Origin of the sequence: Mycobacterium sp. Aquia_213 (assembly GCF_026625985.1) — a bacterium.
Classification (GTDB): Bacteria; Actinomycetota; Actinomycetes; order Mycobacteriales; family Mycobacteriaceae; genus Mycobacterium.
Genome location: NZ_CP113116.1, coordinates 5374540 through 5432210 on the forward strand (window position 1 = coordinate 5374540; position 57671 = coordinate 5432210).

The 57671-nt window shown below is 66.2% G+C and carries 48 protein-coding genes, 1 tRNA gene and 2 pseudogenes (2 of these 51 only partly in view); 22 read left to right on the plus strand and 29 right to left on the minus strand.

Annotated features, from left to right (window positions below):
- Positions 1 to 103: the start of a LysR family transcriptional regulator gene (locus LMQ14_RS25165; protein ID WP_267732322.1), read on the minus strand. Its footprint begins 791 nt before the window's first position; only the first 103 of its 894 coding nucleotides appear in the window; the start codon lies at positions 101 to 103; its stop codon lies beyond the left edge, outside the window.
- Positions 104 to 245: 142 nt separating this feature from the next.
- Between LMQ14_RS25165 and LMQ14_RS25170 the strand changes: the two genes are divergently transcribed.
- The gene (locus LMQ14_RS25170; RefSeq protein ID WP_267732323.1) at positions 246 to 1736 is read left to right on the plus strand and encodes an aldehyde dehydrogenase family protein; all 1491 of its coding nucleotides are present in this window, start codon (positions 246 to 248) and stop codon (positions 1734 to 1736) included.
- Positions 1737 to 1746: 10 nt separating this feature from the next.
- The gene (locus LMQ14_RS25175; protein WP_267732324.1) at positions 1747 to 2697 is read left to right on the plus strand and encodes an amidohydrolase family protein; all 951 of its coding nucleotides are present in this window, start codon (positions 1747 to 1749) and stop codon (positions 2695 to 2697) included.
- Between the two features lies 1 nt (position 2698).
- Here LMQ14_RS25175 and LMQ14_RS25180 read toward each other — a convergent pair whose 3' ends face one another.
- Positions 2699 to 3256, minus strand: coding sequence for a nucleotidyltransferase family protein (locus tag LMQ14_RS25180; RefSeq protein ID WP_267732325.1), 558 nt, complete (start codon positions 3254 to 3256; stop codon positions 2699 to 2701).
- A 242-nt stretch (positions 3257 to 3498) separates the two neighbouring features.
- Between LMQ14_RS25180 and LMQ14_RS25185 the strand changes: the two genes are divergently transcribed.
- The gene (locus tag LMQ14_RS25185) at positions 3499 to 4014 is read left to right on the plus strand and encodes a hypothetical protein (protein ID WP_267735673.1); all 516 of its coding nucleotides are present in this window, start codon (positions 3499 to 3501) and stop codon (positions 4012 to 4014) included.
- Positions 4015 to 4034: 20 nt separating this feature from the next.
- Here the strand turns inward: LMQ14_RS25185 and LMQ14_RS25190 are convergent, their stop codons facing one another.
- The gene (locus LMQ14_RS25190; protein WP_267732326.1) at positions 4035 to 4262 is read right to left on the minus strand and encodes a hypothetical protein; all 228 of its coding nucleotides are present in this window, start codon (positions 4260 to 4262) and stop codon (positions 4035 to 4037) included.
- Positions 4263 to 4337: 75 nt separating this feature from the next.
- Positions 4338 to 5339: an SDR family oxidoreductase gene (locus LMQ14_RS25195; RefSeq protein ID WP_267732327.1), complete on the minus strand. Its 1002-nt coding sequence runs from the start codon at positions 5337 to 5339 to the stop codon at positions 4338 to 4340.
- 87 nt (positions 5340 to 5426) lie between these two features.
- Here LMQ14_RS25195 and LMQ14_RS25200 point away from each other — a divergent pair, with 87 nt between their 5' ends.
- The 6 genes and pseudogenes from LMQ14_RS25200 to LMQ14_RS25225 all read left to right on the plus strand — a co-directional run bounded on the left by LMQ14_RS25200 (position 5427) and on the right by LMQ14_RS25225 (position 10150).
- Complete coding sequence (locus LMQ14_RS25200) at positions 5427 to 6071, plus strand: TetR/AcrR family transcriptional regulator (RefSeq protein ID WP_267732328.1); 645 nt, start codon at positions 5427 to 5429, stop codon at positions 6069 to 6071.
- A gap of 205 nt (positions 6072 to 6276) precedes the next feature.
- Positions 6277 to 6381 (plus strand): annotated as a pseudogene (locus LMQ14_RS28220) (transcriptional regulator); the annotation flags it as partial.
- Between the two features lie 19 nt (positions 6382 to 6400).
- On the plus strand, positions 6401 to 6913 hold the full coding sequence (locus LMQ14_RS25210; RefSeq protein ID WP_267732330.1) for a DinB family protein: 513 nt from the start codon (positions 6401 to 6403) through the stop codon (positions 6911 to 6913).
- A gap of 432 nt (positions 6914 to 7345) precedes the next feature.
- A complete protein-coding gene (locus tag LMQ14_RS25215) occupies positions 7346 to 7837 on the plus strand; it encodes a hypothetical protein (protein WP_420714719.1) in 492 nt (163 codons plus the stop codon).
- Positions 7838 to 7934: 97 nt separating this feature from the next.
- The gene (locus LMQ14_RS25220) at positions 7935 to 8429 is read left to right on the plus strand and encodes an oligopeptide transporter substrate-binding protein (RefSeq protein WP_267732332.1); all 495 of its coding nucleotides are present in this window, start codon (positions 7935 to 7937) and stop codon (positions 8427 to 8429) included.
- Positions 8430 to 8497: 68 nt separating this feature from the next.
- Complete coding sequence (locus LMQ14_RS25225; protein WP_267732333.1) at positions 8498 to 10150, plus strand: Hsp70 family protein; 1653 nt, start codon at positions 8498 to 8500, stop codon at positions 10148 to 10150.
- Here LMQ14_RS25225 and iniC read toward each other — a convergent pair.
- From iniC to LMQ14_RS25245, 4 genes are all read right to left on the minus strand, one after another.
- A complete protein-coding gene (gene iniC / locus LMQ14_RS25230) occupies positions 10147 to 11652 on the minus strand; it encodes an isoniazid-induced dynamin-like GTPase IniC (protein ID WP_267732334.1) in 1506 nt (501 codons plus the stop codon). The genes LMQ14_RS25225 and iniC overlap by 4 nt on opposite strands.
- The gene (locus LMQ14_RS25235; RefSeq protein WP_267732335.1) at positions 11649 to 13490 is read right to left on the minus strand and encodes a dynamin-like GTPase family protein; all 1842 of its coding nucleotides are present in this window, start codon (positions 13488 to 13490) and stop codon (positions 11649 to 11651) included. The genes iniC and LMQ14_RS25235 overlap by 4 nt, the downstream gene beginning before the upstream one ends.
- Positions 13491 to 13582: 92 nt before the next feature.
- Positions 13583 to 16573 (minus strand): IniB N-terminal domain-containing protein, encoded by a 2991-nt coding sequence (locus tag LMQ14_RS25240; protein ID WP_324291087.1) that lies wholly within the window; start codon positions 16571 to 16573, stop codon positions 13583 to 13585.
- Positions 16574 to 16819: 246 nt separating this feature from the next.
- Positions 16820 to 17359 (minus strand): Rv0340 family IniB-related protein, encoded by a 540-nt coding sequence (locus LMQ14_RS25245; protein WP_267735675.1) that lies wholly within the window; start codon positions 17357 to 17359, stop codon positions 16820 to 16822.
- Positions 17360 to 17619: 260 nt separating this feature from the next.
- Between LMQ14_RS25245 and iniR the strand changes: the two genes are divergently transcribed.
- The 4 genes from iniR to LMQ14_RS25265 all read left to right on the plus strand — a co-directional run bounded on the left by iniR (position 17620) and on the right by LMQ14_RS25265 (position 25886).
- Complete coding sequence (gene iniR, locus LMQ14_RS25250) at positions 17620 to 20022, plus strand: isoniazid response ATPase/transcriptional regulator IniR (protein ID WP_267732336.1); 2403 nt, start codon at positions 17620 to 17622, stop codon at positions 20020 to 20022.
- 136 nt (positions 20023 to 20158) lie between these two features.
- Positions 20159 to 23263 carry a heterodisulfide reductase-related iron-sulfur binding cluster gene (locus LMQ14_RS25255; protein WP_267732337.1) on the plus strand — a complete coding sequence of 1035 codons (3105 nt, stop codon included), beginning with the start codon at positions 20159 to 20161 and terminating at the stop codon, positions 23261 to 23263.
- A 30-nt stretch (positions 23264 to 23293) separates the two neighbouring features.
- Positions 23294 to 24583, plus strand: a complete 1290-nt coding sequence (locus tag LMQ14_RS25260; RefSeq protein WP_267732338.1) for a pyridoxal phosphate-dependent aminotransferase — start codon at positions 23294 to 23296, stop codon at positions 24581 to 24583.
- Positions 24584 to 24614: 31 nt separating this feature from the next.
- Positions 24615 to 25886, plus strand: a complete 1272-nt coding sequence (locus tag LMQ14_RS25265) for a YibE/F family protein (protein ID WP_267732339.1) — start codon at positions 24615 to 24617, stop codon at positions 25884 to 25886.
- Here LMQ14_RS25265 and rfbA read toward each other — a convergent pair.
- The 8 genes from rfbA to LMQ14_RS25305 all read right to left on the minus strand — a co-directional run bounded on the left by rfbA (position 25837) and on the right by LMQ14_RS25305 (position 34576).
- Positions 25837 to 26703: a glucose-1-phosphate thymidylyltransferase RfbA gene (rfbA, locus tag LMQ14_RS25270; protein ID WP_267732340.1), complete on the minus strand. Its 867-nt coding sequence runs from the start codon at positions 26701 to 26703 to the stop codon at positions 25837 to 25839. The two genes, LMQ14_RS25265 and rfbA, sit on opposite strands and share 50 nt — an antisense overlap.
- A gap of 17 nt (positions 26704 to 26720) precedes the next feature.
- Positions 26721 to 27065, minus strand: a complete 345-nt coding sequence (locus LMQ14_RS25275; protein WP_267732341.1) for a nuclear transport factor 2 family protein — start codon at positions 27063 to 27065, stop codon at positions 26721 to 26723.
- A 52-nt stretch (positions 27066 to 27117) separates the two neighbouring features.
- Positions 27118 to 27873, minus strand: coding sequence for a maleylpyruvate isomerase family mycothiol-dependent enzyme (locus LMQ14_RS25280; protein WP_267732342.1), 756 nt, complete (start codon positions 27871 to 27873; stop codon positions 27118 to 27120).
- A gap of 29 nt (positions 27874 to 27902) precedes the next feature.
- A complete protein-coding gene (locus LMQ14_RS25285) occupies positions 27903 to 29228 on the minus strand; it encodes a UDP-glucose dehydrogenase family protein (RefSeq protein ID WP_267732343.1) in 1326 nt (441 codons plus the stop codon).
- A gap of 89 nt (positions 29229 to 29317) precedes the next feature.
- Positions 29318 to 30874: a DUF7159 family protein gene (locus LMQ14_RS25290; RefSeq protein WP_420714574.1), complete on the minus strand. Its 1557-nt coding sequence runs from the start codon at positions 30872 to 30874 to the stop codon at positions 29318 to 29320.
- 151 nt (positions 30875 to 31025) lie between these two features.
- Entirely contained in the window at positions 31026 to 33215 is a 2190-nt protein-coding gene (locus tag LMQ14_RS25295) for a DUF7159 family protein (protein WP_267732344.1), read from the minus strand.
- 108 nt (positions 33216 to 33323) lie between these two features.
- On the minus strand, positions 33324 to 33896 hold the full coding sequence (gene dcd / locus LMQ14_RS25300) for a dCTP deaminase (RefSeq protein WP_267732345.1): 573 nt from the start codon (positions 33894 to 33896) through the stop codon (positions 33324 to 33326).
- Positions 33897 to 33928: 32 nt separating this feature from the next.
- Complete coding sequence (locus tag LMQ14_RS25305) at positions 33929 to 34576, minus strand: hypothetical protein (protein ID WP_267732346.1); 648 nt, start codon at positions 34574 to 34576, stop codon at positions 33929 to 33931.
- 137 nt (positions 34577 to 34713) lie between these two features.
- Between LMQ14_RS25305 and LMQ14_RS25310 the strand changes: the two genes are divergently transcribed.
- Positions 34714 to 34787: transfer RNA gene (locus LMQ14_RS25310), tRNA-Gly, on the plus strand.
- Positions 34788 to 34842: 55 nt separating this feature from the next.
- Here the strand turns inward: LMQ14_RS25310 and LMQ14_RS25315 are convergent.
- Both LMQ14_RS25315 and LMQ14_RS25320 read right to left on the minus strand, forming a co-directional pair.
- Positions 34843 to 35430 (minus strand): annotated as a pseudogene (locus tag LMQ14_RS25315) (site-specific integrase); the annotation flags it as partial.
- 328 nt (positions 35431 to 35758) lie between these two features.
- Positions 35759 to 36025, minus strand: a complete 267-nt coding sequence (locus LMQ14_RS25320; RefSeq protein WP_267732347.1) for a hypothetical protein — start codon at positions 36023 to 36025, stop codon at positions 35759 to 35761.
- 74 nt (positions 36026 to 36099) lie between these two features.
- Between LMQ14_RS25320 and LMQ14_RS25325 the strand changes: the two genes are divergently transcribed.
- On the plus strand, positions 36100 to 36987 hold the full coding sequence (locus LMQ14_RS25325; protein ID WP_267732348.1) for a hypothetical protein: 888 nt from the start codon (positions 36100 to 36102) through the stop codon (positions 36985 to 36987).
- A 307-nt stretch (positions 36988 to 37294) separates the two neighbouring features.
- Here the strand turns inward: LMQ14_RS25325 and LMQ14_RS25330 are convergent, their stop codons facing one another.
- Positions 37295 to 37519 (minus strand): hypothetical protein, encoded by a 225-nt coding sequence (locus LMQ14_RS25330; RefSeq protein ID WP_267732349.1) that lies wholly within the window; start codon positions 37517 to 37519, stop codon positions 37295 to 37297.
- A gap of 232 nt (positions 37520 to 37751) precedes the next feature.
- Here LMQ14_RS25330 and LMQ14_RS25335 point away from each other — a divergent pair, with 232 nt between their 5' ends.
- Entirely contained in the window at positions 37752 to 38012 is a 261-nt protein-coding gene (locus LMQ14_RS25335; protein ID WP_267732350.1) for a hypothetical protein, read from the plus strand.
- Positions 38013 to 38656: 644 nt separating this feature from the next.
- Here LMQ14_RS25335 and LMQ14_RS25340 read toward each other — a convergent pair.
- The 3 genes from LMQ14_RS25340 to LMQ14_RS25350 form a co-directional block, all read right to left on the minus strand.
- On the minus strand, positions 38657 to 39994 hold the full coding sequence (locus tag LMQ14_RS25340; protein WP_267732351.1) for a Fic family protein: 1338 nt from the start codon (positions 39992 to 39994) through the stop codon (positions 38657 to 38659).
- 461 nt (positions 39995 to 40455) lie between these two features.
- Entirely contained in the window at positions 40456 to 40830 is a 375-nt protein-coding gene (locus tag LMQ14_RS25345; RefSeq protein ID WP_267732352.1) for a hypothetical protein, read from the minus strand.
- 107 nt (positions 40831 to 40937) lie between these two features.
- Positions 40938 to 41729 carry a Stf0 family sulfotransferase gene (locus LMQ14_RS25350; RefSeq protein WP_267732353.1) on the minus strand — a complete coding sequence of 264 codons (792 nt, stop codon included), beginning with the start codon at positions 41727 to 41729 and terminating at the stop codon, positions 40938 to 40940.
- A gap of 160 nt (positions 41730 to 41889) precedes the next feature.
- On the opposite strand from LMQ14_RS25350, the gene LMQ14_RS25355 reads away from it, so the two are divergent.
- The 4 genes from LMQ14_RS25355 to LMQ14_RS25370 all read left to right on the plus strand — a co-directional run bounded on the left by LMQ14_RS25355 (position 41890) and on the right by LMQ14_RS25370 (position 47023).
- Positions 41890 to 42648: a methyltransferase domain-containing protein gene (locus LMQ14_RS25355; RefSeq protein ID WP_267732354.1), complete on the plus strand. Its 759-nt coding sequence runs from the start codon at positions 41890 to 41892 to the stop codon at positions 42646 to 42648.
- Positions 42649 to 42819: 171 nt separating this feature from the next.
- Positions 42820 to 44847, plus strand: a complete 2028-nt coding sequence (locus tag LMQ14_RS25360) for a DUF7159 family protein (protein ID WP_267732355.1) — start codon at positions 42820 to 42822, stop codon at positions 44845 to 44847.
- A 93-nt stretch (positions 44848 to 44940) separates the two neighbouring features.
- Positions 44941 to 45744: a mycofactocin-coupled SDR family oxidoreductase gene (locus tag LMQ14_RS25365; RefSeq protein WP_267732356.1), complete on the plus strand. Its 804-nt coding sequence runs from the start codon at positions 44941 to 44943 to the stop codon at positions 45742 to 45744.
- 178 nt (positions 45745 to 45922) lie between these two features.
- Positions 45923 to 47023, plus strand: coding sequence for a ferritin-like domain-containing protein (locus LMQ14_RS25370; protein WP_267732357.1), 1101 nt, complete (start codon positions 45923 to 45925; stop codon positions 47021 to 47023).
- A gap of 8 nt (positions 47024 to 47031) precedes the next feature.
- On the opposite strand, the gene LMQ14_RS25375 is transcribed toward LMQ14_RS25370, so the two are convergent.
- Entirely contained in the window at positions 47032 to 47673 is a 642-nt protein-coding gene (locus LMQ14_RS25375) for a S1 family peptidase (RefSeq protein WP_267732358.1), read from the minus strand.
- 170 nt (positions 47674 to 47843) lie between these two features.
- On the opposite strand from LMQ14_RS25375, the gene LMQ14_RS25380 reads away from it, so the two are divergent.
- Positions 47844 to 48701 (plus strand): L,D-transpeptidase, encoded by an 858-nt coding sequence (locus LMQ14_RS25380; RefSeq protein ID WP_267732359.1) that lies wholly within the window; start codon positions 47844 to 47846, stop codon positions 48699 to 48701.
- A gap of 185 nt (positions 48702 to 48886) precedes the next feature.
- Here LMQ14_RS25380 and LMQ14_RS25385 read toward each other — a convergent pair whose 3' ends face one another.
- The 4 genes from LMQ14_RS25385 to LMQ14_RS28335 all read right to left on the minus strand — a co-directional run bounded on the left by LMQ14_RS25385 (position 48887) and on the right by LMQ14_RS28335 (position 54429).
- Positions 48887 to 49417, minus strand: a complete 531-nt coding sequence (locus tag LMQ14_RS25385) for a hypothetical protein (RefSeq protein ID WP_267732360.1) — start codon at positions 49415 to 49417, stop codon at positions 48887 to 48889.
- Positions 49418 to 49615: 198 nt separating this feature from the next.
- Complete coding sequence (locus tag LMQ14_RS25390) at positions 49616 to 50455, minus strand: carotenoid biosynthesis protein (protein WP_267732361.1); 840 nt, start codon at positions 50453 to 50455, stop codon at positions 49616 to 49618.
- 48 nt (positions 50456 to 50503) lie between these two features.
- Positions 50504 to 52534 carry a cyclic nucleotide-binding domain-containing protein gene (locus LMQ14_RS25395; RefSeq protein ID WP_267732362.1) on the minus strand — a complete coding sequence of 677 codons (2031 nt, stop codon included), beginning with the start codon at positions 52532 to 52534 and terminating at the stop codon, positions 50504 to 50506.
- Between the two features lie 44 nt (positions 52535 to 52578).
- A complete protein-coding gene (locus LMQ14_RS28335; protein ID WP_420714575.1) occupies positions 52579 to 54429 on the minus strand; it encodes a serine/threonine-protein kinase in 1851 nt (616 codons plus the stop codon).
- Positions 54430 to 54523: 94 nt separating this feature from the next.
- On the opposite strand from LMQ14_RS28335, the gene LMQ14_RS25405 reads away from it, so the two are divergent.
- Positions 54524 to 55294 carry an alpha/beta hydrolase family protein gene (locus LMQ14_RS25405; RefSeq protein WP_267732363.1) on the plus strand — a complete coding sequence of 257 codons (771 nt, stop codon included), beginning with the start codon at positions 54524 to 54526 and terminating at the stop codon, positions 55292 to 55294.
- On the opposite strand, the gene LMQ14_RS25410 is transcribed toward LMQ14_RS25405, so the two are convergent.
- Together LMQ14_RS25410 and LMQ14_RS25415 are read right to left on the minus strand one after the other, a co-directional pair.
- Positions 55271 to 56380 carry a HEAT repeat domain-containing protein gene (locus LMQ14_RS25410; protein ID WP_267732364.1) on the minus strand — a complete coding sequence of 370 codons (1110 nt, stop codon included), beginning with the start codon at positions 56378 to 56380 and terminating at the stop codon, positions 55271 to 55273. The genes LMQ14_RS25405 and LMQ14_RS25410 overlap by 24 nt on opposite strands.
- Before the next feature lie 52 nt (positions 56381 to 56432).
- Positions 56433 to 57671, minus strand: partial view of a GMC family oxidoreductase gene (locus tag LMQ14_RS25415; protein WP_267732365.1) — the 3' portion only. Its footprint extends 294 nt past the window's final position; 1239 of the gene's 1533 nt are visible here — the last part of the coding sequence; its start codon lies off the right edge, out of view — the gene reads right to left on this strand; it ends in the stop codon at positions 56433 to 56435.

Genomic DNA, 57671 nt, shown 5'->3' on the forward strand with positions numbered 1-57671 from the left:
TCGCTGACACGCCCGATTGGACGACATGCAACTTCTTCGCCGCCTCGGTGAAGCTATGGTTGTCCGCGACGGCGAGAAAGTACTCAAGATGGCGCAGCTCCATCCAGCCATTATCACCGCCCGTGCTAATACCCATCAGAACATGTCGTTGGCCCTGATGCCGCAGGTAAACGTAGCGTCGACCTGGTCGAGCGTGCCTGACCGCCCGTCGACCACCCCAATCCCCGACCTTGCTGGATGTGCCAATGACTCTGCAAGCTCCCGCCCTGACTCGAACCAGAACACGCTGGTCGTCTCCCTCCACCGACGACCAGTTCGTCGTCGAGAACCCCGCGACGGGCCGAACCGTCACCGTGGTCCAGGGCGCGGGGCCCAACGAGGTCGACCAGGCGGTGCGCAAAGCCCATGCCGCACACCTGCGCTGGAAGCAGCGCCCGGCCCGGGAACGCGGCGCCTACCTGCGTCAGATCGCCGAGGTCATCCGTGCGCACGCGGACGAACTCGCGATGCTCGAGTCACGGGAAATGGGCAAGCCGATCGTCCAGGCGCGCCAATTCGACCTCGAAGCGGCAATCTCCATCTTCGAATTCTTCAGCAGCATCGTGGAATCGATGCCGAACAAGGCGCGTGACCACAACACGGTCCTGGACGTCACCACGCTCGAGCCGTATGGGGTGATCGCGGCCATCGTGCCGTTCAACTGGCCACCCATCCACACCGCCGGAAAGATCGCTCCCGCCATCGCCGTCGGTAACGCCGTCGTGCTGAAGCCACCGGAGCAGACGCCCTCGGTCGTGCTGCGCATGGTGGAACTGATTCAGTCGGTGCTGCCCGACCGCGTGGTGCACGCCGTACCGGGCAAGGGCGAGGTGGGTGCCGCGCTCGCCGGACACCGACTGGTGGGCAAGGTGTCTTTCACCGGGTCGCCGCGGACGGGTTCGGCGGTGATGCGCAATGCAGCCTGCAACCTCACCCCGACGCTGATGGAGCTGGGCGGAAAGAACCCGCTGATCGTGTTCGACGACGCCAATATGCGCGAGGCGCTGATGGCCGCAATCGACGGCGGCTTCTTCAATCAGGGCGAAGCGTGTACCGCGTCATCGCGAATCCTGGTGCAGGACAAGATCTATAACGAGTTCGCCGCGAAGCTGTGCAAGGCGGTGACCCGGTTGCGGGTGGGTGACGGTGCCGACCCGACGACCGACGTCGGGCCGTTGGTCACGCGCGCGCAGCAGAAGCAGGTGCTGGATTACCTCAAGCTCGGCGTGGCCGAAGGCGCACGCATCGCCGCCCAGGCGCCGCTGCCCGAGGACCCGCGCCTGGCCGACGGCTTCTACGTATCACCGACCGTGCTGACCGACGTGACTCCGCGGATGCGGGTCGCCCGGGAAGAGATCTTCGGACCGGTCGTCACGCTGATCCCGTTCAGCGAAGAGGGCGAGGCGGTACGGATCGCCAACAGCACTCCGTTCGGACTGGTGGCGGCGGTGTTCACCCAGGACGGCGATCGCGCGTTGCGGGTGAGCCGACAGATCCGGGCCGGCGCCGTCTTCGTCAACAACTATGTCCGGATCGCGATCGGCACCGGATTCGGCGGCGTCGGGCACAGCGGATTCGGGCGCGAGCACGCCGAGGAGACGCTCGCGGAATACGGGTACACCAAGACGATTCGCTGGGCCGCCAAGCGCGACGAACTGCCCTACTGGACCGCAGCCAACCGCGTGCTGGAGACGTAAGGACCACCAAGTGCGCACCATCGCACTCGAAGAGCATTACGCCACAGCGGGATTCCTGCGCGCGCCGGGTAGCTGGCTCGCGTCGCGCGCGGGCGTGATCGAACCCATCGCCGATCTCGGCGACGGCCGCATCGCGGCCATGGACGAGGCGGGCATCGATCTGGCGGTGCTGTCGCTGGCCGCGCCGGGTGTCGAACAGCTGGACAGCCCGAAAGCCGTTGAGCTGGCCCGCGAATGCAACGACGAACTCGCGGCGGCGGTCGCCCGCTACCCCGAGCGGTTGGCGGGCTTCGCGACGGTGCCGATCAGCGCGCCCGACGCGGCGGCCGACGAACTGGATCGGGCGATGCGCAAGCTCGGCTTCGTCGGCGCGGTGATCAACGGGCACAGCCAAGGTCGCTATCTGGATGACGCCTTCTTCGAGCCGATTCTCGATCGCGCGGCGACGCTGAACGCCCCGATCTACCTGCACCCGACGATCCCGCCGGCAGCCGTCATCGAGTCCAGCTACGCGGGGTTCTCCCCTGAGGTCACGTTCGCATTCGCGACGGTGGGGTGGGGCTGGCACATCAACACCGCCACCCACGTGCTGCGACTGATTCTCGGCGGTGTGTTCGACCGCTACCCGGATTTGCAGATCATCATCGGGCACATGGGCGAGGGGACGTCGTTCATGCTGCCGCGATTCGACGCCACGTTGAAGCCGGAACTGACCGGGCTCAAGCACCCCGTCAGCACCTACCTGCGGCGCAACGTGCATTACACGTTCGCCAACTTCAACGACGAGGCGACCTACGCAAACCTGGTGGCCCACGTCGGTATTGACCGAGTGGCATTTTCGGCTGACTACCCGTTCGGGTCGATGAAGACGGCCCGCGCATTCCTGGACAAGCTCCCGCTGACCGACGACGAGCGGGCACGCATCAGCCACCTCAACGCGGAGAAGCTGCTGGGTCTGTGACCTAGCCGGGCTCGTCGACGTCCTGACCGCCGGCAAGGTCACTGCAGTCGACGATCTCGACGTCGTGGCGGTCGCGCAGATACGCCCCGGCGCCTTGATCTCCGGCTATCCGGGCCAGTACGTCGGGCCAGTGCCGGCGCGCGATCACCACCGGATGTCCGGGCCGGTCACCGAAATACGCGCGCGCCAGCCCGCTATCCGTCAGGCGGCCGAGCACCCGCGCCACGACGTCGGCGCCCACGTCGGGAGTGTCGATCACGTGCAGCACGGCGTAGTCGGCGCCCAGGCGATCGGCCTCGGCCAGGCCGGCGCGCACCGACGCGCTGAGTCCGTCGTGCCAGTGCGAGGCGGTGATCGCCGTGACACCCGGCGGGGCCGCGACCTCGGCGGCACCCAAGACCAGGACGACGTCGGTGCAGCCCCCGTCGCGCAGCGCGCCGACCGCGATCTCAAGCCAGCCTGCTACCAAGACTTTTGGCTTGCCATACCGGCGCCCGGCGCCCGCGGCGAGCAAGACTCCGACGTGGTGTGGCGGATCAATGGACTGCGGTAACCGCACCCTCCAATGATGCATTCGCCGGCTGGCATAGCGACAGTCCGATGGAGGTCGTCGCCCAGCGATAACACTTTGCCATCGGCGGCATTTCAAAAGCGTGTCACCGCAGCACATTTCCACGCACTCCGCGTAATCTACGTCTGACAATTCAGATCTTCGGGGAGCGACGCGTGCGGTTTTCGCAGAATGCCCGGCGGGGCCTGGCAGGCGGTTCGCTGGTGCTCGCGGCCCTGCTGGCCAGTCCCATGCTGATGTCGGGCTGCAGCTCCGTCATCGACGGCAAGCCGGTCGCCGTACCGGGCACTGGACCGACCGAACCGACGTTCCCCACGCCGCGGCCAAGCATCACGGCGGCGCCGCCGTCAAACCCCATCGCGCTCCCGCCGTCGACGCCGGCGAACCCGACCGCACCGGCCGGCGCCATTCCGCTGCCGCCCGACCAGAACGGCTACGTCTTCATCGAGACCAAGTCCGGCGTCACGCGTTGCCAGATCAACAAGGACAGCGTCGGATGCGAAGCGCCGTTCACCGACTCACCGCTGCAGGACGGTGAGCACGCCAACGGCGTCCACATCACCTCCGGCGGCTCTGTGCAGTGGATTTTGGGCAACCTGGGCGCCATCCCCGCCGTCACGATCGACTACAAGACCTACGACGCGCAGGGCTGGACGATCGACGCTTCCGAAGCCGGCACCCGGTTCACCAACGGCCACACCGGGCACGGCATGTTCGTCAGCGTCGAGAAGGTCAACACGTTCTAGGCGCCGAAGAGACAGTCTCGTTATTGGGCCGATTTGGTCTGCAGTGCGTCCGCAGCGGATTTGATCGCCACGTCGAGGCTGCCGGCGACCCCGTCCAGGTCGTCATCGAATAGGTCCGCCAGTGCCGCTTGCACCGTGCGCCAGCCAACTCCGTGGTGACGTTGAAGTTCTCGCCCCGACATGCCCGCGCGGGCGTCACGGCGAATCGCGGCAAATTGCTCGACCCGGGAGGGCTGCCGCGAGGACAAGATGCGCTACTTGCCGGGTGTGGCGAGGACGAATAGTGCCATGATTTTGTATCCGCACAGTCGGCTGTCCGGAAGTCATCCCGGTACAACGATGCCCCTTTCGATCAGGCTCGTCGCGGTGTCGACAATGGACTCGCGGACAGGCCGCATCGTCCAGCCCAGATCGCGCTGCGCCTTCGCCGCGCTGACGCGGTCGTGCCGGTCCAGGAAGTACGGGACGATTCGCAGCGACCGGACGAACCGTGCCGATAGTCGAAGCACCCAGCTCGGCACCGTGCGCGTGGGCACACGAAAGCCGCGGTATTTGAACTCCGCTGCGAGGATGCGTGCGGCATCGGGCATCCATATTTCCTCGCCCGCCAGGATGTACCGGTTGCCCGCGGCCAAGGGCGCCTCCATCGCCAGCCGGTGCCCGATGGCGAGGTCCCGGACGTCGACGGGCGCCATCGCCATCCGGGGCGGCCCCGGCACATCCCTGACCAGAAGACGACGCAACAGGTCCACCGAAGTTCCGACCGACCCTGCGCCCACGGGCCCGAGCACCCAGCCGGGATTGACGACGACCAGCTGGAACCGCTGCGCCGCCGGCAATCCCTCCACGAAGTCCCAAGCGGCACGCTCGGCAAGGGTCTTACTCTTTTGGTACGGCGGGCAGCCGTCGACAACAGCCCAATCCGCTTCGGTGCGCACTGTGGGGTCCCGAGGGTCGTGGCCGGCCGTGATGGCCGCGATCGAGGAGGTCAGCACGACTCGTTTCACGCTGCCACTGGCGGCAGCCGCCCTCAGCACCCGCACAGTGCCGTTGACCGCGGGCCGGATCAGCTCTTCCTCGTCGTCAGGGGCGGTGGCGGGGAATGGTGATGCCACGTGCAGGACGTAGTCGCAGTCCGCGACGGCTTCGGCCCACCCGTCGTTTGCATCTAGGTCTGCCCGCACGATCTCGACGCAGAGGGGCAGCGCGGCAATTGTGGTGCGCCGCACGGTCGCCCGCACCAGATAGCCATGATCCAGCAGTTCCTGAATGACGTGGCCGGCCACGAACCCGGTGCCGCCGGTTACTAGCACACGTTTGGACATCCCGTCACTCCGATCCAGGTAGCCGACGATATGTATGCAGTGTATACATATGAAATTGCTCGTCAACCAGTCACATATGCTCGGCAGGTGCCTGAGGTACGGACCAGCTACCATCACGGAACCCTCCGCGAGACCCTGATAGATGTCTGCCTCAATCTCATCGAAACGGAGGGAATCGGTGCGGTGAGTCTGCGCCGGGTGGCCCGACGTGCGGGAGTCAGTCCCAGGGCGCCCTACAACCACTTCTCGGACCGAGCTGGCCTGCTGGCCGCCGTCTCCGACCGTGGCTTCGCGGAGTTGGCGCGCCAATTGGAACTGGCTGGCGCCAAAGTCGACCGACCCGTGCCCGCACTGATAGCTATAGTGCGAACGTATCTGAGCTTCGCGCAAGCCAGGCCCGCCTACTTCAGTCTGATGTTCCGACCCGAGTTATCCGAGTCGCCCAACGGGCGCGCTGGCCACGAAGCTCGCAACTCCGTCTTTCGAACTGTGGCCGATGTCGTCAGATCCTGTGTGAGCGGCGAACTGATCGCCGAGACCGACGCCGCGGTGCTCACCGTTGCCCTTTGGGCGTTCGGGCACGGCATGGCGTCCTTATGGACGGACGGTCAATTGACAAAGCAGGCCATCGATTTGGACCGCACCGTTGACACGCTCGTTGACCAGACCCTGGCATTGTTGGAGCGCTTGCTCAGCGGGGGCGGCAACGGAGACCTCGGCGGCGATCCATAGCGGATCGTCAATCGACGGCAGCAATTCGTTCGTCCGAACCCGATGAGCGTGGCATTTCGATTGCAAGCCAGAGGCCTTCAGCTCCGAGTCAGCCGCCGTACCGTCTCGCTTGGCGACCGAGGCAAAAGATGCGGCGGTTGACGGTCACGCTGGACCCTACAAACGTGCCATCCGGCTGGGACCGCTAGCACCGCGACTGCGGCACGACGGCGTGCTCGAGGCGTTGGCCTCTGCGCTACAACTCGACGAAGCGGAGCGCGATCACCTGTTTCACCTCGCACGCCAATCCGGGGCGGTGATGTCGGGACGGGATGGCAGCATCGGTGAGCGTGACTCCGATAGAGCGGCCGATGCCGCCACTGAACGCCGATGAGCGCACGACGCTGGAGAGCTGGCTGGACTTCTATCGTGTGACGTTGGCGTTGAAGTGCGAGGGCCTCGATGACGAGCAGTTGCGGGTCGCCTCGGCGCCGCCGTCGAGCTTGACGCTGCTGGGGCTGGTGCAGCACGCGGCGGAGGTGGAACGGAATTGGTTTCGCCGGGTGCTTGCCGGGGAGGCGGCGCCACCGATTTTCGGGCCTCGGGATCATCCCGAAGATCACGACGGGGGATTCGAGGTATCGGCACAGTCGTCGTACCGTGCCGCAGCACGAATCTGGCAGGACGAGATCACGGCTGCGCGCGCCAATTGCGCTGCCCGTGGGCTTGATGACACGAGCGAGTTCATGGGCAGCGAGGTGAGTCTGCGCTGGATTTACACCCACATGATCGCCGAGTACGCCCGCCATTGCGGGCATGCCGACCTGATTCGTGAACGTGTCGATGGGATGGCGGGAGTCTGACGCCGCGTGCCTTCGCAAGTACGGCACCTATCTCGTCGTGACCGGAATCGAGCTTTTCGGCCAGTTCGGCGTAAATCACGCTCATAAGCGCCCTGCTTCCGGCGAGAGCACCTCGCAGTGCGCTGCCAACACCTGCAGCCACTCACTTCTGACCCGAAGAACATCGGCCACGTTGATGAGTTTAGGGCGGTAACAAGACACGCGGTTGGTTTGACCCTCCTACCTCGCAGTGGCTGTCTCGGCAGCTCGCCGGACGCCGAGTCCGGTTGGCAACCAGTCGGCAGTAGACCTTGCGGCAACCTTTCGTCACCGCCAGAACCGGCGGTATGAGCTGCAGATTCGTGGCCCTGCAAACGCAGCTTGGCGCACCAAACGCGCATATAGGTTCGTCAGCGTCGAGAAGGTCAACACGTTCTAACGCTGGTCAGTACGATCGGTGCCGTGGCAGGCCCACCGGACAACTTCAACAACGAGCCGACGCGATATAGAGACGTCGGTAGGGGCGATCGTCCGTCGGCCGATGAACCGCCGCCGCCCGCTGCCGACCCGGTCGAGCCCCCGCCGGATCCTTTCGACCAGGAGGCCGAGCCCACCCCGTGGTACCGCAAGCCGGTCGGGCTGATCCTCTGGGGCCTGTCGGTGCTGATCCTGATCGCCCTGATCGTCTACGGCATCATCCAGCTCGTCGGAGACCAGGGCACCACCAGCAACCCGAAGACCACCACGACCACGACGCCGTCGACCACCTCCACGACGACCACGACCACCACGACGTCGCCGACGCCGACGACCACAACGACGACGACTACGGCGCCACCCACCAGCACCGCCGTCGAGCCACCAGTACACGAGCCGAACCAGCAACCCACGCATCGGCGGCACTGGCCGTCGTGGCTTCCGACGACCATCCCCGCGTTGCCCTAACGAGTTGATTGCAATTAGGTCAACGTTTGGCGGCCGATCGGAAGCCGCCCGTGTGGGACCCACCCCGGACCAACCCGCCCCAGTAGTCTCGGCGACCATGGCAAGGCACGCGCCGGCAGACTATTTCGTCGACGACGACCCGACCGTCTTCATCCACTACGGAGACGACGACTACGGCAGCGCGGAGCCCGATCCCGACGACCCGATTCCGGGCTGGCGCAAACCAATCGCGTTGGCCGGGTGGGGCCTTCTCATCGCGGTGCTGATCGCGCTGATCGTCTGGGGCATCATCCAGCTCATGCACGGCGCCCCGCCACAGGAACCGGTCACCAACACCACCCCCGTGCCCACCGCTACGACGACGATCCGGCCGTCGAGCGCCACGAGCGTGGCTCCGCCGAGTGAGCAGGCGACCACCACACCCACCGACGCTCCGACGGCGTCCACCGAGGACACGCCGCCGTCCGCCAGCACGACCACACCGACCACGCCGTCGCGCGAGGGGTACCCACTGCCCCAGCTGCCGTCGGTGATCACGCTGCCCGCGCTGCCGGGGCTACCGACCGAGATCACGCTGCCGCCCGGCCTGTGAAAAGGGCTCCCACCTAGACTCGCGGGAACTCACAGCCGCATTTACGACAACGCACAGAGGTATGCCAGATGTCCGAGTCGCTCGGGTTGTCCATCGGGATGGCCAACCTGGTCGCGGCCCGCGCGGGCGGCGATGCGGTGACTCGCCGATCCGTGCTCACCCTGTTTGACCAGCGGACATCCGAAGTCGGCCTACCGGAGGAAAATCCGGACCCGGCCGATTCCGGCCTGGTGATGCGGGGATTCGTCGAACGGGTCGGGGATCGGACTCCGCTGGTGGCAGCCGACGGCACCAAGTACCTCGGTGACGCGCTGACGGTCGAAGCGCTCGAGGCGATGGCCCGCACGGTCGATTACGGAACCCCTGTCACGATCGCTGTCCCCGCCTACTGGTCGCCGGAGCAGTCCGCGGCCCTGCGTGAGGAATTCTTTGCCCAGCCGGGCCTGGCTCCGGGCGGCGTGCCGCCGGCGCTGATCTCCGATGCCACCGCCGCGCTCACCGCGCTGCGGGCCGAACCGGACTTCCCGACCGACGGCATCGTCGCGTTGTGCGACTTCGGTGCCAGCGGCACCACCGTCACGCTGAGCGACGCCGGGTCGGACTTTGCGCAGATCGGCCCGTCGGTGCGGTACCGCGAATTCTCCGGCGACGGGATCGACCAGCTCATCCTCGACCGCATGCGCGACGTCGTGCCGAGCGACAGCTCAGGCGGCCTGGCCGCCACGTCGCGGATGGGATCGCTGACCCGCCTGCTCGATCAATACCGGACCGCCAAGGAAAATCTGTCGACGGCGCCGGTCACCACGGTCCCGGCGGTAACCGGCGAGGATATCGAGTTGTCCCGCAACGAATTTGAGGAGCTGATCTCCGGACCGCTAGACGAATTCGTCACGGCACTCGAAAACATCTTGCGGCACAACGAGATTCCGACGACAAACCTGGCCGCTGTGGCCACCGTCGGCGGCGGTGCCAGCATTCCGCTGCTCGCCACCCGCCTTTCCGAACGTCTCGGAGTGCCGGTGCACACCGCACCCCAACCCGCGTTCACCGCCGCCCTGGGTGCGGCCACCTTCGGTCTGCAACATCCCTCGCCGGGCGCGGTGCCGAGCCCTCCCGTCGACAACGCGACGCAATTGGCGCCCGCCGTGCCGGCCGACATGACGCAAGCGATCCCACGCGCCCGGATCGAAGAAGAAGCACCGCTGGCCTGGTCGGAGGACGAAGACGAGGAAGATCCCGTCCCCTACACCGGTCCCGAGCACAGCGGCCAATATGTCCGCGACGCAATGGGTTTCGAGGATGCGGACGATGAGCCTTACGCCACCGAAGCCCCGCCGTGGTACAAGCGCCCCGCCGTGGTCTTGAGCCTGGTCGCCGCCGGCGCAGCCATCCTGGTGGCCACGATCCTGGCGTTGACCCTGGGCGAGGAGAACCCGAGGCCGGTGCAGACCCCGCCGAGTCAACCGACGGCACCGCCCCCGGAGCAGACCGTGACGATCACCGACACTCCCACCGAGACAGTGATCGCACCACCACCGCCACCGACGACCACCAGCCAAGCGCCCGTGACGACGACCACCGAGGCGCCCACTACGACCTATCAACCGCCGACCACGACCTATCAACCGCCGCCCACCACGACGGTCCCACCGCCCACGACGACGTTTACGCCGCCACTGCCGACCGAACGCGAGCGGCACTGGCCGTGGCGACGCTTCTAACGCGGCTGAATGTGAGAGCCGTGCGCGGCGAAGTCGGCCACCATCGCTTCGGCGCTACGCACCGCGGCCCGGCAGGCCTTGGTGGTGAACGGGTCGTTGAGCGGATGCTCGGCCCGGCGGCGCCAGCGTTGCGCCGCGGCGAACGCCGCCCGCGGCCCCTCCTGCGGGTCGGCGCCTTGGGGATTCAGACCCAGCCTGCTGGCCGGGCGGGTGCCCGACCCGCCGATGATGCGACGCAGTGACGCGATTTCATCTTGGTTCAACATCGTTGGGCGAGAAGATAATTGGCTGAGCAGCCGAAGCTCCTCGAAAGCATGGGTGTCGGCCAGCAGCGGGTCGATATCGGCGATGACATAGGGCGTCGCGACGATCGGGAACGCCTCCACGAACCTGCGCAATGACACCAGCGCGGTGTGCGCCTTGAGCATGTCGGAGCGTTGCGCGAACTGCTGATCGATGACCTCGCGCAGCGCCACCAGCCCGCTGCGCTCCAGCAATTCGTCGGCCAGCCCCGCGGCGTCGGCGACACCGGTGGCCAGCACGGCGAGCGAGATCCGCAGACCGAACATGCCGAACCGGTCGAGCAACTGGGCGCGGGTCGCCGCGTCGACGGGCAGCGGGCTGTCGACGCGCACGAAACGGTCGACGCTCAGCATGGCCTTGCTCAGTTGGGTCTTATCGGCCGCGGCGAGCTTCTGCAGGGCGATGAACTCACTTTGGCGCAGCGTGCGCGCGGTCAGCGCCAGCAGTCCCGAGACCGGCACCACCGCTTGGCAGATGCCCGTCTCGTTCATCTCCTTGGTGAATCGCTGAGCCACGTCGGCCGCCGACAGCATCGCGTCGATCCGGCCCGCGCCGATCTCGTCGGCCCGCGACGCGACCCCGATGATGCCCAGTGCGCCCGCGGACCCACCGACGAGTTGCCCGATCTGCTTGAGCAGGGCGACATCTGCGGCATTGAGGGTGCGCAGCAGGAACACCACCGCGTCCACCCGCGGCACCCCGTCGGGGGGGACCAGCAGCCGCAGCGTGCGCTCGGAGGCCTCGCGCGTCAGCGACGATGTTCCCGGGGTGTCGATGATGGTGGTGTCGACCAGCTCTTCGGCGGGCCACTCGACGTCCAGGTCGGCCACGTCGGCGGGGTTGAGCGTCCGAAAGTCGAACGTCAGCCCGGAGCTGTGATTGATCGGCACATTGGAATGCCTTCCGCCCCAATGGTTTGCGGTGACCTTCGGGGTGGGCCCGTGCCGGAACCAGGTCACGATCCGGGTCGCTTCGGTGGCATCGGTCGGGGCGATGTCCTGCCCCACCAAAGCGTTGAGCAGAGTGGACTTTCCGGCCTTGAGGGTGCCGGCCAGGGCGATGCGGATCGGTTCGTTCAGCCGCGCGCCGATGCGGTCCAGTTCGTAGAAAACCTCGGGTCGGTTCCGGAATGCCGGCTCACCACGGTAGGCCTGGACGGTCCCGCCCAAAATCGCTCGGACTCGATCGCTCGTGCTCACACCCGTCCTACGGTCACCTGTGGCGTTAGTTTGTCCACATTGTCGGTGACCTGGTTCAGGATATTCAACTGGCGCTCGAGTTCTCGGACCTTGTTGTCGCGTTCGGCTTCTTCCATGTGCGCCGCGGCGATGGTGGACTGCAGCGATTCGTTGAGCGAACGGGAGATCTCGTTGGCGATATCGCGGTAGTGGTCGCGCAGCGTGCGGTGGATGATCTTGAGCCGGTCGCGCGATTCCTTGCCCACCACGAACGAGATGTCGTCGACAAAGCGCCGGACATTCGTCTTGGCCTCGGCACGCGCCCGCAGCAGCCGGTTCTCCTTGTCCTCCTTGTAGGCCATGCGGCCCAGGACCAGCCCGGCGCCGATGGACAGCGGGTTGAACAGACCCAACCCCGCCACCGAGGACAACATGCCGATCATCACCACCCCGCCGTAGGAACCACGCAGCCCGGAAACGACTTTCTGGCCCTTGCCGGCCGGCTTGGACTCGAGGTCGGACACCGATTTGAGCTGGCCGAAGTCCTCGCCCATCGCGCGTTGACTCAGCTCGGGAGTCAGCACCGAATCCAGCCCGGCCGCGGCGAACGAATTTGCGACGTCGTCGGCCAGCTCCTCGGCGCGTTGGTAGGCCCACACGAAGTTGTCCCCGACGGCGGTGGCGACCGCTTCCTCGACGTCGCTGCCGATTTCGGCCCAGTGCCGAGTCGGGTCGCACGAATCGATCTGGCGCTCGATGTCTTCGGTGAGCGCGCGGAACCGGGCTCGCATGTCGTGGTCGACGTCGGTGCTCAGGTCGGTGAATCCGTCGTTGAGCACCTGCTGCCACAGGGCGGTCTGCTCGAGTGCGTCCAACGCGTCACGCTTGCGCCGCTCCAGGTCTTCGCCAAGCCGGTCACGAAGCCCCGGATCGTTGACGACCGCGAGTTCCGAGCCCGCAGCCATCGTCAATTGTTCTGCGGCCGAACGGATATCGCGGAGCACCTCGTCGCGCACCCGGTCGGTCTCGCGAGAGAGCACCCGCTCACTGAGGAATTTGACGATCGCCGGGAAGTTGGATTCCTCGTTGAGTTCGGTGTCGTTCTGCGTAACGGCGTGGCTGCGCAGCAGCGACGACACCGGCACGATCGGTATCGGCACGCCGGCGCGCTGCAGATGCGCGGTGTTGGCGCCGACGATGTCGCGCCAGTGCGGATAGAGGTCGGTCTTGGTCGCCGCCAACACACCGACCGGGCAGATCCGATGCGCCTGCCGGATGAACCACATCTCCGGTTCGGTCAGTTCCTGGCTGGTGTCGCTGACCATGATCAGCGCGTCGGCGTTGGGCAGCAGGCCGAGCGTCGCCGACAGGTGCGGCTGCCCATGGCCACCCACGCCCGGGGTATCGATGAACGTGAGCCCGCCTTGCAGCAGCGGGCTGGGCGCGCCGATCTCGACGCGCAGCACTTCACGGCTGCCGGCTTGCGGCGCGCGTCGCAGGTCGGTGTTGATGTCGTCGATCGGGATGTCGACGGGCGCGGGCTCGCCGTTGGGACCGGCGGCCACGATCAGTCGAGCCGACGGTGGTTCGCCGTGGCTGACGACGGTGATGACCACGGTGGCCTCGTCATCGCCCACTCGGGCCACCGGCAGGTTGAGCAACGAGTTGAGCAGCTGACTCTTGCCCTGCTTGAGCTGCCCGGCGATCACCACCCGGATCTTTGGGTCGGTGATGCGTTCGCGGGCGCGCGTGAGCCGCTGCGCGAGGTCGTTGCGTTCGTTGAGTTCGGCGATGGCGATGGTGTGGTCGATCAGCTCGACGATCACGCTGACGCGCCTCGGATCACTGGCTTGAGTCACCGCGGTTCCCCACTTTCTCGCATCTGTGATTACGGTATGCGCGCGAATCGGCGGGGATCAAAAGATCCCCGCCGTTTCGCTATGTCCGCGCGTTACCCGTGCGGGCCGCCGTGCGTCGGCGCGGGCGCGTGCACCGGAGCCGGAGCATGCACCGGGGCCGGTGCGTGCGGAGTGCCTTCGAACACCGACGGGCTGTGCGGTGCCGGGGCGTGCTCGACCGGAGCCGGCGAATGCTGCACTGGCGCCGGCGAATGCTGAACCGGAGCGGGCGAGTGCTCGACCGGGGCCGGCGAATGCTGGACCGGCGCAGGCGAGTGCTGAACCGGTGCCTGCTGCGCCGGCTCGTGGATCACCGGACCGCCCGCGCTGCCGTGGCCGCCAGCACCCGCGGAGCCCCCACCCGGGAAGACCGAGCCGGGGTTCGACGGCGGCGTCGCGTGACCACCAACACCACCCCCGGCACCGCCGCCGCCCTGAATTACCGGGCCCTGTCCAGCCGGCCCGGCCGGGCCGTGCTGAGCGCCGATGCCGCCGTTGCCCGCGACACCGCCGCCGCCTCCGCCTCCGAGCGTGGCGCCCTCCTGGCCGAGGATGCCGCCGTGAGCTCCACCGCCGGCACCCCCGTTGATGCCGCCGCCAGCTCCACCGGCCGGGAAGCCCCCGCCGACACCGGCCCCCGCAGCACCGCCGGCTCCAGCGTGTCCGCCGATACCTGCGCCGCCGACCCCTGCGTTGATGCCGCTGCCAGCTTCAGCGTGGCTTCCCAAACCTGCACCGCCGGCAACAGTTGCGGATTGCGGTGTCGCGTGGCCTCCCAGGCCGCCCTCGCCGCTCAACGTGCTGCTGCTGCGCGCCCCGCCGATGCCCAGACCAGCTCCGCCGGCTGCGGCGGCACCGCCTTGACCACCGACGCCTACACCCCCGAGCGGGCCCGCCACGTGAGGAGCGGCGGCACCGTTCAGCGCTGCGCCCTCGCTAGCGATCAACCCCGCCTGACCGCTTGCGCCCAACGCTGCATTGCCGGCCGCGCCGACATTGCCGCCACCGATCTGGCTACCAGCACCAGCACCGAAGCCACCACCAGCCTGGCCACCAGCACCGAATCCCGCCTGGCTCGCCAGGGCAGCCTGCCCACCCAGACCCGCCTGACCACCGAACCCGCCACCGGCCTGACCACCAAAGCCACCTGCAGCCTGACCGCCAGCACCGAAACTCGCCTGGCTTGCCAAAGCAGCCTGGCCCCCGAGCCCTGCCTGACCGCCCGCGCCCAAGCCGCCACCAACCTGGCTACCAGCACCAGCGCCAAAGCCGCCGCCGATCTGGCTACCAGCGCCAACTCCGCCGCCCAGGCCACCACCGGCCCCGCCGCCGACGGCGCCGACGGTCTGAACACCAAAGCCACCACCGGCCTGACCGCCAAACCCGCCGCCAACCTGGCTACCAGCAACAGCACCGAAGCCACCACCAGCCTGGCCACCCAGGCCCGCCTGACCACCCAACCCGCCACCGGCCTGACCACCAAACCCGCCGCCGACCTGGCTACCAGCGCCAACTCCGCCGCCCAGGCCACCACCGGCCTGACCACCAAACCCGCCGCCGACCTGGCTACCAGCGCCAACTCCGCCGCCCAGGCCACCACCGGCCTGACCGCCGAAGCCACCGCCGGCTTCACCCCTCAGACCAACACCGGCGTGGCCCGCAGCGTCGCCACCAAATCCGGCGCCGCCGTTGAATCCGGCACCGACTCCGGCGCGACCGCCGAGACCAGCCTCACCCCCAAGACCCGCGCCGCCACCGAACCCAGCGCCGCCTTCAAGGCCACCCCCAGCCCGCAGCCCAACACCTTCTCCGAAACCGGCGCGGCCACCAAGACCACTCTCACCGGCAAGGCTCGTGCCGCCATGGAACCCGGCACCGCCTTCAAGGCCGCCACCGGCCCGCAGCCCGACGCCCTCACCGAAACCAGCGCGGCCACCAAAGCCGCTCTCGCCACCGAGACCGATACCGACGCGACCGCCGAGTCCGACTTCACTGGCCAGACCGAGGCCGGTGTGTCCACCAAAGCCACCACCAAGCCCAGCGCCGCCCTCGCCGCCGAAACCAAGACCGGCGCGGCCACCGAATCCGGTCTGGGCACCCAACCCGATGCCCGTCAGACCGCCACCGCCGAGTCCGAAGCCGGTGTGTCCGCCGAAGCCACCACCAAGACCCAGGCCGGCATTGAGGCCGACGCCCAAACCAAACTCTCCGCCGAAACCGCCACCAAAGCCGGGGCCGTGGCCGAATTCACCCACGCCAGGCCGGAAGCCGCCCCAGCCGGGGCCACAGCCCGTACCGCCCCAATCGGGGCCACAACCGGGTCCGAACCCAGGCCGGTCACCCCAGCCGTGTCCCCAACCAGGCCGTCCGTCGCCCCAGCCGTGTCCCCAGCCGGGACGTCCGTCGTCCCATCCGTGGTGTCCCCAACCAGGCCGTCCGTCGCCCCAGCCCGGGCGGAAGCCATCCCAGCCAGGTCCGAAACCGGGACCAAACCCGCCGGTGCCGGGACCAAATCCGCCCCAACCGGGCTGAAAGCCGAACCCGCCGTAGCCGCCGCCGTACAGTCCGGCGTTGACGCCACCGAGCAGCGCGCCACCCAAGTCGCCAACGATCGCACCACCGAGGCCGAGTGCAGCGCCGGCGCCGTCGACAACCGGGGCAATCGCGTCACCGACCAGGGCACCCGCGTCTTGGGCAACCGCGCCCACAAGGCCGGGTCCGTACCCGTAGCCCGGGTCGTATCCGCCGTATCCGGCGTCATAACCGCCATAACCCTGGTCGTAGCCCCCATAGCCCTGGTCGAAGCCGCCATAACCCGGGGCAAAGCCGTATTGGTCGGTGAGCACCTGCTGCAACCCACCGATCGGGTCGCCGACGCCGAGAGGCACACCCGGGACGGCGCTGGCCACCGCCGAGGCGAACTCCTCCGGAGCCACGTTGACCAAGCCTGCGTCGGTCATGGCCTGCCCGGGACCCGAAACGAAAGCCTGGGCCGCGTTCGGGTTGGCAAACAACTCCATGATGTATTGGATCAGCCGGTCCATGATTGATTCCCCTTCAAGTCCCCTCGCCGGATCGACCGGCGTTCTGCAATACACGCTATGGACTCCGGCCCTGCTCGGAATCGGGGACGGATCCCCCAGCTGACCGGGACCCCACCGGGATCCATGGGGGCACCCCGTTAGGGGATTAGGGGATATGCGGGGCAGCCCCAACGCACGCCAAAGATGCCCCTATCAGGCGGTATTATTGCAGCTCAGACCGCGAAATTCGACGGCGGCGGCACAGATTCAGCCGTGCAGGCCGAAGTCGTGGTGCTCCGGCTCGCCGGGATGCGAATGGGTGACCGGGTGGTCCCAGAGGCTGAGGTCATGCGCGGGGAACCCCCCATGGTCGACCGGAGTGTCCGGCGTTTCGACACCAGTGAGCTGCACCGATGCCCCAGGAGAGTCAATACCCAGTGGCCGCGGATCGGTCGATGGTTGCACGGGCGCCGGGATCGACGGCTGATGGATCACGCTGCCCGCCAGACCGTGCGAATCGACCACCCCGGCGGGGGTGTGCGGCGTGAATGCATCGAGAGCGGCCGCGGCCGCACCGCTTGCCCAGACGTTTCCATGATCGGGTGCCAGCGCGCCCGAAGTAGGGGTGGCCGGAGTGCCCATCGACAGCGAATCCGTCACCATGGGAATCAGATTGTTCACATCGGCGCTGGTCACATCGGTCAGGTGGGCATCCGCGATGGACTGCGCGGGGTTGGCCGCGTAGCGCGCCGCGGCATCGGGGTCGCGCACCAGCGAGATCACGAAGTCGAGCAATGAGTTTGCCATCCCGCGCACCTCCTTGCCGTACTCCGCGCTTACCGCCGGCGTCCACAGGGACCGCCCAGTCAATTACCACGATGCTATCGACTCCACCGGGCGATGTGATCGGTGCACAACCCACCAGCCGCCCGACGGTATTAGGGGGTGCTGCCTTAGGGGAATCACAGGGCTACGGGGATGGCTACCCGGATACGGGGGTTGGTGCGGCTATGGTGAAAAAACCACGCCTGACCACGAGTGCAGCGCCGATTAGGGGGTTTCGCGACATGAGCGACTCTCGTATCGCCGAAAAAGTCTCGCTCGCCCTGGCCGACGCGCCGACGGTTCCGGTGAAGCTCATGGTCAGCGGCGGCATCGGAACCGGCAAGACCACCGCCCTTGCCGCCGCCCGCGACGCGCTGCGACAGTCCGGGCTAACCGTGCTCGCACGCCCTCCCCGGGCCGGCGATCCACCCGACGCCGCGCTGGTGATCGACGACGCTCACCTGCTGAGCGAGCCCGAACTGGCCAGCCTCAGCGAGCGCCTCGCCGACCCGGGCACCACGGTCGTGCTGGCCGCCGAGCCGCAGGAGCGCCTGCGGGATCTGACCGTGGCGATGGAACGGGATCGACCGCGCATCTCGCTGGGTCCCCTTCCCGTCGCCGAAGACCTCGTGGCGTGCACCGCGGGACTCCCATTTCTGGTGCACGCCACATCCGAGGGCACGCACTCCCCGGCCCAGGCCGCCAACTTCGCGTTGATGGCGCGGTTGCGCTGGCTCGACGAACCCGACCTGGACACGCTTCTCATCATGTCGCTGACCCAGGATTTGGGAGCGGCCGATGTGGCTGCGGCACTGGGAATTTCGGCGACTGACGCACGCCTGTTGGTCGATCGGGCGCGGGCCAGTGGGCTGATCGAGCCGTCGCACACCCCCGAGTTCCTACAGCTGGTACACGGCGCGATCGCGCAGGTCGCCGGAAATGCCCACCATCGTGAGGTCGAAACCGCGCTGCTGCGTTCACAACTCGACATGTCGACGGTTTCGTCGCAATTCGCGTTGCGGCTCGCCGAACACGGGCTCAAAGACGACCGATTGGCGGCCATCCTCGAAACGCAAGCCGCGGCGGCGCGTGGCGAATCCGCCAGGGCTGCAAGGATTTACCAGGCCGCCGTCAATGCCGGCGCCGAAGGTCTGACGTCTCGGTTCGCCGATGCGCTGGCCCTCAACGGAGACTGCGCTGCCGCAGCAGCACTAGCCGACGAGCTATTGGGCTCCGCCGATTCCGCTGAACGCGCTGCGGCAGTCCGGATTTCGGCCAGTGTCGCCGCCCACGAGGGCAACGCGAATCAGGCGGCGGAATTGTTCAGCTGGCTCGGCCCGCACCCGGACGCGGTGGTCGGCGCGGCCGCCGCGATCGCGCTCGCCGCGACCGGCGATCTGGCGACGGCACGTGCCGCGCTACGCCTCAAGGACTCCGGTCCACCGACGATGGCCGCCCGTTCCGCGCGCAGTCTGGCCGAGGGTCTGCTGCTGACCATGGACCAGCCCTATCCTGCCGCGATGACGAAACTCGGCCAGGCCATCGCGGCCGAACACCCTGTGAGCGAAGTCATTCCGGATAGCCCGGCCGCGCTGGTTACCTTGGCCGCGATCCACGGCGGCGATCCCGTCCGCGCCCACAGCGTGATCGGGCGCGCGTGTCGCACCGACGGCGACGCGCTATTTGCGCCCCGGCACACCTTGCTGTCCGGCTGGATCAAGATGCAGGACGGCCAGCTAGCCTCGGCCAGTGCGGACGTCACGGCGGTCGGCTTCGCCGGGTTGCACCGGCGCGACGCGTTGTGGGCAGCGGCGCTGCACACGGCGATCGCTCGTCGCAGCGGTGATACCGGCGCGCTGCAAAAGCATTGGTACGCAGGCATGGAGGTGCTCGCCGAGTACTCCATCGACTTGTTCGCGCTGCTGCCGTTGGGCGAATTGTGGGTGGGCGCCGCCCGGATACGCCAGGTTGAACAGGTGCGCCACGCCCTGGAGCAGGCGTTCACCCTGCTGGAGTCGCTGGGCAACCCGATTTTGTGGGCAATCCCACTGCACTGGGCCGGCGTACACGCGGGAATCCTCACCAACGCGCCGGATCTGGTCGCCCCGCATGGGCAGGCCCTGGGTGCGGCGGCCGCAACCAGCACCCTCGCGCACGCCCTGTCGGGTTCCGGCCGCACCTGGCTACGTGTCCTGGCCAACCAGGTCGACGCCGACGAGGTGACCGCGTCGGCCCGCGCGCTAGCGCATGTCGGGCTGACCTCGGACGCGACCCGGCTGGCGGGACAGGCCGCGCTGCAAACGCCCGACGGCAGGGTGTCCGGAGCGATGCTGCAACTGGCCCGGGATCTGAAATTGGGTGCGACCCCGGGCGACGTTCCCCGCGGGCTGACCGGCGACGAACCAGAGGGTACGACCCCGTCGACCCCGCATCAGCCAGCGTCGGGATCGCCGCTGTCGCATCGCGAACGCGAAGTCGCCGAACTCTTGCTACTAGGTATGCCGTACCGCGACATCGGGGCCCAATTGTTCATTTCGGCGAAGACGGTCGAGCATCATGTCGCCCGAATCCGTCGCCGGCTAGGCGCCGGATCGCGCTCGGAGATGTTGTCTATGTTACGTGCCATGCTGGCCCCGGAAGGCTAAGTCGCAGGTCAAAGGGTTTCGCGAATCCCAGTTAGGGCAACCTTTCTCGCGTCGATACCGGCCCAGATGTCAGTATGAGCTAGCAAAGATCGAACGAATTTTCGCTGAGTGACGAAGCAATGGGGAGATACCTGCCGTGACCACGCAGACGATCATCAGATTGGTGCTCGGACTGGGCTTGACCGCGGTCGTGGCCCTGTTCGCGCTGAAGCGCGTCTGGTGGCTCTATCGCCTGATCATGTCGGGCCAGCCGGTGAGCGGGCGCACCAACGACGTCGGCACCCGGATCTGGACTCAAATCGTTGAGGTGTTCGGTCAGCGCAAGCTGCTGAAATGGTCCGTCCCCGGCCTCGCCCACTTCTTCACCATGTGGGGCTTCTTCATCCTCATCACGGTGTACATCGAGGCATACGGCACCCTGTTCCAGCCCAACTTCCACATCCCGATCGTCGGCCGCTGGGATGCGCTGGGTTTCTTGCAGGATTTCATTGCCCTGGCCGTATTGGGCGGCATCATCACCTTCTCGATCATCCGATTGCGTAGCGAGCCAAAGGAACACGGTCGTTCGTCGCGGTTCTACGGCTCCCACACCGGTGGCGCCTGGCTGATCCTGTTCATGATCTCGATGGTCATCGTCAGCTTTGCGATTTTCCGCGGAGCTGCGGTCAACACCGGAAACTTCCCGTACGGCTGGGGGGCGTTCTTCTCCCAGGGCATGGGCAAGCTGATGCATCCGCTGGGCGAAACCGCCAACGAGTGGATCGAAACGTTCGCACTGCTCGCCCACATCGCGGTGGCACTGTTCTTCCTGCTGATCGTGCTGCACTCCAAGCACCTGCACATCTTCCTGGCGCCGATCAACGTCACCTTCAAACGCCTGCCCGACGGCCTGGGCCCGCTGCTGCCGATGGAATCGGGTGGCAAGCCGATCAACTTCGAAGATCCCGGCGAGGACGACGTTTTCGGCCGCGGCAAGATCGAGGACTTCACCTGGAAGGCGAACCTCGACTTCGCCACCTGTACCGAGTGCGGGCGCTGCCAGTCGCAATGCCCGGCTTGGAATACCGGAAAGCCCTTGTCGCCCAAGCTCGTCATCATGGACCTGCGCGACCACTGGATGGCCAAGGCGCCCTACATCCTGGGTGAGAAGACCGCCGAGCCGCTCGAGGGCCTGGACCTTGAGACGGAAAAGGAAGAGGGACACCATGTCCCGGAGTCGGGCTTCGGCCGTATTCCCGGGCACGGACCTGAGCAGGCGGCCCGTCCGCTGGTCGGTACCGCAGAACAGGGCGGTGTGATCGACCCCGACGTGCTGTGGTCGTGCGTGTCCTGCGGCGCCTGCGTCGAACAGTGTCCGGTGGACATCGAGCACATCGATCACATCATCGATATGCGCCGTTACCAGGTGATGATGGAGTCGGAGTTTCCGTCCGAGCTGTCGGTGCTGTTCAAGAACCTCGAGACCAAGGGCAACCCGTGGGGCCAGAACTCCGGGGACCGGACCAACTGGATCGACGAGGTCGACTTCGACGTCCCTGTCTACGGCCAAGACGTCGAGAGCTTCGACGGCTACGAGTACCTGTTCTGGGTGGGATGCGCGGGCGCCTACGACGACAAGGCCAAGAAGACCACCAAAGCCGTCGCCGAGCTGCTGGCCATCGCCGGGGTGAAGTTCATGGTGCTGGGCACCGGGGAATCCTGCAACGGTGACTCCGCACGCCGGTCCGGCAACGAGTTCCTGTTCCAGCAGCTGGCCGCCCAGGCCGTCGAGACCCTGGACGGGGTCTTCGAGGGCGTCGAGACCGTCGACCGCAAGATCGTCGTCACCTGCCCGCACTGCTTCAACACGATCGGCAAGGAATACCGCCAGCTCGGCGCCAACTACAGCGTCCTGCACCACACCCAGCTGCTCAACCGGCTGGTGCGCGACAAGAAGCTGGTTCCCGTAACGCCGGTCTCGCAAGACATTACGTATCACGACCCGTGTTACCTGGGCCGGCACAACAAGGTGTACGAGGCACCGCGGGAGCTGATCGGCTTCGCCGGGGCGAACCTCACCGAAATGCCGCGCAACTCCGACCGCAGCTTCTGCTGCGGCGCCGGCGGTGCGCGCATGTGGATGGAAGAGCACATCGGCAAGCGCATCAACCACGAGCGCGTCGACGAAGCCCTGGCCACCAACGCCGCGACGATCGCGACCGGCTGCCCGTTCTGCCGCGTGATGGTCACCGACGGTGTGAACGACCGGCAGGAAGAAGCCGGCCGCAGCGGGGTCGAGGTGCTCGACGTCGCCCAGATCCTGCTTGCGTCGCTCGAGTACGACAAGGCGACGCTGCCCGAGAAGGGCACGGCCGCTAAGGAAGCAGAGGAACGGGCCGCGAAACCCGAGCCCAAGGCCGCTGCACCGGCGGCCCCGGCCGAGGCGCCCGCAGAGGCCGAGGAACCCGCTGCTGCCGAGGCAGAGCCGACCACCAAGGCCGCCCCGGCGCCCGCGAAGGGGCTGGGCATAGCCGGCGGCGCCAAGAAGCCGGGCGCCAAGACGGCCGCCCCGGCCGCCGAGGCCAAGACGGAAGCCGCACCCGCCAAGGGCCTGGGCATCGCCGGCGGCGCCAAGCGACCCGGTGCTGCCAACAAAGCCGCCGCCCCGGCAGCGGAAGCACCGGCCGCCGAGGCAGCGGAAGCCAAGACGGAAGCCGCGCCCGCCAAGGGCCTGGGCATGGCCGCCGGCGCCAGAAAACCGGGCGCGAAGAAAGCCGCCCCGGCCGCCGCGGCACCGGCAGCGGAAGCACCCGCGGCCGAGGAAAAGACCGAGGCCGCAGAGGCCAAGGCTCCGGCTGCGCCCGTCAAGGGCCTGGGCATGGCCGCGGGCGCCAGAAAACCTGGCGCCAAGAAAGCAGCGGCCCCGGCCGCCGCGGCACCGGCAGCAGAAGCCAAGCCGGAGAGCACAGAGCCCGCCGAGCCCGAGGCACAGGCCGAGGCCGCCGAACCCAAGGCACCGGCCGCACCCGTCAAAGGCCTGGGCATCGCCGCGGGCGCCAAGCGCCCCGGTGCTAAGAAAGCGGCGGCCCCGCCGGCCGAGGCGAAAACCGACGCCCCCGCGCCTGCAGAGCAAAAGGCTGAGGCCAAACCCGAGCCGAAGCCGGCGCCGGCGGAGGAAACCAACGGCGACGCGGCAGCTCCGGCAGCCCCTGTTAAGGGGCTGGGCATCGCACGCGGTGCCCGTCCACCGGGCAAGCGCTGATCACAGATTGGCCTCTATCAGCAAAAATCGGTGGACAGCGATGGCACCATGGGTGACGTGACCACTCACCAGGTGCCCGTGCACAGCCCCGGCCACCACCGGCAGCGGACCTTCGCGCAGTCGTCCAAGCTTCAGGACGTTCTGTACGAAATCCGCGGCCCGGTGCACCAGCATGCTGCGCGGCTGGAGGCTGAGGGGCACCGGATTCTCAAGCTCAACATCGGCAACCCGGCGCCTTTCGGCTTCGACGCACCCGACGTGATCATGCGCGACATGATCCAGGCGCTGCCCTACGCGCAGGGCTACTCGGACTCGCAGGGCATCCTGCCGGCCCGGCGCGCGGTGGTCACCCGCTACGAACTGGTCGACGGCTTCCCGCGCTTCGACGTCGACGACGTCTTCCTCGGCAACGGGGTATCCGAGCTGATCACGATGACGCTGCAGGCCCTGCTCGACAACGGCGATCAGGTGCTGATTCCCTCCCCCGACTACCCGTTGTGGACGGCCTCGACGTCCCTGGCGGGCGGGACGCCGGTGCACTACCTGTGCGACGAGACTCAGGGCTGGCAGCCCGACATCGCCGACATGGAGTCGAAGATCACCGAGCGCACCAAGGCGGTGGTCGTGATCAACCCGAACAACCCCACCGGCGCCGTATACAGCCGCGCAGTCCTGAGCCAGATCGTCGACCTGGCGCGCAAACACCAGCTGCTGCTGCTCGCCGACGAGATCTACGACAAGATCCTCTACGACGACGCCAAGCACATCAGCCTGGCCACCCTCGCGCCGGACTTGCTGTGCCTGACCTTCAATGGCCTGTCGAAGGCCTATCGGGTCGCCGGGTACCGGGCCGGCTGGCTCGCGATCACCGGGCCCAAGGACCACGCCGGCAGCTTCATCGAAGGAATCAGCCTGCTGGCCAACATGCGGCTGTGCCCCAACGTCCCGGCCCAGCATGCGATCCAGGTCGCCCTCGGCGGCTACCAGAGCATCGACGACCTGGTGCTGCCCGGCGGCCGGCTGCTCGAGCAGCGCGACGTCGCGTGGACGAAGCTCAACCAGATTCCGGGAGTGTCCTGCGTCAAGCCGGAGGGCGCGCTGTACGCGTTCCCACGACTGGACCCCGAGGTCTACGACATCGCCGACGACGAGCAGCTGGTCCTCGACTTGCTGCTGCAGGAGAAAATCCTGGTCGGCCAGGGCACCGGGTTCAACTGGCCGGCACCGGATCACCTGCGCATCGTGACCCTGCCCTGGGCGCGTGACCTGTCGGCCGCGATCGAGCGGCTAGGCAACTTCCTGACCGCCTATCGGCAGTAAGCAGGTTCTCTCCGCCTCTACGGTGGAGCGCGTGACCCACTCGCACTCGCACAACCTGTCGTCAGCACCGTCCCCGTTGGGGCCGCTACCCGCCAAGATCGTCGTAGGGCTGCTGGTCGCGATCGGGATAGCCGTGATCGCCGGTGCGGCGTTGTTGTGGCCGAGCCGCCAGCACGTCGACATCCCGATGCCGTACCAGAGCGCCACCGGCGGGGCGGTGACCACCGAGCGTGCACACGTGCTGTCCAGCGTGCTGGGCGACTGCGGCAGCCCGTCGGCCAGCCAGGTGCTCACCACGGCTCCGCGGCCGGGGACGCCGGGCGCGGGACGATGCGTCGAGGCAGTGGTCGCGATCGATTCGGGGCCGAATACCGGCGCGAAAACGCTGCTGGAGTTCTCCCCGGGGCCCGGACAGCCGCAATTCAAGGCCGACGATCACATCCGGGTCGTCCGGCAGGTCGACGCCCAGGGCGCCACCACGTACGCGTTCTACGACTTCGAGCGCGGGTGGTCGCTGATTGGGCTGGCCCTGGCGTTCGCGTTGGTCATTGTCGCGGTCGCACGCTGGCGCGGGTTGCTGGCGCTGGTGGGCATTGTGATTGCGTTTCTGGTGCTGGTGGTCTTCTTGCTGCCCGCGCTGCGAGACGGCGCACCCGCGGTTCCCGCGGCCCTGGTGGCGGCTGCGGCAATCCTGTATGTGGTCATTTACCTCGCGCACGGAGTCAACCTGCGCACCAGCGCCGCCCTGCTGGGCACCTTGTCGGCGTTGCTGTTGGCCGCCGGATTATCTTGGGGGGCAATCGAACTGGCGCATTTGACCGGGCTGTCGGATGAGCAGAACTCCGCGGTCAGCGCGTATCTGGGCAGTGTGTCGATCAGCGGCCTGCTGCTCGCCGGCTTCATCATTGGATCGCTGGGTGTGCTCAACGATGTCACCGTGACGCAGGCTTCGACCGTCTTCGAGCTCGCTCACATCGGCGGCGACACCTCTCGGCGGGCGATTTTCCTGAGCGCCATTCGGGTGGGGCGCGATCACATTGCCAGCACCGTCTACACGCTTGTGCTGGCGTACGCGGGCAGCTCGCTGCCGCTGCTGTTGCTGTTCAGCGTCGCCAACCGAGCACTGAGCGACGTGCTGATCAGCGAGAGCGTGGCCATCGAACTCGTGCGCTCCGCGGTCGGCGGAATCGCACTGGCCCTGTCGGTGCCGTTGACGACGGCGATCGCCGCGGTGCTGGCCAAACCGACTGGGGTCAGCCCCGTTCCAGCAGCTCCAGCAGATAGCCGCCATAGCCGGACTTGACCATGGTGCGCGAGCGGGTCGCCAGCTCGTCGTCGGTGATCCAGCCCTGCCGCCAGGCGATTTCCTCGGGGACGCCGACCTTGAGTCCCTGCCGACGTTCCAGCGTGCGGACGAAATCGCTTGCGTCCAGCAGCGAGTCGAAGGTCCCGGTGTCCAGCCACGCCGTGCCGCGGACCATCACCTCGACCGCCAGCTGGCCCCGGTTCAGATAAATCCGGTTGACGTCGGTGATCTCGTACTCGCCGCGCGCCGATGGTTGCAGTCCCTTGGCGATTTCGATCACGTCGTTGTCGTAGAAGTACAGACCCGGCACCGCGTAATTCGACTTGGGTGTCTCGGGCTTCTCCTCCAGCGACAACGCCATGCCGTCGTCGCTGAATTCGACGACACCATAGGCCGACGGGTTGGCCACCCAATACGCGAAAATTGCTCCGCCGCTGACGGATTGGAACCGGCTCAGGCTGGTACCCAGCCGTGGGCCGTAGAAGATGTTGTCCCCCAACACCAATGCGGCGCAGTCATTGCCGATGTGCTTGGCGCCGAGGACGAAAGCCTGTGCCAGACCGTCCGGTTTCTGCTGCTGGACATAACTGAGGTCGATGCCGAATTGCGAGCCGTCACCCAGGAGCCGTTGAAAGCCGTCGGCGTCGTGGGGCGTGGTGATGATCAGAATGTCGCGAATGCCGGCCATCATCAGCGTGGACAGCGGGTAGTAGATCATCGGCTTGTCGTAGACGGGCAGCAGCTGCTTGCTGATGCCCATCGTGATCGGGTGCAGGCGGGTACCCGAACCGCCGGCCAAGATGATTCCGCGCATGTAGTGACTCCTAAGCCCTAGGTGACGAGGTCGGCCTGGGTGAGTTCGGTGGCTGCCAGCGCCGACGCCAAGTCCTGGTGACGGAACACCGAGGTGACGTGGTCGTGCACGACCCGGAACGCCAGTGCGCCGGCCCCTTGCTGCTCGGCGACCACGACGCCGTCGTGCACGTACATCTGGCCGAGCTCCGTGGCCGCCGGGCGCGAGGTGGCCCAGTTGCGCAGCGCCTGGTGGCCCTGGGCGGCGCCGTGCGCGTCACCCATCTCGATGTCGTCGCTGGATAAGGCCGCCAAGGTGTCGAGGTCCGCGGTGTTGAGCGCGTCATGCCACGCCAGCACGGTGGCGATCTCCGATGTGGTCATGGTCTGCAAATTACCGTGTGCCACTTCCCAGCACGTCGTTTCCCCGACGTTGCTAGAGCGGCGTGTGCTCCAGCCAGTTTTGCCACACGGCGTCGTCGCCGAATATCTCGATACCGGTGTCGGCGAGCGGAGTTCGCCGCGCCATCGCCAGCAACAGCTCGGTGGCACCGCCCCGTAACGCCGCACTGCCCTTACCGTGCTCGTGCGACCAGGCGATGCCGGAGCCCGAGACGCTGATCGTCCATTCGCCGGCTTCGCCCAGCCCGGGGTCGGTCGCATGCAGGTGCAGAGTGTGGCCGTCCGCGAGCGGCAGTGGGTCGCCGTTACTGCCGGCCCGGATCGCGATCCGCTCGAGGAATTCGGTGATTCCATCGGCCGCGACAGCGGGTTCGAGGGAGAATTCGCGCCCCAGCGCGATGGCCGCGTCGGCGCGATGCACCGACGTTTCGTGCAGCCGGCGCCGGATCCACCAGTTCGCCGGGCGCTCACCGAGAAATGTCCACACCGGGGTCTCCACGCCCGTCTGCTCGACGGCGTCGAGCAGACGTTGGGCTCCGCCGTGGAACCAGGAGATCGCGTCGGACGGATCCGGTGGCGGCTTGCCGCCTTCGACGCTGTGTAAGTCGAGCGGCTGGTCGAGTCGATCCCGCACGATTTGCGCCGCCCAGCGATCGCCGCGACCGACGTGGCGGAACAGTTGCTTGAGGCTCCAACCCGGGCAGGTCGGCACCGGGTGTGCGTCGTCGACTTCGCGGAAAAGCTCCGAGAAAGCGCGGTTTTCGTCGAGAAAGGCTGCCGCGTAGTCCACGCAATCAGGCTACTCGCCAAGGGTGCGATCTAGGGGCGTCGCGCCCCGAGCCGGTACACCCGCCAGCCCGCCTGCTTCCACCGTTCGGCATCCAGGCAGTTGCGACCGTCGACGACGACGCGGGCCCGCACCCGGTCGGCGAGGTCGTCGGGGTCGAGGTTGGTGAACTCCGGCCACTCGGTCAACACCAACACCGCGTCCGCGCCGTCGCACGCCTCCGTCACCGACACCGCGTAGTTCAGCGTCGGGAACAGGCGGCGGGCGTTTTCCAGGGCCTTCGGGTCATAGACATTGACCGCCGCCCCGTTGAGCTGCAGCTGGCCCGCGACGTTGAGCGCCGGCGAATCGCGGACATCGTCGGATTCGGGCTTGAACGCCGCACCGAGCACGGCGATGTTGGCACCCAGCAGCGAACCACCGCACGCCGCGGTGGTCAGCTCCACCATTTTGGTGCGCCGGCGCATGTTGATGCTGTCCACCTCGCGCAGGAAGGTCAGCGCCTGGTTGGCTCCCAACTCGCCCGCGCGGGCCATGAACGCCCGGATGTCCTTGGGCAGGCAGCCACCGCCAAAACCCAAGCCCGCGTTGAGGAATTTGCGTCCGATCCGGGAGTCGTACCCGAGCGCATCGGCCAGCAGCGTGACGTCGGCACCCGAGGCCTCGCACACCTCGGAAATCGCGTTGATGAACGAAATCTTGGTCGCCAGAAAGGCGTTGGCCGAGACCTTGACCAATTCCGCTGTCTGCAAATCGGTTACCAGGAACGGTATGCCGGCAGCAAGGAGCGGCGCGTACAACTCGCGGATCACCAGCTCAGAGCGCACCGAATCCTCTTGAATGCCAAGCACAATGCGGTCCGGCTCCAAGGTGTCGTGCACGGCATGGCCCTCACGCAGGAACTCTGGATTCCAGGCGATTTCGACGTCGACACCCGCGGGTGCCAGCGCGGCGGCGCGCTCACCGAGGTCGGCCGCAGTGCCCACGGGGACAGTGGATTTGCCGACCAGCACGGCTGGCCTGGTCAGCCGGGGCACAAGATTGTCGATGACGGCGTGGACGTGGCTCAGGTCGGCGCCGTATTGACCCTTCTTTTGCGGTGTGCCGACGCCCAGGAAGTGCACGTCGGCGAAGTCGGCCGCCAAGTCGTAATCAGTGGTGAACCGCAGTCGTCCGGCAGACAAGTTGTCGGCCAACAGATCTCGAAGACCAGGTTCATAAAAGGGGATGTCTCCCGCGGCCAGCTTGGCCACCTTACCTGGGTCGATGTCGACTCCGACGACCTCGTGTCCCAGTTCCGCCATCCCGACGGCGTGCGTCGCGCCGAGATAGCCAGTGCCAAAGACGGTGCATCGCATACCACCGTGTGTAGGTGGCCGCGATGAGCTAACTGCATCGCTTGGTTAATCGGGAGGCAAACGGGAGGTGACAGGTGGCTCTCAGAGAGCTACCGGCGGCCGAACCCGCCGTGACCGCCACCGAAACCACCGTGACCGCCGCCACCACCCGGGAAGCCACCGCCACCGTGACCGCCGCCCGGGAAGCCGCCACCACCCGGGAAGCCACCGCCGCCGTGGCCGCCGCCAGGAAAGCCGCCACCGCCGGGGCCTTGGTTGCCGGGGAATCCACCGCCGCCGCGTCCGGGGTTATTGGGGAACCCACCACCGCCGGGAGCCAGCGGCCCGCCGGGCACGCCGATAACCGGGGGTATCGGCAACGGGATCGGGATGGGAATCGGCGCCACGGGTGCGGGAGCCGGGGCCACTGGCACCTGGACCGGGGCCGGCGCGTCGGGTATCGGTGCAGGCGCATCCGGCACCTGGACCGGGACCGGGACCGGAGCCGGAGCCTCGGGCATCGGAACCGCAGCAGGTGCCTGCGGAACAGGCGCCGGAGCGGGGATCGGGGCCGCCTCAGGCGCGGGCGCCGCCGGAGCGGGCGCTGCGGGCGCCGGAGCCGGAGCCGCCGGCGCCTGTGTCGCTGGCGCGACGATGTTGTGACTGGGAATGGGCTTCACACCGGCCGTCGGCCGGATCGCGATCGCCAGCGAAACGACCAGTGCCGCCACGCCGACGATGAATATCGCCCCCACCACGCTGCCGACCAGCCCAAAGGACCTTCGTTCGTGATAGTCGGTGAGCGAGGTGACGGCGGTGTGCTCGCCGGTGTAGGCCTCGGCGTAGTCGTCGGGAACGGCGCTGTACGCCAGCGAACCCTCGCTGGAATCCGAGCTGTCGAAGTATCCGGGGGCGATCGCGAATGGGTCGATGGCACCGGTGCCCGGGTCCTGCGCGTAGGCCTGAGCAGCCGTGGACGAGGCGAACAGGGGCGCGTTCGCCGACGCCAGCGCGGCCCCGCGGGCCAGGGCGGTGTCTGGCTCCTCGGGCATGGCCAGCGGCAGCGTCGTGGCGGCCTCCAGCGCCGACTTGATCAGCGGAACGTCGACGCCGGAGCCGACGACGAACACGGCGCCGGGGCGTGTATCCAGCGTCTCGGCCTCCGCGACCATCGTGGCCAGCTGCGCCACCGCGGCGTCATCGTCCTCGGGCAAGGGCTGGCGATGCACATGGGCGATCGACCCGTCGGCCGTATCGACGAGTGCCAACGTCGCGGTGTCGGGTTCGATGAACAGCAGCGCGGTCTGCGCGTAGTTGGTTTCGTTGCCGACCGCCTGCGCCAGCGCGGCCGCGGCCAGGAAGGCCGAGACCAACATCACATTCTCGACCTTGTGCGCGGCCAGTGCATCGCGCAGCGCGGCAGCCTCGACGGGATCGGTCCAGGTGACTCCGGTCGAGGTCAGCTGGTAGCCGCCCTGGGCCGCACCCTCCTGGGTTCCCAGGATCGCCGAGACCACTTGATCGGCGGCACTGGTTGTTGCGGCGTCATCGTCTGAAGCCACGTCGAAATTGTCTTCATCGACGGTCGCGCCATCGCCATTCTCGCCTTCGACCAGCACCATCCGGACGGCCGTCGGCGCCATCGACACACCAAGTACGGTGTCCACAGCCCCTCCATTGTCGATTGCTAGACAGCTATGTGGGGGACGTCGTGATCGCAGGCTCCGGCCACCTCGATACGTCGTAAGTCCCCACCCTGTATTCCCCTAGCGCCCCGATTTTACGCGTGTTCCGCTGGCCCGTACCCGGGCGAAGCGGTTAGTGGTGTCCGCCGCCACCGCCGCCACTGTGACCGCCTCCGCCGCCACCGCCGCTGTGACCACCGCCCCCGCCGAGGCCCCCGCCGCCACCAAAGCCGCCGCCGCTGTGACCGCCGCCGCCGAGGCCCCCGCCTCCGCCGAGGCTGCCGCCACCAAAGCCGCCATCAGCGTGACCGCCCCCGCCGATCGGACCGTCGCCGCCACTGGGCCCACCCGAAGGCCCGCCGCCGAATGGACCGCCACCACCGTGGCCGCCTCCGATCGGACCACCACCAATGGGTCCACCGCCGCTAGGCCCACCACCACCAAATGGACCACCACCGCCAAATGGACCACCACCGCCGTGGCCGCCTCCGCCTATGGGCCCACCACCGATAGGCCCGCCACCAATCGGACCGCCACCAATAGGGCCGCCGCCAATCGGTCCACCGCCGCCAAATGGACCACCTCCACCGTGGCCGCCTCCGCCTATGGGCCCACCACCGATAGGCCCGCCACCAATCGGTCCACCACCGGTCGGCCCGCCGCCGATCGGACCGCCCCCATGGCTTGGCCCGCCACCACCCGGACCCGAACCGGGAGGCGGAACATGCCCACCACCGGGGCCACCCGGACCCGAGCCGGGAAAGCCACCGGAACCCGAGCCGGGAAGTCCGCCGGGACCGCCGCCGTCAATGCCGCCTGAACCCGTGCCAGGCGGCGGCACATGCCCGCTGCCGGGACCGCCAGGGCCACCCGGCCTGGTGGGTCCGGTTTCTGGAGGAGTCTGATGCGGCGGTGACTGCGGCACCGAATCCGGTGGCTCCGGCATGTGCACGGGCGGTGGCTGCTGCACGACTACGGGTGGTGGCATCACGCGCGGCGGGGCCTGGATCACCGGCGGACTCACCAGCCAATCCGGAGCAGGCACGCGGATCTGGGGCACCGGGATCGGCACCACGACCGGAGCTGGCACCACCGGCGCAATCGGCAGCGGAGCCGCGGGCAGTGGCGGCGGAGCGGCAGGCGGCGGAGCTGCGGGAACCGGAGCCGCCAACGCCGGATGCAACGGCATGGGCTCCGCCGCGGGCGCGGGCAGGCTGAACTTCGGCTTCGGAGCGGACGCCTGCACCGGCGGGGGCGCGGGGGCCGGTTGCGTTGGCACGATGAGGTTTTGGTTGGGACTGGGCTGCACGGCCACGTTCGTGGTGCGGATGCCGATCGCGAGTGCGATCTCGAGTGCGACCACCGCGCTGATGGCGACCACCGCCATCCCGCTACCCACCAGCAGCACCGGCTTGCGGCGCGGTTGACCTTCCTCCGGCTCGGCGAAGTCGGACGGATCGATCACGACGGTCGGCGCGTCGGCATCCTCGTCGGACACCAGGCTGTAGGCGAGCTCGTCGCGGCCGAGCGTCGCGTCGGAAAGGTACGTCACGCCGAGGTATTCGGGCCTGACGTCCGGATGGACGGCTCCGGTGCCCGGGTCTTGCGCGTATGCCAGCGCCGCGGTCGACGACGCGAACAGCGGCGCGTTCGCCGAGGCCAGCGCGGCCCCGCGGGCCAGCGCCGTCTCGGGCTCTTCCGGCGTGTTGACGTGCAGTGCGGTCGCCGACTCCAATGCCGGCTTGATCGCGGCGATGTTGACGCCAGAACCGACCACAAACACCCCTCCGGGGGCCGATTCCCTCTCCTCGAGCCCCGAGATCATCCCGGTGAGCTGGGCGGTGGCCTCGTCGTCGGACTCGGGATCGAGTTGTTCTCGGTAGACGTCGGTGATGGACCCATCGGAGGTCTCGACGACGGCCAGCGTCGCGGTGTCAGGCTCGACGAAGAGCACCGCGGTGGTCTCGTAACCCATTGCCCCGCCGACGGATTGACCTAGAGCCGTGGCAGCCAGGAACGCCGAGACCAGCATCACATTCTCGAGTTTGTAGGCGGCCAGCGCGTCGCGGAGCACGGCCGCGTGCAGCTGGTCGGTCCACGTCACCCCGATCGAGGACAGCTCCAGCCCGGCGTCGGCGGCGCCCTCCCGGGTGCCCAGGATGGCGGAGATCACCCGGTCCGGGACAGCGGTGGGTGCTGTGTCATCGGTCGCGGCGACGTGGAATTCGTCCTCTTCGACCAAAGCGCCGTCGGCGTTCTCGCCTTCAACCAGAACCATCTGGACCGAGTCCGGTGCGACCGAGACCCCGAGCACAATATCCAAACCAACCCCTCCAAAGGTGGTGCTAGCCGAGCCATGCTCGGGCGGAGGAGAAAAACCATTGACTATCTAATAATCCCGCAGGAAGGCTGCGCGGGCACCCTCTCGAAGCTATGTAGTTCTTATGAAGTTCTCAAAGGAGCGCGACGGTGTCGGACCCCGCTGCCCCTGGTACTTCGAGCCGACCCGCGAACTGCCGTAAGGGTGCTCGGCCGGGCTGGTCAATCGCAGGATGCACAGCTGCCCGATCTTCATGCCGGGCCACAGGGTGATCGGCAGATTGGCGACGTTGGACAGCTCGAGGGTGATGTGACCGGTGAAGCCGGGATCGATGAAGCCCGCGGTCGAGTGCGTGAGCAGGCCGAGCCGGCCCAGCGACGACTTGCCTTCCAGACGTCCGGCGAGGTCGTCGGCCAACGCGACCTGCTCCAGCGTCGAGCCGAGCACGAACTCGCCCGGGTGCAAGACGAACGGCTCCCCTTGGGCGGGTTCGACCAGGCTGGTCAACTCGTCCTGCTGCTTGGCGGGGTCGATGTGGGTGTAGCGGGTGTTGTTGAACACCCGGAACATGCTGTCGAGGCGAACGTCGACGCTGGAGGGCTGCACCAGAGTGTCGTCGAACGGGTCGATACCCAACCGGCCGGCGGAGATTTCGGCCCTGAGGTCACGATCGGAGAGCAACACGCGACGAGCCTATCTGTTGCCCGGGCCTGCGTTCAGTCGGCGAGATACATTTCGCCACCCTTGGGGTAGCCGCCTCCGGTCGTCGTCACATGCACGTGGTCGTAGTGGCCGAGCCTGCTCGTTTGCGCTCCATTCGGCGTGTAGTAGACGCCACGCCAAATCGCGTCCTGAATGCCGAAACGGTTCGCGTTCTTCAGCACGTAGGCGACGATCTCGTTGCCCAGTGCGATGCCTTGCGCGCTCTGGGGATTCGGGATCATCACATCCAGCGCCAGGCCGAGCGGGTGCCAGGGCAGCGGATCCGGTCGGACACCGCCGATTTCGTGAATCTCGGGGAACATCGTGCTGATGGCGCGCGATGCCAGGATCGTTCTCACCTGCAGGCCCTGCTCGGGGGCGAGCCCGACGGGCAGGAAACGGGATCGAACGTGATACCGCGATGCGACCTGCTGGCGATCGGGGGCACCCACGCCCGCCCAGCTGTGCGACAAATTCGCTTCCGCCGCGACGATTTCCAATCGGCTCGGAGTGACGTCACCAATAACGGACTTGGCTTGTGCCGGAGCGGCAAATGGGCCGACGTCTCCCGCCACCGCGAAGAAGACTGCGGCAGGGGCCAGCATCGCTGCCAGGACAACCGGCGACTTGCGTCGCTTCTTGGCTAACCTATGCCGGCCCACTCCGGGCACATTACGGCATGATAACGAAAGAATAAATGTGAGCGTTTTAAATTTATCGGAATGGCCGTATTCCGGTGTCGGTATTCAACTATCGCGGCTGGTCGCGCACCCGGGTGCTAGCCTTCTTGGGCAACCGCGCCGATGTAGTTCAATGGCAGAACATCAGCTTCCCAAGCTGAATACGCGGGTTCGATTCCCGTCATCGGCTCCACGTTTACCTGCAGCGATGTCCTGAATCGCTCTCCCCCACAACCTCCGTGTTGCGCTCAATGTTGCAAGTAGTCAATGGACGTCGCAGCCCGCTTTAAGGCGTCGTCCTGGGAATGCGCGTAGAGCTTCATCGTCAGCGATGCGTCCCTATGCCCAATCCACGCGGCGATGACCGCAGTCGGGAACCCGTCGAGGTGCATAAGCGTGGCCGCGGTGTGTCGTGCGCCGTGCAGCTTTAAGTGCCTCATGCCCACACGAGCCAGCGCGTCGCGCCAGTACCGGGAAAGCACAGCCGGGGAGTACGTGTCGCCAATCTCGTTCGACACGACATAGGCGCCTGAGCGATACGCAGAGCCGGCCTCGATGCGTTCGACACGTTGACGCTCACGCGCCTTACGCAAGGCGTTCACGAGACGATCTGGGAGCGGGAGAGTTCGCCGCGACGTGAACGATTTGGGGTCGTTCTCGACCGAACGTCCACCAGCCGATACGCGGTTGTTGGCGATGGTGAGCCTGGCACTGTCGAAGTCGATATCCGACCAGCGAAGGCCCGCGATCTCTCCCCGACGCAAGCCCGCTAGCGCGAGGTGCCAGGCATGCGCCAAGCGGTTATCTTTCAGGCCCGAAAGCAGTTGTTGCACTTCGGTTTGCGTGAACGTGTCGAGCGTCTGATGCGAAGCACCACGCGGGTCACACCCACAGCGACGTTTCGGGACACAAAGCCTTGGCGGTGTGCGTCCTCAAGTAGTCGAGCGGTAGCGGCGATGACTTTGTTACGGCCTTCGGTCCCCAAGGCTTGCGCGTCCGCCCTTGGGAAACTTCGGAGTGGCTGGTGTGGTCGTTCCACCCTCTACGAGCTGGCGCACCATGCGGTCAACGTGGGCTTTGGTCAACTGTTGCGGACCCAGATCGCCGTAGAACTGATCAAGTACCGCCAGGTCGTACCTCAGCCAGCTGCACGGATCATGGTGATCAGTCGTGCTTCTCGTCGGAATCGTTCGGCGACGAGTAGGGGTTGTTCGTTAGGTTGTTGAGATATTCGACCGAAAAGCCCTCGGTGCCGTCGTCGTCATCGACACGTGGGGGCATCTCGCCATACTTCGAATAGTGGAAAACCACGGCGAGGTCTGTTGGGGACAACCCTCGCTTGCTCATTCGGATCTTGGTCTTCTTGAGAATGGACGCCAGCTTCTTGGGGCGGATGCCAAGTGCTGCAGCAGTTTCACTCATCATCGTCATGCGGCGCATGATCGCATTGGCGATCCGCCGTGTTTCGGGTACCTACGTCACAGGTCATCGGTATCCTCCTTGCCGTGGAGCCGCCCAACAATCCCGCCGAAGCGCTCGACCGGTTGCTGTGGAAAATCGCCCAGTCCGGCCAGGGCACGTTCAGCACCATCATCGGCGAGGTCCTTGGGGCTGCGGTCGGTTCGAGCGAATTCGTCAATCGACATAGCGCCGTCATCGGGCTCGTCAATGAGCTACAGACCTTCCTCGAGGCGCTTCCTGACGGGCACGAACTCAAGACCCGCCATTTGTCGGACATACCGTCCTACTACAACGCTGTGATGTATCAGGGCGACTGGGGCGGCGGGATCAAAGCAAGAACGATCATCGACCCGAACCTGATCAAGCTCTTGGGTGGACTCGGCACTACGTTGAAGGTGATGTCGGCGGGGACTGCCCCGGTCGAAGGTGATATCGAAAAGCTCGAAGCTTCCCTGACTGAGTGGGAAGCGATGCTCGACACGGCCAACCTCCCGGATGGCTTAACCGACCAGATTCGCGGACAGGTCAACAAGATCCGCGACCTGCTGACCCAAGTCGACAACCTCGGATACGGCCCGGTCATTCAGGAAAGCCAAAGTCTGCTGGGCTATGGAATCCGCGCCTTCAAAGTGGCCAAGGACGCCCGGTCGGTGGCGACGTGTTTCGTGGGCCTTTTCGAGTTCATCGCACACGTCCAGGTACAGGACTGGGGCTCAGCGGCCAACGCGATAACAGGTGCTTTCAACATCATGGGCGAGGCACTCGACACAGCGCGTCAAACCGAACAAGGCGCGCAACTGGCCCTGACACGTGTGGAGCAACTGGCGCTTGAAGCGAAAAAGGTCACTGACGTTGTGGACGAGGTCGTTAACGAGGCAAGCGACGTTCTTGATCCGCCAGAAAGCCCCACCCCCGAGGAGGGGCAGGGCTGACGGGTTAGGCCTTAGGACGCGGCGGACACGTCGTCATCAAGGTCCACGGGGGCGGCATCCTTTGCAGCAACGCGTTCCTTTTCCCATTTCGTGAACTTCGTCTTCAACACAGGAACGTCCTTCGCGGTGAACGCGTAGCGCGAGCCTGATCCGACGCCTTCGTAGTCGTTCGATGCACGCAAGAAGGTGCGCAGCGTCTTGGGGTCAGTGCCGATCTTGTCGGCAACCTCGCGGGTCGTGAGGGGGCGGCTGGTGCAGTCATGACGCTTCCTTTCGTTGGGTTGTTCGTCGTCATGACACGAACATATTAAGAGAACTCTAAGAACAGTCCGCAATTGAGCCCATCACCGCAGGTCATGAGCGCGAGGTTGTTGCGTTCGATGTTGCAAGTCGTACCGAACGGCACCAGATCGACCTGAATGGCTTCGGACGATAGGCGCAGGTAGCGATATCTTTTTCGAACTGATGTGAACACCGCCGGACGTACCCAGCCACCTTCCCAAGCTGAATACGCGGGTTCGATTCCCGTCATCGGCTCCAGAACACCTGCTCAGGGACACACCTGCTGCCGCCCTTACCTACGGAGGGGTTGTCTTGACCGTCGTTTGACCGTCCGCGGAATCAAGGGAACACCCTTGTTCGTTTGCCCGACCCACCCCCGCGGTTACGATCCGACCAATGACGTTCCATTTCCAACGCAGTCATGGCTTTCGGCGACAAGCAGTTCCATCGGCCCACGGGCTCGCACCGCGGTGACGCAACCGATGGATTCGATCCACGCTGTCGCGACTACTGGTGGAGCAACGGTGCCAAGCGCGCCGTGGTGGGCCGTCGCGCTCATCGGTGGCGCCGGGGTCGTCATCGGCGCGTTTGTAAATTCTGTTGCTGGCTATTTCAGCGACAAGCGAAAGTTTAATCGTGAAGTGGCCAAAGAGCGACTAGAGCGCATTCATGGATACTTGGCAGAATTCATTGCCGCGGCCGATGCGATGCGAAATGTCGAGGCAGAACTTGCGGCCCCTTGAAATCAGAAATCGTCGACTTGCGAAAATTCATGGAGGCCAAACCGAGCAAGAATGGCCCGGGGCCATCGAAAGCTACAGTTGCCAAATACGATAAGAAGCTGGAGAACGCATACCACGCAGCTCGTGACCACGAAGCCTTATATCGTGAAGAAATCTCGGGTTTGACGAGGTCTTATGTGATGCTGGTTTAAACTGCATCATCTCAAATGCTTCCGTACTTGAGCAGTCTTTACATCTGCGCGCGGATTTATCCTCTTTTCAAAGACGACGAGAGACTGCGCCTTAGCCTTCACAAGCAGATACAGCTCTTGCCTCATATTCTGAGAAGTGATAGTGGCCTCAAACGAGATGACTTCGTTAAAGTACCTGCTGACATTGCTGCAGACTTCGTGTACTCGAATCTGCTTTCGACGTTGGTAGGTCTGGGTAGCACCAGCGCTATGGCGTGGGCTGAAGGTCCGAATAAATAACGTTGTCATTCGGCTGGAGTCAATGACACTAACCGCTCTTACTAATCCGCACGACGTTCGGCGCGTCGACTGGTCGGCTGCCCGTTGACGCCAAGGCTGCGCGGCATGAAGCCCGCACGGTCACCAAGGGCTACCGAAAGCAAGTCAAACGCACGCGGCGTTGACGTAGTTAGGTTATCCCGCCGACTTTATTCTTTCAGCTAGATCAACGGGCGACGTCCATACGAATTCGCGACCAATCTTGTCGCGTTCCAACAGTTTTCGATCGGCGAGTTCATAGAGGTCGTTCCGCGCCGCTTGCTCGGACACACCATGGCTTTTGGCGTGCGACTTGACCGTGTAATACTCGTCCGGATGCCTGATTGCAAATTCAAGCAGTGCAATCTGCCGATGGTTGAACGTGCTTTCTTTTGGTGAGAGTAACTTGCGAGTACTGCGAAGTTCCTCGGACTTGCGTGCGAGATACTTATCGAGATCGTTGAGAGCGCGCTTAATTACCTTGAGGTGATATATCAAGAAATACGTCAAATCCCCATTGTCCTGTTCGGTAAAAATGAAGGACTTGGTGTATTTGGTCGGCGCCTGCTTAAGGATGCGAGAAATTGTGAGGTATTCCGACAGCCAGTACCCCTGCTTAAGCATGCTCCAATAGAAGAGCGCCCGCGCCGTACGGCCGTTGCCGTCTTCGAAGTAGTGATCGTAGCCCATCATAAAGTGGATTGCGAGCGCTCTCACGACGGGTGGGACGTACACGCCCTGACCATCTTCGCCATTGGCAAAGTCGCACAATCTCTTCAGTCGATCGGGTAGTTCGCAAACTGGCGGCGGAATATGCAGCACATTGCCATCGGCATCAAAAACCTTGACCCGATCGTCGGGATCGGGATTGCTTTGGATTTTTCCAGCACACTCAGGATTATCGAGTGTATTGTAAGTGACAATCTCGTGGAGTTCGCAAATCGCTTCTGGCGTAAAGTCAGCATGGCGATTCTCGCTAACGTGCTGCATTGCCAGATAATTATTCATAATCATCTGTTCGCTACGCGTCTTTGGCCTCCTGTCGTGCCTAAGCATCTCCTTCGCTCTTTTTCGACTCGTTGAAGCGCCTTCCAGTTGACTACTGGTAATAGCTTCTTCGATCAGCGAACTGATTACATAACGCTCCTTAGTAGCGGCGTTCGTCACTTGTTCTGGAACAGCGATTTGTCCACTGGCCCGCTGAGTTACCTCATCGAGCAACCGAAGCACCTCGTCCGGCAGGGCGTACGAGAAGTTGGTCCCATCGATCGCGGTTAGGGGTAGGGCCCGCATGAGGTTTGCGCGCCCGAGCCGTGTCGCAAACCACCACTCCCTGTGCGTGAGGTCACCCGGCGGCTTGCGATAGCGCAGTTCGTCCCACGGGAGATACGGGTCGGTCGAGGCGTTGACCTGGTCAAACATGACGTGCAGCAGCCGGTTCGAATCAAGTTCTTTGAACGCCGAGCCATCGGGCGGCGGCATCGGCTTCTTCATCTCGCACCTGTCTCGGGTTGTTTCGTACAACGAAAGTCAAATAAAGTCAAAATTTGACTTTACACGCCTTCGCTAGCTCCCGCCACCCACGCTCGCGGATGCTGTCAGCGTGTCGACGCAGCTCAGAGCCCATTTTACTATGTAACAACTTCAAAGTTTGATTTACTTGGACGATAGATTGACTTTCGTCGTTGAAGTCGAGTTTGAAGAGTCGTCTTGCCGGGCTATGTTTGCTGGACATGACCGTCGTTCGACCGCCAGCAGCGGGTCGGAGAAGCCACGCAAAAAGTCTCAACGGGTCGCAACGAGTTCCGAATAGCTAGGCTGAGCTGCACCGAACCGGTAACCGCTGCCACCTGTTGCGACCCTAGCGACCACCGTGGATCGCGTCCGCACACCTTCCCAAGCTGAATACGCGGGTTCGATTCCCGTCATCGGCTCCACGTCTAACCGCGACGTCGCTATCGCATCCGCCGGAGAAGATCAGTCAGCTGAAACATCGCGGACAACAGCATGCCCTCGGCCTGTAGCTGCTGACCCGGCGGCAGATTGCGAGTCTCGGCATCGACCACGGGGGCCTCCTGTTGTAGGGCCTTCAGCCGCCGGTTCCGCTCGTCCGGGCTGAGGGTGTCCCAATTGTCGTGCAGATCGGAGATGTGGGCCTGAAAGTTCTGCACCGCCACCAGCGGATCGGGGTCGACAACGGGACCGGGCGGTGGCTGCAGCGGATAGACGTGGACCTGCACCGGCCCGGCCATCACGTCTGCCTGGGCGGTGTTCGCGGAAAGCAACGTGCTGGCCACAAGACCGGCAAGTGCCATGGCGGCAATCCTCATGGGAACTCCTTCGGGCGACCCGAATTAGGTCGTCGCGGTAAGTCCAACCCCCGCGCGTTGCTACCGATCCCAACATCGACGCGGCACGAAAGGCCAGCTCGGTGCGATCACGAGCCTTTCGGCGTCGACTTATGGCGATGCTGCCGGTCAATTAGTCGCCGCCACCCGTCGTTGATGTGGTCGGACTGACGCTCAAGCGGCGGCTTGGGCAAGCCGGCGGCGTGCACGGGATCAGCGCCGAGGAACTGCAAGACTCGCGCAATCTCACCGGGGTAATTCGCGTCGAGCTCTTCATACTGGACCGTCAGAAACTCTCGACGCCGAGTGGTGAAGTAATTGCTCCACGCTGTCTGTTCGGCGTCGAGGCTCCGTTCTATCTCGATAATTTGCTCGTATGTTGGTGCGACGCCGGAGAGATCGGCCGCGGCCTCGCCGGGTGTGGGCCGGGCCAGGTAGAGCCCCCACGGGCGCACACTTCTCGACGAGCCGTCAGAACGAAACCACTCGCCGGTCGTCTCGGCACGAAACAGCGATAGGGCCTGCGCGCGCCGATCAAGACGGACGATATTGACGAAAACCGCTGCAGGGAAAAGTGTTTCGAGAGCAACTCCCGGATCGCCACGCAACCCTAGCGCTTCCGCAAGCGAAACGACATGCCGCCAATGAATTTTCACGCCCCGAACACCATTCCCCGTCGCCGCGAACGCCATAACCTTCGCCAGGTATTCGTCCCATGAGCAATTCGTCGGAAGGTTCAAATCTTCTTTATAGGACGCAATGTGGTCGGGCGTGAAGTACTCCTCGGGCCGGCCGGCGACTCCGGTCGCAACGAGGCCGGCGGCCAGCAGCGAACTGCCCGAACGAGGAGTGGAGGCGATGACATAAGTTGCGTGTCTCATCACCTTCGACCCTCCGGTATTGCTCCTACGCCCGCACGCCGCCACCCAGAAGTTTTATACGTCATCGCCATTGTGTCGAGCAGTTCGAACATGGCATTCGACAGAATGCCTACGATCGATTCCAGGACGTTCGATCGACACTTTGACGAAAAGGCAATGAATGTCTCGAATATTCGAAGATCTGGTGGCCGAGGCCGATTCGGTATCCGTTGACGGCTGGGACTTCTCCTGGCTCGACGGCCGTGCGACCGAGGAAAGGCCGTCCTGGGGGTACCAGCGGTTGCTGAGCAGCCGCTTGGCGGCGGTGACGGCCGCGCTGGACATTCACACCGGAGGCGGGGAGGTGCTGTCCGGCGCGGGACCGTTTCCACCCACCATGGCGGCGCTCGAGACCTGGCCCCCGAACGCGGCCCTGGCAACCAAACGCTTACATCCGCTCGGCGTAGTGCTCGTGGCGACTCGGGATGAGCCGCCGTTGCCGTTCGCCGATGGAGCGTTCGACCTCGTGACCACCCGTCATCCGATCTCCGTGTGGTGGAACGAGATCCTTCGGGTGCTTCGGCCGGGCGGCACCTACTTCGCGCAGCACATTGGGCCCGCCACGATGGGCGAGCTGGTCGAGTACTTCATCGGGCCGCAGCCAGAGAAATGGGCCGAGTTACACCCGGACACCGTGCGCGCACAGGCACAGGCCGCGGGCCTGCAGATCGTGGACCTGCGAATGGAGCGGCTGCGGGCCGAATTCTTCGACATCGGCGCCGTTATCTACTTCCTGCGCAAGGTGATTTGGACGGTGCCAAACTTCACCGTCGAGCGCTATCGGGACCGGCTGCGGGCACTTCACGAACAGATCGAGGCCGAGGGGCCGTTCGTCGCGCACCCGACGCGGGTGCTCGTCGAGGTCCGCAAGACTGAGTGATCAGCCTTCGTCGCGCGACACGTCCAACGCGTGATGCAGCCATTACCGTTCCAGCCCAAGCCTTTTCGTCAGCGGAAACGCATAACTCCTACACAGCTTCCGCAGGATCTGGACACAGCCTTCACAGCGACGATCGGTTCACTGACACCGCGTGGCTGGGAGGCGTGGGCAATGGACATCGTGCTTGGAGTTGCGATAGCGCCGGCCTCGGTTCAAATGGTGATGCTGCAGGGCGAAAACGCCGACGGCGCCACGATCGACGAGAACGAGTTCCCCGTCACCGCCGCCGACGACTCGCCCACCGTCAGCGCGACTGATCGCGTGATTGCCGCCATCATGTGTACCCGCGAGGATGCGGCCGGCGCGGGGCTCGAACTGGACTCGATCGGGGTGGCGTGCACCGACCAGCTCGAAGCGGCGGTCCTGCGCGACGCGCTGGCCGCCCACAAAATTGAGAACGTCATGTTGGTCTCGGCGTTTCTGGCCGCAGCCGCACTAACCCAATCTGTTGGCGGTGCAATGGGTTACGAGCGCACCGCAGTGCTCTTCGTCGAGCCGGACACCGCGACGCTCGCTGTTGTCGAGACCTCCGACGGTTCCGTCGACGATGTCCACGAAGAACAGTTGGATACCGGGTCCGGGCAGTTGGTCACCGCAGAGCTGGTGGAGTTGGTCGCCGGGCTTGACGAGCTGCCGACGCCGCCGGGCGGTTTGTTCGTGGTCGGGTCCGGTGTCGACATCACCGCGATCAGGCAGCGCTTGGAAGAGGCGACGTCGCTTACCGTCAACGTGCCGGAAGAACCGGAGACAGCACTGGCCCGAGGCGCGGCGCTGGCGTCCGCGCATGCGCTCACGTCGTCTACTGCCGCGCTGGCCTACGCACAAGACCCCGGCACAGGTGCGGTCGACGTGTCCGGCCTGCCTGAATATTTGAGCATCACCCACGCCGAGCTAGGCGAGGACGAGCTCGCCTACAGCGCCGTCGCCGACGACGAAGCCGATGCCCAAACAGTGGTCCTGGACGCTTCGGGTGACCCCGAGCCCCGTTCTCGGCCGGGCCTGCTGGTCGGGAGTGCGGTGGCGGTAGCCGGGTTCAGCGCGGCGCTGGCACTGGAGATCGCCCTGTCGCTTGGCATCCGCACGACTGTCGGTTCGTTGCCCGCCCCGATCCAGGGCATCATCGCCCCGGTCCAGCAGATATTCGCGCCCGCACCCGAAGTGGCCGCCATAAAGATGGTGGCGCCGACGCCATTGAATCCACCCCGAGTCGCGCCGCCGCCGGCAGCTCCGGTCCCCGCGGCAGCGCCAGTTGTGGTCCCGGCGGCCCCGGTTGCCCCACCGCCGGCGGTGCCGATTCCCGTGTTGGTCCCGCCGATCGCGCCGGCCCCGGTACCGCCGGTTCAGCTGCCCGACGTGCCGGCGAGTCCGCCCGTGATCGAGGCGCCGCCGCACTCGTCGCCGCCGATCTACGTCCCCCCACCGAAGTCGCCGCCACACCGACCTCCTCCAGAACAAGGGCCACCGCCCAACTCCGGCGGTGGCGGGCCGGCTAGCGGACCGGGTCGCGGCAATCCCGGCAGCGGTGGGCCGCACGGCGGCGGACCTGGTGACGGCCCCAGGCCCGGCCACGGCGGTCCCGGCGGCCCAACCGGTGGCGGGCCCGGCAGCGGTGGCGGACCCGGCAGCGGCGGACCCGGCAGCGGTGGCGGACCCGGCAGCGGCGGACCCGCTAGTGGTCCCGGCACCGGCCACGGCAATCCCGGTGGTGGTCAAGCCCCCAGCGGCGGCGGGCCAACCGGCGGCGGTACGCCTTCGAGTGGCGGGCCAACCAGTGGTGGTCAAGCCCCTAGCGGCGGCGGGCCTACTGTCGGCGGGCCGACCGGCGGTGGCGAAACGCCCAGCGGCAGTGCGCCTTCGGCCGGCGGGCCTACTAGCGGCGGGCCAACTAGCGGCGGCGAATCACCGAGCGGCGGCGCGCCTTCGAGCGGCGGCAGCAGCGAGAGCAGCGGCGGCAGCTCCACCAGTGGCGGCAGTTCCAGCGGCAGCGAGAGCAGCGGCGGCAGTAGCTCCAGCAGTGGCAGCAGCACCAGTGGCAGCGAAAGTAGCGGCGGCAGTTCCAGTAGCTCGAGCAGCGGCAGCGAGAGCAGCAGCTCCGGCAGTAGCAGCAGTTCTGGCAGCTCTAGCAGTGTCGGCCACTAGCTAGCACCGAAATATGTTCCACAGCAATTGATTTCACGAGACACGCCAGACCACAAGGGCCTCATCCAAAAACTGCCGGTAGCTTCTACCCCTATGGGTGCTTTGGACGGACGCGTGGCCTTCATTACCGGCGGAGCTCGAGGACAGGGCCGCGCACACGCGTTGGCGTTAGCGGCCGAAGGAGCCGACATCGTCGCCGCCGATGCCCCCGATGCGATGGCGAACCTGACCTACCCCCTGGGCACCGAGGACGACTTACGGGAGACGGCGAAGCTGGTGGAAGCGCTGGGCCGGCGTTGTCTACCGCTCACCGTGGACGTGCGCGATTCGGCCGCGGTCGGCGCCGCGATCAAGCAGACGGTCACCGACCTGGGCAGCCTCGACATCGTGGTGGCCAACGCCGGAATCGTCAGCACCGGGCTACTGGAAGACGTCAGCGACGTGATCTGGCAGCAGCTGATCGACACGAATCTGACCGGGGCATTCCACACCCTGCGGGCGGCCATCCCGGTGATGCGACAGCAGCGATTCGGCAGGATCGTCGTGACCTCCTCGATGGGCGGTCGCATGGGCATCCCCGAGCTGGCCGCATACAACGCCACCAAGTGGGGTGTCATCGGCCTCGCGAAGTCCGCGGCCCTGGAGGTCGCCAAGGACGGCGTCACGATCAACGTCGTCTGCCCGACCACGACTCAAACACCGATGGTGCAGCCCGCCGGCGGCGACGACATCCCCGACGATCTGGTGCGCCGAATGATGAGAGCCAACCCGATACCCCAACCCTGGCTGCAACCCGAGGATGTCAGTCGCGGAGTGCTGTATCTGGTCACCGACCCCGGGGTCATCACCGGAAGCGTGCTCGAGATCGGCCTCGGCGGCAGCGCGCGCATCCACTGACGTTTTGAGGTAACCCGACTACGCGTGTCGTCCGGCGTCGACGCTGCCACGCTTCGGGCGTGACCAGTGGGGCGGGCCGCGATATTGGCCCGCTCGTCAGGGTTGACGGCGCCGCCGGACTCGGCGCACTGTGATAGCCATCACATGACCACTGGTCGCATGGCGAGAGGCGGCACTCATGACCACGAGAGACATGTACACGGACGTCCCTGCGCCGTACTCCCGGGAGGTCCCCAGCGCCGGTGACGCGCGCTTCACCTGGGAGTACGACGAGGGGCGCGCCCGCCTCCTGTCCCTGTACCAAAAGGGCAAGGACAAGCAGTGGGACGCCCAGTCGCGCATCGACTGGACCCAAGACGTCGACCCGATGAATCCGGTCGGGCTGCCCGACGAGTTCCATCCACTGTTCAACAGCCCGATGTGGAACGACGCCGACGAATCACTTCGCGCCCAGATGCGCCAGCACAGCCAAGCCTGGCAGTTCTCGCAGTTCCTGCACGGCGAGCAGGGCGCGATGGTGTGCGCGGCGAAGATCGTCGAGGTCGTCCCGGACCTGGACGCGAAGTTCTACGCGGCCACCCAGACCATGGACGAGGCCCGGCACGTCGAGACGTTCTCGCGGTTCCTGCAGGAGAAGGTCGGCCTGGCCTACCCGATCAACAAGCATCTGACCACCCTGCTGGACGACACCCTGCGCGACTCGCGCTGGGACATGCCCTACCTCGGCATGCAGGTCCTCATCGAAGGGCTGGCACTCGCCGCGTTCGGGGTGCAGCGCGACTTGGCGGCGCCCGGCTCGCTGGCCAAGCAGGTGCTGGCCTACGTGATGCAAGACGAGGCCCGGCACGTCGCCTTCGGCCGAATCTCGCTGAAGGACTACTACTCCCAGCTCACCGAAGCCGAGCGGGCCGAGCGGGAAGAGTTCGTCGTGGACGCCTGCTACCTGATGCGCGATCGGTTCCGCGGCGAGGAGGTGTTCGAGACGCTCGGCCTCGACGTCAAGGCCTGCGCCGAATGGGTCGACACGTCGCCGATCATGATTCAATTCCGCTCGCACCTGTTCAGCCGCATCGTGCCGATCGTCAAGGACATCGGGTTGTGGGGCGACAAGGTGCAGAAAGCCTTCTCGGACATGGGCGTTCTCGACATGGGCGGCTTCGACATCGAGGCGCTGATGACGGCCGATGAGGATCAGGCCGAAGCGCTGGACAAGGCACACGCCGAGATGGCCGCCCGGGCCCTCGAAGTGGACCAGGTGATCGCGGCGGGTGCGGGCTGACGCCGTAGTCAGCCGACGATGTGCACACCCCACCTGCCGAGTAGGGGCTGCACCAGTACGAAGTAGGTCGTGTTGGGGTCGCCCGCCAGCGACGTGGACATGACCAGGCCGACCGCGGTCACCGTGCCGTCGGCGTTCTTCACATAGCCCGGACCGCCACTGTCACCGGGCTGAGCGAACACGTTTGCTTCGATGACTTCGCCGTCGATGCTCTTGACGGAGCCGCAGGTCTCACCGGTCATCGCGCCTAGTTTGCAGAACGGCATGCCCGACTTGATCTGGCCGGCGCTCAACACGCCCCGGACGCGCTGGCCGGCGACATCGCCGCCCGGCGCGCCGACGCCCGGGTCGAGACGGATGATCGCAGCGTCTTTGAGGTCGCCCAGCACCTCGCTGGCGGTGATGTGTCCGAGCGGAACGTTCTCGTCGTAAGTGAACGGCGCGGCGTGGTCGCAATGCCCACTGGTGAACAGGTAGTAGCCACCGTCGCCGCCTTGGGCCGCGAAACCCGTTGTGCACTTGGTGATTCCATCGCTGACCAAGATCCCCGGCGCGGGAGGCGGCGCGGCCAGCGCCGTGCCCGCGACCGCCGTCGCGCACATCAGCGTGACACCGACCAGCCCCACCGCTCGATACCAACGTGCGGGCATTGTTCTCCTCTGTCGCGACTACGGCTGGCACGATCACGTTGACAGATCGGATCGCCGTAGCCAAATCGTGACCGACACTTGATCAATTACTAACGCGCCCTTGCGCTTCCGCAGGTCAGCGCGGCTTTACCATTCCTATTGCAACTCTGTCAGTTAAAAGGATTGGGCCTATGCGCGCGGGTGTTCGGTGTGCCGTTGCTGTCATCGGAATCGGCGCGGGCGTGATCGCGGGGACGGCCGTCGTGAATCTGCCGGTGCCGGCCGATGTGAGCCTCGCGTCGGCCAGCCAGTCCTATGCCCCCTTTCCGATCGCATCGGTGCAGCCCAGCGGCGGCCAGGCGGTCGGCGTGGCGCATCCCGTGGTGGTGACCTTCCGCGCCCCCGTGACCAACCGAGTCGCGGCCGAGCGTGCCCTCGACATCAAGTCGACGCCCGCGATGACCGGCAAGTACGAATGGCTCGACAACAAAGTGGTGCAATGGGTTCCTGACCGGTACTGGCCGGCGCACAGCACAATTGCGCTGACGGTGGAAGGCCAGCCCGCCGAGATCAAGACGGGCCCGCGGGTCATCGGCATTGCCAGCATCTCCGAGCACACCTTCACCGTGAGCATCGACGGAGTGGAGTCGGGACCGCCGTCGTCACTGCCGTCGCCGCACCACCGCCCGCACTTCGGCCAACAAGGCGTGCTGCCGGCTTCGTTGGGCAGACCCGAGTACCCGACGCCGATCGGCTCCTACACGGTGTTGTCCAAAGAACGCTCGGTACAGATGGACTCCAGTAGCGTCGGGATCCCGGTCAGCGATCCCGACGGGTATCTCGTCACGGTGGACTACGCCGTTCGTATCACCAACCATGGCCTTTTCGTGCACTCGGCTCCCTGGGCGGTCAATTCGCTCGGTTTGGACAATGTCAGCCACGGCTGCATCAGCCTGAGCCCCGAGGACGCCGAGTGGTACTACAACACGGTCAACGTCGGTGACCCGGTCGTCGTGCGCGAGAGCACAAACGAACTACCCTCGTCGTAAACCGCTGTCGCACAGTCCTTCACCGACGCCGAACGTGCACTCAGGGCGGGATTTTCGCGGATTTCTCGCAGTGATTGCACGCTCGCCGACCGAATACCCGGCATTCGCCCGTTGATTAAATACGTTCCCCTGCAATAGAAATGACCCGCCGGGCTCAAGCCCAGCGGGTCATTTAATGCTGAGGATTAGCCTCCGTGCACCGGCGAGGGACCGGGCGAAACCGGCTGACCGGCTACCGGCCCGCCGGCTGGCGCCGGACCGGTCGGCGCGTCCTTCACCCCGGACATGTCGATCAGCGGGGCAACCGGAATGCCATCCGCGACCCCACCCAGCGCGACCAGCGGAGCCCCCAGCGGCAGCGGAGCACCGATCGGCACCGGCGGCGCAAACGGCAGCGGGGGAACGACGGGCACCGGCGGTCCGAGCGCAATCAGCGGAGCACCGGCCGGAACGGGAACAATTCCCGGACCCGGCACCACCATTGGGACACCGGCCATGTCGGTCAGTGGAGCGGCGCACGGTGCTGCCGCTGCTCCCCCGGCGGCCACGGGTCCACCGGCTGCCGGGGCACCGGCCTCGCCGGCCTGCCCGTACATGCAGGCACCGCCACCCGTCATATGTGGGACGGCTGCCGCGTCCGGGCTCAAAGCTATAGCGGCACCGCACAATCCCGCGCTAGCAACAACACCGATGTTGAATCGATCGAAGATCGTCATCAACGTCCAACTCCTTCATTCGCGCAGCAGAACCACATAGCCCTATACAAGTCGCTCCTCGACGACGTCCCCATTCTTAGTGGCGTATGTGCAACGCGACGCGCGCCGCACCGCGCCGTTTCCAAATGGTGACGTCACGACGCCGTCACAAGTCGGTAGCGCGAATACCGCGCCCCACCAACGCAAACGACGCGCCCCTCAGCGAGGCGACGGCCGGCTGTAGAGCCTGATCAGCGCCGTGATCCCGGTGAAAACGATGGTGAATAAGGCTGCCGACGCACATGATTCGTACACGTCGGTGATCGCAATGGTCTTGCCGCCGCGCACCACGACGCCATCGGTCGGACGGATCAACTCGGTGAAGACCTGCGCGGTGGTCGAAAGCCAGAACAGGCACGGCAGCAGCCAGTAGCCGCGACTCTGGGTGGCCGCGCGACCGGGGAACCTTGATTCGATCAGCGCGACGAGTTGAAAGATCACCCAGCCCGTCAGCAGCCAGCCGAGGTAATTGGTCAGCGGAACGCCCAGCGCCCCGGTCGGCTGGTGGTAGGAGTACCAGTTGTGTGCCGTCGCCCCGATCGGGTCGTACACCAGGTCATAGCCGCCGAGAACGAACGTCGCCACGATGGGGGTGGTAAAGCGTTCGGCGCCACCAACAGCCACGGCGGCGACGGGCCGCATGATCAGCCGAGCCAGCGCCCACGCCAGCCAGCCGAACATGATCCAGCCGAGCAGCACCGCGAGCGGAACACCCAACGGTTTCACACCGGGCAGGTGATGGGTGTAGGAGCCGAACGGGAAACCGGTGGCAATGCTGAGTGCTTCCAACGCGAATGCGACGACCCCGGCGATCACGACGAATACCGCCATGCCCCGAGAGGTGTAGCCCAGCCACGCATGGACGATGACGAACAGGATGAGCAAACCGGCCTGGGCGGATGCGGCTTGGGGGGCCAGCGACGGTCGCACTGCCATCACCGCCACGGCCACCACCGTGAGGGCGAGCAGGACCCAACACAACGCGTTGAGAATTTTCATCGGTGCCGCAACCTCCGTTGGCTAGGACGCCGGTCAGCATATCGGCGGCTAGCCGAGGTGCCGGGCGCGGTGAAACGCGTCGCGGTCGACGGCCAACAATGTGGTGTCGCCCAATGCCCGCACGGTGGCCGTGCGGGGGACGTCGCGCAGGATCGCCAGCTCGCCGAATCCGTCACCGGGCCGCAGTTCACGGATCTCGGTGTCGCCCTCGAAAACCGTTGCGGCGCCGTCGACGATCACGTAGTACGTATCGCCGTAGTCGCCCTCGCGGGTGATCAGTGCACCGTCGCCGGCCGCGAGCACCCGCGCCGTATCGGCAAGCTCACCCAGCGCTGTTGCCTCGATCGTGGCCATCGGCGGCTGCGCGGCAAGCAACTCGCGGGCGGCCCCGCCGCTCAACGCGTCGTCGCGACTCAACTCGACGAAGCGCTCGGCGACCGGCGGGGTGTCCATTCGGGCGCGGACAATTCGGCCGACGCGGCCGACCGACACGCTGTCGGTCGACAGCGCGCTGAGGAATTCCTCGCCCTCGATGGCGATCAGATCGAGGTCCTCGCGCGCCGTCACCGTGGAGGAGCGTGGCGCCTTGTGCAGCAAGGCAATTTCCCCGAACGACCCGCCGGGACCCAGCGTCGCCACCCGGCTACCGTCGACGGCGATCTCGGCCAGGCCGGCGGCGATGACGTACAAGCGGTCACCGCGGTCGCCCTGCCGGAAGACCTCGCAGCCCGCGGGCACTGCGACGCGCGTCGCGACTCGAGCGAGTTGTTCGAGTGCCAGCGCCGGAAGCGGTTGCAGCATCGGAGCGGCGCGAATCACGGCCAGCTTGGCCGCGTCCTCATCGCTGAGCTTGTCGGCACCGCGCAGCTGCGGCCACGCCAACAGCGTAGCCAGGGCTGTCACACCACCCACGAGGCCGAAAGTGGCTGCAACTCCTAACGATCCGAGGAGCAGTGGCGTGACGACGGCACCGGCGGCCTCGCCAACGAGGTACAAGCTCTGCAACGTCGCAACCGCCGGGACCATCGCCTCGCGTGAGACGCCGCGCTGCACCAACGTCGGCGCGATGGCATAAATCACGGCGCCCGCGGCGCCCAGGACAGCGGCAAGCGCCAGGCCGACGGGTGGCGAGCCGATCGTTCCCAGCGCGGCGAAAACGGCCGCCAGGCCGAGCAGCCCCGCGCCGAGCACGCCGGCCAGGCGGCGCCACGTAACGATCGACAGTGTCGCCAGCGCGCCGACCAATCCCCCGGCGCCGTAGAACGCCATGATGGTGGCGACGCCGCCCTTCCCCAGATGCAGCCGGTGTGCGGCGACCGGCGCGGCGCCGACGTACCAGACGCCCAGCACAATCACGTTGACGGCGAACAGCATCGTGGCCGCGGCGGCAGCGCGGCTGGAAAAAATCCCGCGAAACCCGGCCCCGAGCAATTTGAGTTGTGATCCCCGCGGAGCCGCCGACCCTCCCGAACTACGGGATGAGTCTTCGTCGGCGCGCGGCACCCGGATCAGCAGCGCCGCTGCCATCGCGACGGCAAAGAAAAAAGCCGGGAGCGCAAACGCCCACGCGATTCCCACGAAATCCAGCGCCGTTCCCGCCAGCGCCGGCCCGGCCAGCGCAGCCGCACTGACCAGTGAGCTGGTCAGTGCGTTTCCCGCGGCCGCCTCGCCGGCAGTGTTGGAAAGCCGGACCACCAGCGCGCCGTGCAGCGGCCGCACCCCCGCCGACAACAGCGACTCCACGGTGACGAGCACCAACACCACGTCGATCGACCCGTGGCTGAGCACCGTGGCGATGGTCGCGGCCATTGCCACACAACGACTTCCGATCCCGAAAGCCAGATGAAGCTCCGGGCGCGCACTCGCGGCCAGTGGCGCCGCCAGCGGCCCGAGCAGCCCGGCCGGCAGCGTGACCGCCACGGTCGCCACACCGACGGTGGAGGCACCGCCCGCCGCGAACAGGAACGTGACGACCAGGACGAAGTGTGAAAACGCGCCGATATAAAAGGCAGTCCACGCCGCCATCAGCGTGCACAACTGTCGGTTACGCACCAACCTGCGACTCGCGGCAAAGGCCACGCACCCACCTTAGGGGGGACGCGTGCGGCACGCGTCCCGCACCGCTAGTTACCGGTGCGATTCAAAACCTGTTGGTAGTCATAGTTGACACAAGAACTGCCGCCGGATTCCTCGTTGTGTCCGTGCCCGCTGAGCTGCATGATGGGGTCTTGGGGCGGGATGGGCGCGGGGAATACGCCGCTGATCTTGCGGCGCGATGTGCGCCCATCCGGACATGTCATGTCCTCTTCGTTGTTTCGCGTCCACGTGCCGTTCGCGAAAAATAACAGGATGCCGCCACTGTCATCGGTGAGCACCAGGCGGGTTACGCACCGGTCCCCGGTGCGTAAGCAGACAGTGTCCACGCGGAAATCCTGCTCTGGGGGCGGGCGTCCCGACGAGAACGTGACCTTCGAGTGGTACACACCGTGCAGCCCCTGTCCCGCAGACACCACCCGGGCGGGCTGGGCGGCAGGGTCAGGCAGGCTCGCGACGTCGGTGTCGCCGTTTCGGGTAAAGGTCACGTTCCGCTTGTAGTAGCAATCGACGGCATCCGTTATCCATTCGCCGGACATGCTGCCGTCCGGACGCGGTTGGAGCCACACGAGATTCCACCCTTCGACGTCTTGGTCGCGACATTTCGCGGGGCGCACGTACACCGCTATCCAGCGGCCCGCCAGATCATCGAAGATCATGTCGGTCGCGTGGCCGGTGAATGGCCCGGCAGTCTTCATCGCGGTGGCCACGCAACCGCCGGTGCCGCACATTGACCGCAGATTCCACGTCTCTTTGCCGGGCGGTGGCGCGCCTTGCACCTCCTTGCCCAGGATGTTGAGCTGGGGGCCCAAGTCGGCGGTGTAGGCGCCGGTGAAAGGGCCGCTATTGGGCGGCGGGGTGTGCGACGCCGCCGCGTTCGGACCGTGGTGTCCGGTGAGCTTGACGGCCGCGAAAATTCCGCCGCCGATCAGCAACGCGATGGCCGCGGCCACGGCAATCACGAGGCGGGTGCGGCGCCCACCGGACTTACCGCCCGGTGACGGCGGGACGGAGACCGGCGCGAACCGCGTGGCGTCGACACCGGCGTCGAGCGCGCGCTGCAGCTCGCGGGTGAAGTCTTGGCACCGGGCGAACCGATCGGCCGGGTCCTTGGCCATCGCCTTGGCGAATACCGGGTTCAGCGGGGCCAATTCGGGGACGCGTTCGCCGATCGGCGGCGGCGGAGCCGTCACATGCTTGCCGATGACGACCGCCGCGCTGGGGTGGTCGTAGGGTTGCGAACCCGCGAGCAAGTGGAATGCGGTGCAGGCCAACGCATATTGATCGGCGCGTCCGTCGATCAAGTAGCCCGTCAACTGCTCGGGCGCCGCGTAGGCGACCGTGCCGACAGCGATGTTGGTCGCGGTCAGACCCGTGTCGTCGACATGACGTGCAATCCCGAAGTCGGCCAAGAACACTCGTTGCGAGTCCGACCCCGGATCGGCGATCAAGATGTTCGCCGGTTTGACGTCTCGATGCAGCAGGCCCTGCTGATGCGCGTAGTCCAGCGCCGATCCCACCGCGTCGATGATCTGGATCGCCTGGCCTACCGGCACCCCTCGCGGATGATGCTCGCGCAGGAGTTTGGCCGCGTCGGTGCCACGCACGAAGTCGATCGCAATCCAAAACTGGTCATCGGACGCGCCCCGGTCGTGGATGCCCACGATATTCGGATGCGACAGGCTGGCCGCGATGTCGGCTTCGCGCAGAAACCTGGTCCGGTAGTGCGGATCGGTGGTCAGGTCGACCGAGAGCACCTTCAGCGCGTCTTGGCGCGGCAACCGGGGATGCTGCACCAGGTAGACGGTGCCCATCGCACCGGCGCCGAGCACCTGCAGGATGGTGTATCCCGCGAATTCTTCGCCGACCGCGAGCGGCATGAGCAAATCCTAGGCCGACCGCGCAGCAAATTCCTGCCGTATTGCCGAGTCCGACCATCGCGCCGGTCGGGCGTCACGTAGTTAGATCTGCACTATGGGCGAACGCGTCACGTTCCAAAGCTCCACGGGCGCGAATCTGGCGGGGGTCATCGAGGTCCCGGAAACTCCCGCGCGCGGTTGGGGGGTGTTCGCGCACGGCTTCACGCTCGGCAAGGACTGCCCGGCCGCGTCCCGGATCTCCAAGCAGCTGGCGTCCGACGGCATCGGCATGCTGCGCTTCGACGCGCTCGGGCTCGGTGGATCGGACGGGAACTGGGGCGACGGGTCGTTCACCGTCAAGGTCGACGACGTCGTGCAGGCATGCGAGTTCATGGCCGACCGTGGAACGCCGGCCGACATCCTGGTCGGACACTCGTGGGGTGGCGCCGCGGTGATCGCCGCGGCGATGCGGGCGCCGGGCGTGCGGTCCGTCGTCACGGTGGCAGCACCGTTTGACCCCAGCCATGTCGAAAAGCATTACGACGCAGTGGTTGACCGCTGCTTAGCCGTGGGCAGCGTCGAGTGGCTGGTCGGTGGGCGCAAGCTGACCCTCAAGCGCGCATTCGTCGAGGATGTCCGCGCGGCGCACCTGCACGACAAGATCAAAGGCTTGCGGCTGCCGTTGCTGATTCTGCACTCGCCGACGGACAACACCGTCGGCATCGACAACGCGAGCGAGATCTTCCGGTTGGCCCGCCACCCGCGCAGCTTCGTCTCGCTGGAGGGTTCCGATCACCTGCTGACCGTCCCCGGCCAAGCGCACCGGGCCGGCCGAATCATCGGCGCCTGGGCCGACGCCTACCTAGGGGTCGACGAGGGAACGTAGTTCGTCACGCTCGGTGGGCAGCCCGACGCCGCGGAGCCAGCCGTAGGGATTGGCGATGACGCCCCAGCACTCGTCGTTCTCGACGATCGCCACCAGGAAGCGCCGCTGGTTCTCGGACAGCGCATCGGTCGACGTAAAGGCCTCCGGAAAAGCGCGCACAAGCATTGGGCCCCAATCGGATTGGACCGTGTGGGCATTGGTCATCCGGGCCACCGCGACCGCCTCGTCCACAATCTCGTCGAATGTCGCGGTGCGGCGCAACAACGCCTCGATGAGAGCGAACCGCATCTGGCCCCAGATCAGGGGCGGGTTCTCGTCGAAAAGCGCGTCGGCGGCCCGCGGATCGCGCAGCGCCGACCGGATCTCCTCGAGCGCCGCCGGCACGCCGTCATGCGCTGCCGTCAATGCCGCGCATGCCCGCACTCCGGGATGCTCGTCGGCCAGGAACATTGCGGGTGGAATACCCCAGGCGCCGACGGTGAGCGCGATGCCCGCTCGTTCCACCGGCGGCGCGTCTGCCGCCTGGCGCAACAAGCGCTCGGCGGCCGCGGCGCGGAACTCCGCCAGTTCCGGGGCTTGCAGCAGATGGGCCATGGCAGTGGTGGCCTCCTGGCGCACTCCCGCATCCGGGTCATCGAGAAACGGTGCGACACAAGTATATACGTCGGGCCGAATAGCCCGACATGCCTCGACCGCGCCGGTATCCTCGTCCTCCAGATCGTCGTCGGGTTCGAGCTCTTCCCATGCGGCGGCCGCGGCGACCCGTCCGAGCCATTCGAGCAGCGCGGCCCGCACCGGCCGCTCGCGATCATCCCAGGGCAGCGTTGAGTCGCACACGAACCGAGTGCGCACATCGTCGAGGATTGCCGCCACGAACAGCGCCGCCGGAGCCGTCGCGGAGTAGATCGTGTCCTGATGCAGGACAGCGGAATCGAGGAAAGCGATTGCGTTGCCGCATAATTCGGCGTCCTCGGTCAGCAGATGGAGCAGCTCGAACGGCGCCTCGCCGGCCGGGCCGTAGGCGTGTTCGAGGCTGCTCCAATCCGTGTCCTCCAGCAGACTCTGCGGCGACTGCACGAGGGTCACGCTACGCCTCATCAACGCCGCGCCCACCCGCACCGAACCTGCGGCGAAGACCTCACCCGCCGATCATCTCGGCGGCCCGCTCGGCGATCGCATAGACCGTCGCGGCCGTATTGGCCGACGGGACCGACGGCATCACCGATCCGTCGGCGACCCGCAGGCCACTGATGCCGTGCACCCGCAATTCGCTGTCGACCACCGACACCTCCGTATCGCCCATCGCGCACGTTCCCACCGGGTGGAAGTACGACTGGTAGGCGGCCTTCACGAAGTTGCGCAAGGCATCGTCGTCGTCGGCGTCGGGTCCAGGCGCCACCTCGGCGCCCCGCCATGGGTCGTAAGCACTTGCGGCACCGATCTTTCGGGCCACCCGCACGGCGGCTACCAGGGTGCGCAGGTCGCGCTCGTCGCCGAGGTAGTTCGGGTCGACGATTGGCAGCACGCCGGCATTCGGGCCGGACAGCCGCACGCTGCCGCGGCTGTACGGCAGCATCACCGAGACCGCGATCACATAGCCGACGACGCTGCCGTCGTCGCCCGGCAGGCCGATGCCGGTGGAGTTGATGAAGAGCAGTTGCGCGTCGGGGCCCTCGCCGGCGTACTCGGTCTGGATCAATCCGAACGCCTCGCCGTGGCCGCCGGCGCTGGGTGGCAACGGCCGGGTGCAGCTGTACACCACCGGCGCCATGACGTGGTCATGAAGATTGGAACCGACGCCGGGTAGGTCGAGTGTCACCCCGACGCCGACGTCCCGAAGGTGTTGTGCCGGACCAACTCCCGAGAGCATCAGCAACTGGGCCGAGCCGATCGTGCCCGCGGCCAACACCACTTCACCCGAGCATGCGACCGAAACCGAGGTCCCGTCGCCCGTGCTGTATTCCACGCCGGTGCAGCGCCCGTTCTCGATCCGCAGCCGGTGCACCGTGGTCTCGGCGACGAACTCGAGGTTCGGCCGGTGCAGTGCCGGCAGCAGATACGCGTCGGCGGCGCTGAGCCGCTTCCCGTCGACGATGTTGAGGAAGGCCGGGCCGAAGCCGACTTCCTGCCCCCCGCTGATGTCGGCGGCCCGGCGGTATCCGCACTGCGCCGCGGCGTCGAGGCCGGCGACCGCGACCGGATGCAGCGGATCGATCTCGGCGATCTGCATCGGACCGCTATCGCCACGCAGCGCCGGATCGCCACCGGTGGCGGATTCGCAGCGCTTGAAGTACGGCAGCAGGTCGTCGTATCCCCAGCGTTTGGCGCCGACGTGCTCCCAGGTGGCGTAGCTGGTCCGGTGTCCGCGGACAAACAT

Bases quoted from the DNA above. Each gene is read 5' to 3' on its own strand.
- LMQ14_RS25170 (WP_267732323.1), top strand. From the start codon at position 246: ATGACTCTGCAAGCTCCCGCCCTGACTCGAACCAGAACACGCTGGTCG.
- LMQ14_RS25185 (WP_267735673.1), top strand. From the start codon at position 3,499: ATGCTGATGTCGGGCTGCAGCTCCGTCATCGACGGCAAGCCGGTCGCC.
- LMQ14_RS25195 (WP_267732327.1), bottom strand. From the start codon at position 5,339: ATGTCCAAACGTGTGCTAGTAACCGGCGGCACCGGGTTCGTGGCCGGC.
- LMQ14_RS25220 (WP_267732332.1), top strand. From the start codon at position 7,935: ATGGCAAGGCACGCGCCGGCAGACTATTTCGTCGACGACGACCCGACC.
- LMQ14_RS25225 (WP_267732333.1), top strand. From the start codon at position 8,498: ATGTCCGAGTCGCTCGGGTTGTCCATCGGGATGGCCAACCTGGTCGCG.
- LMQ14_RS25240 (WP_324291087.1), bottom strand. From the start codon at position 16,573: ATGGACCGGCTGATCCAATACATCATGGAGTTGTTTGCCAACCCGAAC.
- LMQ14_RS25245 (WP_267735675.1), bottom strand. From the start codon at position 17,359: ATGGCAAACTCATTGCTCGACTTCGTGATCTCGCTGGTGCGCGACCCC.
- iniR (WP_267732336.1), top strand. From the start codon at position 17,620: ATGAGCGACTCTCGTATCGCCGAAAAAGTCTCGCTCGCCCTGGCCGAC.
- rfbA (WP_267732340.1), bottom strand. From the start codon at position 26,703: ATGCGCGGAATCATCTTGGCCGGCGGTTCGGGTACCCGCCTGCACCCG.
- LMQ14_RS25275 (WP_267732341.1), bottom strand. From the start codon at position 27,065: ATGACCACATCGGAGATCGCCACCGTGCTGGCGTGGCATGACGCGCTC.
- LMQ14_RS25285 (WP_267732343.1), bottom strand. From the start codon at position 29,228: ATGCGATGCACCGTCTTTGGCACTGGCTATCTCGGCGCGACGCACGCC.
- LMQ14_RS25320 (WP_267732347.1), bottom strand. From the start codon at position 36,025: ATGACGATGATGAGTGAAACTGCTGCAGCACTTGGCATCCGCCCCAAG.
- LMQ14_RS25330 (WP_267732349.1), bottom strand. From the start codon at position 37,519: ATGACGGGAATCGAACCCGCGTATTCAGCTTGGGAAGGTGGCTGGGTA.
- LMQ14_RS25335 (WP_267732350.1), top strand. From the start codon at position 37,752: ATGGATTCGATCCACGCTGTCGCGACTACTGGTGGAGCAACGGTGCCA.
- LMQ14_RS25340 (WP_267732351.1), bottom strand. From the start codon at position 39,994: ATGAAGAAGCCGATGCCGCCGCCCGATGGCTCGGCGTTCAAAGAACTT.
- LMQ14_RS25345 (WP_267732352.1), bottom strand. From the start codon at position 40,830: ATGAGGATTGCCGCCATGGCACTTGCCGGTCTTGTGGCCAGCACGTTG.
- LMQ14_RS25350 (WP_267732353.1), bottom strand. From the start codon at position 41,729: ATGAGACACGCAACTTATGTCATCGCCTCCACTCCTCGTTCGGGCAGT.
- LMQ14_RS25355 (WP_267732354.1), top strand. From the start codon at position 41,890: ATGTCTCGAATATTCGAAGATCTGGTGGCCGAGGCCGATTCGGTATCC.
- LMQ14_RS25360 (WP_267732355.1), top strand. From the start codon at position 42,820: ATGGACATCGTGCTTGGAGTTGCGATAGCGCCGGCCTCGGTTCAAATG.
- LMQ14_RS25365 (WP_267732356.1), top strand. From the start codon at position 44,941: ATGGGTGCTTTGGACGGACGCGTGGCCTTCATTACCGGCGGAGCTCGA.
- LMQ14_RS25370 (WP_267732357.1), top strand. From the start codon at position 45,923: ATGACCACGAGAGACATGTACACGGACGTCCCTGCGCCGTACTCCCGG.
- LMQ14_RS25375 (WP_267732358.1), bottom strand. From the start codon at position 47,673: ATGCCCGCACGTTGGTATCGAGCGGTGGGGCTGGTCGGTGTCACGCTG.
- LMQ14_RS25380 (WP_267732359.1), top strand. From the start codon at position 47,844: ATGCGCGCGGGTGTTCGGTGTGCCGTTGCTGTCATCGGAATCGGCGCG.
- LMQ14_RS25385 (WP_267732360.1), bottom strand. From the start codon at position 49,417: ATGACGATCTTCGATCGATTCAACATCGGTGTTGTTGCTAGCGCGGGA.
- LMQ14_RS25390 (WP_267732361.1), bottom strand. From the start codon at position 50,455: ATGAAAATTCTCAACGCGTTGTGTTGGGTCCTGCTCGCCCTCACGGTG.
- LMQ14_RS28335 (WP_420714575.1), bottom strand. From the start codon at position 54,429: ATGCCGCTCGCGGTCGGCGAAGAATTCGCGGGATACACCATCCTGCAG.
- LMQ14_RS25405 (WP_267732363.1), top strand. From the start codon at position 54,524: ATGGGCGAACGCGTCACGTTCCAAAGCTCCACGGGCGCGAATCTGGCG.